At 67.4% G+C, this 57,671-nt stretch carries 38 protein-coding genes and 2 pseudogenes (1 of these 40 cut by a window edge); 20 read left to right on the top strand and 20 right to left on the bottom strand.

Annotation, left to right across the window (positions count from 1 at the left end):
• From octT to G6N66_RS17835, 3 genes are all read left to right on the top strand, one after another.
• A protein-coding gene (octT, locus tag G6N66_RS17845) for a diglucosylglycerate octanoyltransferase (protein WP_085235066.1) crosses the window boundary here: on the top strand, positions 1 to 476 show its 3' portion. The gene continues 280 nt to the left of window position 1, outside the view; 476 of the gene's 756 nt are visible here — the last part of the coding sequence; its start codon lies beyond the left edge, outside the window; the stop codon is at positions 474 to 476.
• Positions 473 to 1,303 carry a DegV family protein gene (locus G6N66_RS17840; RefSeq protein ID WP_179968289.1) on the top strand — a complete coding sequence of 277 codons (831 nt, stop codon included), beginning with the start codon at positions 473 to 475 and terminating at the stop codon, positions 1,301 to 1,303. Before octT ends, G6N66_RS17840 begins: the two co-directional genes overlap by 4 nt.
• A 78-nt stretch (positions 1,304 to 1,381) precedes the next feature.
• Positions 1,382 to 3,622 (top strand): MMPL family transporter, encoded by a 2,241-nt coding sequence (locus G6N66_RS17835; RefSeq protein WP_085235065.1) that lies wholly within the window; start codon positions 1,382 to 1,384, stop codon positions 3,620 to 3,622.
• Between the two features lie 12 nt (positions 3,623 to 3,634).
• Here G6N66_RS17835 and G6N66_RS17830 read toward each other — a convergent pair whose 3' ends face one another.
• From G6N66_RS17830 to G6N66_RS17800, 7 genes are all read right to left on the bottom strand, one after another.
• A complete protein-coding gene (locus G6N66_RS17830; protein WP_163645869.1) occupies positions 3,635 to 6,571 on the bottom strand; it encodes an MMPL/RND family transporter in 2,937 nt (978 codons plus the stop codon).
• Positions 6,568 to 7,029 carry an MmpS family transport accessory protein gene (locus G6N66_RS17825; RefSeq protein WP_085233710.1) on the bottom strand — a complete coding sequence of 154 codons (462 nt, stop codon included), beginning with the start codon at positions 7,027 to 7,029 and terminating at the stop codon, positions 6,568 to 6,570. The genes G6N66_RS17830 and G6N66_RS17825 overlap by 4 nt, the downstream gene beginning before the upstream one ends.
• A gap of 171 nt (positions 7,030 to 7,200) precedes the next feature.
• Positions 7,201 to 8,259 (bottom strand): NAD(P)H-dependent amine dehydrogenase family protein, encoded by a 1,059-nt coding sequence (locus G6N66_RS17820; RefSeq protein WP_085233711.1) that lies wholly within the window; start codon positions 8,257 to 8,259, stop codon positions 7,201 to 7,203.
• A gap of 100 nt (positions 8,260 to 8,359) precedes the next feature.
• Positions 8,360 to 10,108: an AMP-binding protein gene (locus G6N66_RS17815; protein WP_085233712.1), complete on the bottom strand. Its 1,749-nt coding sequence runs from the start codon at positions 10,106 to 10,108 to the stop codon at positions 8,360 to 8,362.
• A gap of 50 nt (positions 10,109 to 10,158) precedes the next feature.
• A complete protein-coding gene (pe, locus tag G6N66_RS17810) occupies positions 10,159 to 11,280 on the bottom strand; it encodes an acyltransferase PE (RefSeq protein ID WP_085233713.1) in 1,122 nt (373 codons plus the stop codon).
• A gap of 54 nt (positions 11,281 to 11,334) precedes the next feature.
• Positions 11,335 to 14,301, bottom strand: a complete 2,967-nt coding sequence (locus G6N66_RS17805) for an MMPL/RND family transporter (RefSeq protein ID WP_085233714.1) — start codon at positions 14,299 to 14,301, stop codon at positions 11,335 to 11,337.
• A 52-nt stretch (positions 14,302 to 14,353) separates the two neighbouring features.
• Positions 14,354 to 15,775, bottom strand: a complete 1,422-nt coding sequence (locus G6N66_RS17800) for a condensation domain-containing protein (protein ID WP_085233726.1) — start codon at positions 15,773 to 15,775, stop codon at positions 14,354 to 14,356.
• Positions 15,776 to 16,196: 421 nt separating this feature from the next.
• Between G6N66_RS17800 and G6N66_RS17795 the strand changes: the two genes are divergently transcribed.
• Complete coding sequence (locus G6N66_RS17795; protein WP_085233715.1) at positions 16,197 to 27,266, top strand: type I polyketide synthase; 11,070 nt, start codon at positions 16,197 to 16,199, stop codon at positions 27,264 to 27,266.
• A 58-nt stretch (positions 27,267 to 27,324) separates the two neighbouring features.
• Here G6N66_RS17795 and G6N66_RS17790 read toward each other — a convergent pair whose 3' ends face one another.
• Together G6N66_RS17790 and G6N66_RS17785 are read right to left on the bottom strand one after the other, a co-directional pair.
• Positions 27,325 to 28,440, bottom strand: coding sequence for an acyl-CoA dehydrogenase family protein (locus tag G6N66_RS17790; RefSeq protein WP_085233716.1), 1,116 nt, complete (start codon positions 28,438 to 28,440; stop codon positions 27,325 to 27,327).
• A gap of 7 nt (positions 28,441 to 28,447) precedes the next feature.
• On the bottom strand, positions 28,448 to 29,605 hold the full coding sequence (locus G6N66_RS17785; RefSeq protein ID WP_085233717.1) for an acyl-CoA dehydrogenase family protein: 1,158 nt from the start codon (positions 29,603 to 29,605) through the stop codon (positions 28,448 to 28,450).
• A gap of 180 nt (positions 29,606 to 29,785) precedes the next feature.
• Between G6N66_RS17785 and G6N66_RS17780 the strand changes: the two genes are divergently transcribed.
• Entirely contained in the window at positions 29,786 to 30,655 is an 870-nt protein-coding gene (locus G6N66_RS17780) for a ComEA family DNA-binding protein (protein ID WP_085233718.1), read from the top strand.
• A 52-nt stretch (positions 30,656 to 30,707) separates the two neighbouring features.
• Positions 30,708 to 32,192: pseudogene (locus G6N66_RS17775) on the top strand (ComEC/Rec2 family competence protein); the annotation flags it as partial.
• A gap of 453 nt (positions 32,193 to 32,645) precedes the next feature.
• On the opposite strand, the gene G6N66_RS17770 reads toward G6N66_RS17775, so the two are convergent.
• Positions 32,646 to 33,443, bottom strand: coding sequence for an SDR family oxidoreductase (locus tag G6N66_RS17770; RefSeq protein WP_085233719.1), 798 nt, complete (start codon positions 33,441 to 33,443; stop codon positions 32,646 to 32,648).
• A 301-nt stretch (positions 33,444 to 33,744) separates the two neighbouring features.
• Between G6N66_RS17770 and holA the strand changes: the two genes are divergently transcribed.
• Positions 33,745 to 34,695, top strand: coding sequence for a DNA polymerase III subunit delta (gene holA / locus G6N66_RS17765; RefSeq protein ID WP_139825281.1), 951 nt, complete (start codon positions 33,745 to 33,747; stop codon positions 34,693 to 34,695).
• 12 nt (positions 34,696 to 34,707) lie between these two features.
• Here holA and rpsT read toward each other — a convergent pair whose 3' ends face one another.
• Positions 34,708 to 34,971 carry a 30S ribosomal protein S20 gene (rpsT, locus tag G6N66_RS17760; RefSeq protein WP_085233722.1) on the bottom strand — a complete coding sequence of 88 codons (264 nt, stop codon included), beginning with the start codon at positions 34,969 to 34,971 and terminating at the stop codon, positions 34,708 to 34,710.
• 147 nt (positions 34,972 to 35,118) lie between these two features.
• On the opposite strand from rpsT, the gene G6N66_RS17755 reads away from it, so the two are divergent.
• From G6N66_RS17755 to G6N66_RS17740, 4 genes are read left to right on the top strand one after another with little or no spacing between them, the layout of a single operon-like run.
• Entirely contained in the window at positions 35,119 to 36,807 is a 1,689-nt protein-coding gene (locus G6N66_RS17755) for a circularly permuted type 2 ATP-grasp protein (protein ID WP_085233723.1), read from the top strand.
• Positions 36,807 to 37,784: an alpha-E domain-containing protein gene (locus G6N66_RS17750; protein ID WP_085233724.1), complete on the top strand. Its 978-nt coding sequence runs from the start codon at positions 36,807 to 36,809 to the stop codon at positions 37,782 to 37,784. Before G6N66_RS17755 ends, G6N66_RS17750 begins: the two co-directional genes overlap by 1 nt.
• The gene (locus G6N66_RS17745) at positions 37,784 to 38,623 is read left to right on the top strand and encodes a transglutaminase family protein (RefSeq protein ID WP_085233725.1); all 840 of its coding nucleotides are present in this window, start codon (positions 37,784 to 37,786) and stop codon (positions 38,621 to 38,623) included. The genes G6N66_RS17750 and G6N66_RS17745 overlap by 1 nt, the downstream gene beginning before the upstream one ends.
• 35 nt (positions 38,624 to 38,658) lie before the next feature.
• Entirely contained in the window at positions 38,659 to 39,366 is a 708-nt protein-coding gene (locus G6N66_RS17740) for a hypothetical protein (protein WP_232079348.1), read from the top strand.
• A 6-nt stretch (positions 39,367 to 39,372) separates the two neighbouring features.
• Here G6N66_RS17740 and G6N66_RS17735 read toward each other — a convergent pair whose 3' ends face one another.
• Positions 39,373 to 40,881, bottom strand: coding sequence for a PE family protein (locus G6N66_RS17735; RefSeq protein WP_163645868.1), 1,509 nt, complete (start codon positions 40,879 to 40,881; stop codon positions 39,373 to 39,375).
• A 99-nt stretch (positions 40,882 to 40,980) separates the two neighbouring features.
• Complete coding sequence (locus tag G6N66_RS17730; protein WP_085235446.1) at positions 40,981 to 41,823, bottom strand: ribonuclease Z; 843 nt, start codon at positions 41,821 to 41,823, stop codon at positions 40,981 to 40,983.
• Between the two features lie 186 nt (positions 41,824 to 42,009).
• On the opposite strand from G6N66_RS17730, the gene G6N66_RS17725 reads away from it, so the two are divergent.
• Positions 42,010 to 42,444, top strand: coding sequence for a CBS domain-containing protein (locus tag G6N66_RS17725; protein WP_085235430.1), 435 nt, complete (start codon positions 42,010 to 42,012; stop codon positions 42,442 to 42,444).
• A 19-nt stretch (positions 42,445 to 42,463) separates the two neighbouring features.
• Here the strand turns inward: G6N66_RS17725 and G6N66_RS17720 are convergent, their stop codons facing one another.
• Positions 42,464 to 43,066 (bottom strand): type II toxin-antitoxin system PemK/MazF family toxin, encoded by a 603-nt coding sequence (locus G6N66_RS17720; RefSeq protein ID WP_085235429.1) that lies wholly within the window; start codon positions 43,064 to 43,066, stop codon positions 42,464 to 42,466.
• A gap of 46 nt (positions 43,067 to 43,112) precedes the next feature.
• Here G6N66_RS17720 and lepA point away from each other — a divergent pair, with 46 nt between their 5' ends.
• On the top strand, positions 43,113 to 45,038 hold the full coding sequence (gene lepA, locus G6N66_RS17715) for a translation elongation factor 4 (protein WP_085235428.1): 1,926 nt from the start codon (positions 43,113 to 43,115) through the stop codon (positions 45,036 to 45,038).
• A 314-nt stretch (positions 45,039 to 45,352) separates the two neighbouring features.
• Positions 45,353 to 46,084 (top strand): sensor domain-containing protein, encoded by a 732-nt coding sequence (locus G6N66_RS17710; RefSeq protein ID WP_169721544.1) that lies wholly within the window; start codon positions 45,353 to 45,355, stop codon positions 46,082 to 46,084.
• A 14-nt stretch (positions 46,085 to 46,098) separates the two neighbouring features.
• Here G6N66_RS17710 and G6N66_RS17705 read toward each other — a convergent pair whose 3' ends face one another.
• Both G6N66_RS17705 and G6N66_RS17700 read right to left on the bottom strand, forming a co-directional pair.
• On the bottom strand, positions 46,099 to 48,174 hold the full coding sequence (locus G6N66_RS17705; protein ID WP_085235426.1) for a glycoside hydrolase family 15 protein: 2,076 nt from the start codon (positions 48,172 to 48,174) through the stop codon (positions 46,099 to 46,101).
• Between the two features lie 57 nt (positions 48,175 to 48,231).
• Positions 48,232 to 49,464 carry an FAD-dependent oxidoreductase gene (locus G6N66_RS17700; RefSeq protein WP_263988562.1) on the bottom strand — a complete coding sequence of 411 codons (1,233 nt, stop codon included), beginning with the start codon at positions 49,462 to 49,464 and terminating at the stop codon, positions 48,232 to 48,234.
• A 75-nt stretch (positions 49,465 to 49,539) separates the two neighbouring features.
• Here G6N66_RS17700 and G6N66_RS17695 point away from each other — a divergent pair, with 75 nt between their 5' ends.
• From G6N66_RS17695 to G6N66_RS17670, 6 genes and pseudogenes are all read left to right on the top strand, one after another.
• Positions 49,540 to 49,734 (top strand): hypothetical protein, encoded by a 195-nt coding sequence (locus G6N66_RS17695; RefSeq protein ID WP_085235444.1) that lies wholly within the window; start codon positions 49,540 to 49,542, stop codon positions 49,732 to 49,734.
• 327 nt (positions 49,735 to 50,061) lie between these two features.
• The gene (locus G6N66_RS17690; RefSeq protein WP_085235425.1) at positions 50,062 to 51,108 is read left to right on the top strand and encodes a sulfate ABC transporter substrate-binding protein; all 1,047 of its coding nucleotides are present in this window, start codon (positions 50,062 to 50,064) and stop codon (positions 51,106 to 51,108) included.
• 33 nt (positions 51,109 to 51,141) lie between these two features.
• Positions 51,142 to 51,953: pseudogene (gene cysT, locus G6N66_RS17685) on the top strand (sulfate ABC transporter permease subunit CysT).
• On the top strand, positions 51,950 to 52,768 hold the full coding sequence (gene cysW, locus G6N66_RS17680; RefSeq protein ID WP_085235423.1) for a sulfate ABC transporter permease subunit CysW: 819 nt from the start codon (positions 51,950 to 51,952) through the stop codon (positions 52,766 to 52,768). Before cysT ends, cysW begins: the two are co-directional and overlap by 4 nt.
• A gap of 17 nt (positions 52,769 to 52,785) precedes the next feature.
• Positions 52,786 to 53,838, top strand: a complete 1,053-nt coding sequence (locus tag G6N66_RS17675; RefSeq protein ID WP_085235422.1) for a sulfate/molybdate ABC transporter ATP-binding protein — start codon at positions 52,786 to 52,788, stop codon at positions 53,836 to 53,838.
• A 21-nt stretch (positions 53,839 to 53,859) separates the two neighbouring features.
• Positions 53,860 to 54,246: a rhodanese-like domain-containing protein gene (locus tag G6N66_RS17670; protein WP_085235421.1), complete on the top strand. Its 387-nt coding sequence runs from the start codon at positions 53,860 to 53,862 to the stop codon at positions 54,244 to 54,246.
• 7 nt (positions 54,247 to 54,253) lie between these two features.
• Here the strand turns inward: G6N66_RS17670 and G6N66_RS17665 are convergent, their stop codons facing one another.
• The 4 genes from G6N66_RS17665 to G6N66_RS30470 all read right to left on the bottom strand — a co-directional run bounded on the left by G6N66_RS17665 (position 54,254) and on the right by G6N66_RS30470 (position 57,622).
• Complete coding sequence (locus tag G6N66_RS17665) at positions 54,254 to 54,988, bottom strand: sirohydrochlorin chelatase (RefSeq protein WP_372515682.1); 735 nt, start codon at positions 54,986 to 54,988, stop codon at positions 54,254 to 54,256.
• A gap of 55 nt (positions 54,989 to 55,043) precedes the next feature.
• Positions 55,044 to 55,787: a phosphoadenylyl-sulfate reductase gene (locus G6N66_RS17660; RefSeq protein ID WP_085235420.1), complete on the bottom strand. Its 744-nt coding sequence runs from the start codon at positions 55,785 to 55,787 to the stop codon at positions 55,044 to 55,046.
• Positions 55,784 to 57,451, bottom strand: coding sequence for a nitrite/sulfite reductase (locus G6N66_RS17655; RefSeq protein ID WP_085235419.1), 1,668 nt, complete (start codon positions 57,449 to 57,451; stop codon positions 55,784 to 55,786). The genes G6N66_RS17660 and G6N66_RS17655 overlap by 4 nt, the downstream gene beginning before the upstream one ends.
• Before the next feature lie 114 nt (positions 57,452 to 57,565).
• Positions 57,566 to 57,622 carry an Ms4527A family Cys-rich leader peptide gene (locus tag G6N66_RS30470; RefSeq protein ID WP_368072687.1) on the bottom strand — a complete coding sequence of 19 codons (57 nt, stop codon included), beginning with the start codon at positions 57,620 to 57,622 and terminating at the stop codon, positions 57,566 to 57,568.
• Between the last annotated feature and the right edge of the window lie 49 nt (positions 57,623 to 57,671).

Here is a 57,671-nt window from a genome sequence, read left to right as displayed (position 1 = left end):
TGTTGCCGACCGCGTTGCGGGAGCTGATCCGCTACGTTCGGCCGCCGTGGCTGCGGCGCTGGGCACGCGACGGCTACGGGTGGCTGCAGCCCCGGTTGTCGCCGATCGCGCGGCCCGCGCTACCGCCGCACCTCACCGCGGAGTACCTCGAACAGACCCGCGCGGCAATCGATTTCAACCGTCCGGGCATACCGATCGTGGCGTCGATTCCGTCGGTGCACGTCGCACCGACATACGGTCGCGCCCACCGAGGCCGCCCCGGCACGGTGGCCGCAATCACGGAATGGGCTCAGCGCCATGACATTCCGGTGGTAGACCTCAAGGCGGCCGTCGGCGACGAGGTGATGAGCGGACGCGGTAATCCCGACGGGATTCATTGGAATTTCGAGGCGCACCGGGCGGTCGCCGAGCTGATGCTCAAGGCGCTGGCCGAGGCTTTCGGAAAATCTCCCGCACCGAACGAGCCGCACCCGTGACCGTCATGGTGGTGACCGACGCGGCGGCGTGCCTGCCCGCCGATCTGGTCGAAAAGTGGGGGATCTGCGTCGTTCCGCTGCACATCTTGCTCGACGGGGTCGACCTGCGCGACGGCGTGGACGAAATCCCCGACGATCTGTACCAGCGCCACGCCACGACCGCGGCGGCCACCCCGGCCGAACTGGCCGACGCCTACCAGCAGGCGCTTCGCGACAGCGCTGGCGACGGCGTGGTGGCCGTGCACATTTCGTCGGCATTGTCGGGAACCTTTGGCGCCGCCGAACGGACCGCGGCCGACCTCGACCCCGCGATCCGGGTGGTCGACTCCAAATCCGCCGCGATGGGCACCGGATTCGTCGCACTGGCCGCCGCGCGCGCCGCGGCCGACGGTGCCGAGCTGGACGCGGTTGCCGACGCCGCGCGTTCGGCGGTGGGCCGCAGCCACGCGTTCATCGTGGTGCACCGGCTGGACAACCTGCGCCGCAGCGGCCGCATCGGCGGGCCGCAGGCCTGGCTGGGCACCGCGCTCGCGCTCAAGCCGCTCCTGCGCATCGACGACGGCAAACTTGTTCTGGCCCAACGGGTTCGCACCGTCAGCAACGCGACGGCGGCCATGATCGACCGGGTGTGCGAGGTGGTCGGCGACGGTTCGGCGGCGCTGTCAGTACACCACGTCGCCAATCCCGACGGTGCGAGCGAGGTGGCCGCCACGCTGGCGCAGCGGCTGCCGGGTTGCGAGCCGGCGATCGTCACCTCGTTGGGTCCGGTGCTCGGCCTGCATGTCGGTGCTGGAGCCGTTGCGGTGTGCGTGGGCCTGCCAACGTGAGCCTGAACCGTCGGCGAGCCGGGGGCCCGGGAGCATACTGCTGAGGGCCCGGTCGCGGACGACTGGAAGGAGCATGGCTTGCTGAATGCAATCGCGCGACTCGCCCTTGCTGCTCCCCGGCGCGTCCTTGCGGTCGCCGTGCTGGTGATGGCCGCCATCGCGATCTTCGGCATCCCGGTGATCGGCTCGCTGTCGGCAGGCGGGATGCGCGATCCCAACGCCGAATCGTCGCGGGCCGCAGCCCTGCTCGCGCAAAAGTTCGGGCAGGGCGACATGGACATGATCATCACGGTCACCGCCGACGACGGGGCACAAGGCCCGCGGGCCACGGCGGTGGCCACCGAGCTGGTCGGGCGGCTGAAGGATTCGGCGAATGCCGGGCAGGTCTCGTCGGCCTGGACCGTTCCGCCGTCGGCCGCGTCGTCCTACATCAGCAAGGACGGCAAGACCGGACTGATCATCGCCGGCATCTCGGGTGGCGAAGTACGCGCACAGAAGAACGCCAAGCAGCTGTCGGATCTGCTGGTGCACGACCGCGACGGGGTCAGGCTGCGCGCGGGCGGGGAAGCCACCGTCTTCTGGCAGATCAACGCGCAAACCGAACAGGACTTGGTGCTCGTCGAATCACTGGCGATGCCCCTGAGTTTCTTGGTGCTGGCGTGGGTGTTCGGTGGCGTGGTGGCGGCGGCGTTGCCGGTGACCGTCGGCGCCTTCGCCGTCCTGGGCACCATGGCGTCGCTGCGCGCCATAGCGTTGTTCACAAACGTCTCGATCTTCGCGCTGAACTTGGCCATCACCATGGGCATGGCGTTGGCCATCGACTACACGCTGCTGATCATCACCCGCTTCCGTGATGAGCTGGCGGAAGGCCAAACCCGCGACGCGGCGCTGGTCCGCACGATGGTGACCACGGGCCGCACGGTCTTGTTCTCGGCGGTCACCGTCGCGCTCTCAATGGTCACCATGGTGCTCTTTCCGCAGTACTTCCTCAAATCGTTCGCCTACGCCGGGGTGGCGGTGGTCGCTTTCGCGGCCTCCGCGGCGATCGTCGTCACCCCCGCAACGATCGTGCTGCTGGGCGATCGACTCGATTCCCTCAATTTCCGCCGACTGCTGCGCAAAATCCATGGCCGCCCCGTGAATCCTCAAGGGCCCCAACGGCTGCCGGTGCAGCGCTGGTTTTGGTATCGCTGGACCAAAGCCGTCATGCGTCACGCGATCCCGATCGTCGTGGGCGTCACCGCAGTTCTGCTCGCGCTGGGCATCCCGTTTCTCGGGGTGCATTGGGGCTTTTCCGACGAGCGCGTGCTGCCGTCGTCGGCCTCGGCGCGCGCGGTCGGTGAGCAGTTGCGGGCCGACTTCCCCGGCAATGGCGTGCCCGACATCACCGTGGTCCTGCCGGACGCCCGGGGGGTGACTTCGACGGATCTGGATGGTTACGCCGCCGCGCTGTCCAGGGTGCCGGACGTCTCGGCGGTCTCCGCGCCCGGCGGCACCTTCGTCCACGGCGGGCTCGCGGCGCCGCCGGCGGGACCGAGCGGCATCAAGGACGGCAGCGCGTTCGTGACCGTGCACAGCGCCGCGCCGTTATTCTCCGATGCCTCAGCGGTTCAGCTGCGGCGGCTGCACGCGGTACCCGCCCCGCTGGGCAGCGCGGTGCAGTTGGCCGGTGTAGCCCAAAGCAACCGCGACACCGTGCATGCGATCACCACGCGCCTGCCGCTGGTGCTGGGGATCATCGGGGGGATCACCCTGCTGGTGCTGTTCCTGTTAACCGGCAGCGCGATCCTGCCGGTCAAGGCGGTGCTGATGAACATCATGTCGCTGACTTGCGCGTTTGGCGCGCTGGTGTGGGTGTTTCAGGAAGGCCACCTGCATGCGCTGGGGACCGCGGTCACCGGCACGCTGGAAGTCGACATCCCGGTGTTGTTGTTCTGCATCGCTTTTGGCATCTCGATGGACTACGAGGTCTTCCTCATTTCCCGCATTCGGGAGTACTGGCTGGCCTCCGATCGGGGCTCGGCCGCGAACGACGAAAGCGTGGCGCTGGGTGTGGCCCACACCGGGCGGGTCATCACCGCGGCGGCGCTGATCATGGCGATCTCGTTCGCGGCGTTGATAGGCGCCCAGGTGTCGTTCATGCGGATGTTCGGGCTGGGACTGACGTTGGCGGTGCTCATCGACGCCACGCTGGTGCGGATGCTGCTGGTGCCGGCTTTCATGCACATACTCGGTCGACTCAACTGGTGGGCGCCCCGGTCGCTGACGCGCGTGCACGGCCGGTTCGGGCTACGCGAAACCGCCCGCGAAACCGTATGATTCCCAGTCGATTTAGCTTGACGCCGCCGGCACCGCGCTCGGCGCTGCCTTGGGGCGTGCATTCTCTCCGCGGGGATGGACGACCTGCGGCCACCAGAACCATCGGCCCAGCAGCGTGGCGATCGACGGCATCAGCAGCGTGCGCACGACCAGCGTGTCGAGCAGCAGACCGATGCACACCGTCGACCCGAACTGACCGAGCACGGTCAGCTCGCTGCCCAGCATGGACGCCATGGTGAAGGCGAACACCAGACCCGCGGCCGTCACCACCCCACCGGTGCCGGCCATCGATCGGATGATGCCGGTCTTGAGGCCGGCGTGGATCTCTTCCCGGAACCGGGAGACCAGCAGCAGGTTGTAGTCGGACCCGACGGCCAGCAGGATGATGACCGACAACGCCATCACGATCCAGTGGATCCGGAAGTGGAACAGGTCCTGCCAGATGAGCACGGACAGGCCGAAGGACGCGGCGATCGAGCTGGCCGCGGTGCCCACGATGACCAGCGCGGCGACCGCGCTTCGGGTGAGCAGCAGCATGATCATGAAGATCAGCGTCAACGACGCGACCACCGCGATCATCAGGTCGTACTTGGCGCCGTCGTGCATGTCCTTGAAGGTCGCGGCGGTGCCGCCCAGATAGACCTTGGCGTCGGACAGCGACGACTGCTTGAGCCCCTCCTGCGCGGCCGTCCGCTCGGCGTCGACCCGCGAAATGCCTTCCGGTGTCATCGGATCGCCCTGGTGGGTGATGAAAAACCGCGCCGACTTGCCGTCCGGTGATAGGAACATGCGCAGCCCGGTTTGGAAGTCGGGATTCTGAAATGCCTCCGGGGGCAGGTAGAACATGTCATCGTTCTGCGACTGGTCGAAGCTTTGTCCCATCACGATCGCGGTCTTGCTCATGTCCTCCATCTGGTTGATCATCGCCGAGAACGTCTGATACAGCGTCAGCGTGATTGCCTTGGTGGCCTTCTGCGAGGCGATCAATTCCGGAAACAGCGCCATCAGCGCGTGCGTGGCCGAGGCGGTGTGCTCGATGTCGGTCGTGAGGTAATGGAACTGCTCGGCCAGCTGGTCGAAACCGTCGATTGAGTCGAAGATCGACCGCAACGAGAAGCAGATGGGAATGTCGTAGCAGTGCTTCTCCCAATAGAAGTAGGACCTGATCGGCCGCCACATGTCCTCGAAATCGGCGAAGTGGTTGCGCAATTCGTCGGTGATCTTCGATGTTTCTGCCGTGGTTCGCGCGCTGTCGTCGGCAGCATTGGAAAGATCTTTCGTCACCGCGTACTGGCGTTCCGTGATGTCGATGTTGACCTGCAACTGGTCGGCCAACTTGAGGATGTCGGCGATGCGGTCCTTGAGGAAAACCATGTTCTGCATGGTCGTCTGGCTTTGGACGCTGTTCGTAAACGGTATGGAGCTGTGCTGAATTGGGATGCCCAGCGGGCGGGTGATGTCCTGGATCATGGCGATGCCCACGACGCGGATCACGTTCTTGGCGACCCGGTCCAACACCAGCATGTCGGCGGTGTTGCGCATGTCGTGATCGGCCTCGATCATCAGCATGTCCGGGTTCATCCGGGCCTGCGAGAAGTGCCGGTCGGCTGCGGCCTGCCCCTGATTCGACGGCGCCGAGGTGGGCAGGTAGTAGCGGTCGTTGTAGCTGGTGTGGTAGCTCGGCAGGGCGACCATGCCGATCAGGACGACCGCACCGCTCACGGCCAGGATCGGTAGCGGCCAGCGCACCACCGCGGTGCCCACCCGCCCCCACAGGCGACCCCGCTTGGCCGCCACCTTGGATTCGAAGCGGCCGAACTTGCTGCCCAAAAAGACGATGGCGGGACCGAGCGTCACGCCGGCCAGCACCACGACCAGCATGCCGATGGCCACCGGCGCGCCCATGGTGTTGAACCAGGGCAGACGCGCGAAGCTCAGGCAGTAGGTCGCACCGGCGATGGTCAGTCCGGACCCGAGCACCACCGGGGTCACGCCGCGAAATGTGGTGTAGTACGCCGTTTCTGGGTCCTCGCCGGAGCGCCGCGCTTCTTGATATCGGCCCACCAGGAAGATCCCGTAGTCCGTGGCGGCCGCGATCGCCAGCATGGTGAGGATGTTCGCGGCGAAGGTGGTGAGCCCAAAAGCGTTGTTATAGGCCAAAACCGCGACGACCCCGCGGGCGCACATCAACGAGACCAGCGTCATGAACAACTGAATCAGCGTGGTGCCGATCGAGCGGTAGACCAGCAGCAGCATGATCGCGATCGCGCCAAGGGTGAACAGCGTGATCTTGGCCAGGCTGGCGTTTCCGATGACGTGCATGTCGTCGGACAGCGCGGCCGGGCCGGTGACGTAGACCCCGAGCCCGGGCGGCGGTGGGTTCTTGTCGATAACGCCGCGGACGGCCTCGACCGAATTGTTGGCCTGGGTGGTGCCCTGGTTGCCGGCGATGTTCAGCATGACGTAGGCGCCCTTGCCGTCGGCGCTCTGCGCACCCGCCGCCGTCAACCGGTCGCCCCAGAAGTCCTGGATGTGCTGAATGTGCTTGTGGTCCTGGGCCAGCCGGCGGATCAGGTTGTCGTAGTACTTGTGTGCATCGGCACCCAGGGGGCCCCGGCTTTCCAGCACGATCATGATCGTGCTGTTGGAGTCGAATTCCTTGAAGTTGTGGCCCAGCCGCATCATCGCCTGCATCGACGGAGCGTCCAGCGGCGCCATCGGCGCCGAGTGCGCCTCGCCGACGACCTCCAGCGTGGGCACGGCGATGTTGACCAGCACGGTGATCGCCACCCAGCCCAGCACGATCGGCACCGCGAGCAGTCGGATCAGGTGCGGAACGAGCGGGCGGTGCGCGCGCTCGCTGGGTGCGGCGCCTCCGGCCTGGGCGGCGATGGGGCCCGTAGGAGTGTCAGCGGCGTCGGTCGCCTCGCGATTCTCCAGATCGCTCATGCGGACTTCACCAGGCAGAAGGTCTGGGCGTTATGGCCGCTGGAGTGGTTCTCCCAGCGGTCGTCGGAGTTTTCCTGTTGGCGGACGACACCGTCCACGGTGATTTTGCAGCTGATTTCGTCGCCCGTGCCTTGCGCCATGATGTTCGCGCTCACCGACGGCAGCGTCGTCGAGACGGTGATCGACCACGGCAGCGGGACCGCATTGACGGGGTGCGTGTTGGCCTCGGCGTCCCAGTAGTTGATGTTCGCGACGCTCCCCGGCGAGCCGTCGACCTGGTAAACGACGACCTTCGGGTTGAACTGGACGATCTTGATCCCGGCGCCGGCGTTCGCGTTGAGGTCCTGCGAACCGAAGATCCTGTGGATCCGGGACACGATCAACGCCGAGACGGCCAGCACAACTATCAAGACCACGGGTATCCAGGCTCGTTTGAGTAAGCCGAGAATGCGACCCATCTTCGTTCACCGCCCTTCGCGCACCGATCCAGGGTTGCAACGCGCCACCGCAAAGCTTGTTTCCTGCGTCATTGCGGGTCGATGGAATGAAACCTTTGTTCGGCTAAGTATGTTAGACCTTAGAGGACGCAAGCGTTCCTCCGGGGTCTGCTCGGTGTGGTGCTGCACATGTCAGCCTGCCAGCCTGCCGGTGACCGGTGGCAGGTCGGCGAGCGTCACGATCCCCGGTTCGGCGGCCACCACCGCCGGGACGGCGTTGGTGACCGGCATCGCGGTGTAGATCATGCCCAGGCCCATGAAGCCCGGCTCGGTCCAGTCCTTCGGCGGCAGGCAGTGCAGCACGGTGCGCATGTTGGGCAGCCCGAAGACCTGGATGACGTGGCCGTGTTCGAGCGGTTTGGGTGGGGTCACGTGGTTGCCCATGGTCCAGTTGAACCCGACGCTGACGACGTTGCGGTCGCCCACCCAGCCTCGGTGGTAGCCGTAGACGCCGCCGATGGTGCCGGCCGGGATGGTCATGAAACCCAGGTCGGAGTCGCCGGTGGCCGCGGTGAAGGTGACGTCGAAGGTCATCCTGTCCAGCTTTGCGCCGATCGCGTCGGCCATCATCGCGGCCGACTCCGCGAACACCTCGCTCTCGCGGCGCACGCTGTCGGCCAACCCCGGAGTATCGGGGTCTTGGGAAAAGCCCATCGCCCTTTGGGTTTCGGCCGATTCGTAGGTGGAGCAGTCGACCGACTCGGTGATCCGGATCTCGTCGACGCGCTCGCAGGACGCGCTCAGCACCATGCCGACCATGTTCGTCATGCCCGGGTGCGCCCCGCTGCCGAAGATGGTCGAGCTGCCGCGCTTGCAGGCGTCCTCGATGCGTTGCCGATCGGCCGGGGTCTGCTTGCCGCCGGTGATCCAGGCCGCGCTGGTGCACACGTTGACCCCCGATTCCAGCAACCGGACCAGTTCGTCGATGTTGGGCCACAGCGGGTTGTAGCAACACGCGTCGGGCCGCAGCGCGAGCAGCGCTTCGATGTCGTTGGTCGCCTGCACGCCCGTCGGTTCGGGCCAGCCCGACAGCTCGGCGGCATCGACGCCGACCTTGTCGGCGCCGTGCGCGTACACCCCGACCAACTCCATGTCGGGCCGGCCGATGATGGCGTGCAGCGAGCGTCGCCCGATGTTGCCGGTCGTCCACTGGATCACCCGCAGCGGGCGGTCGGTGCTGGCTGTGTTCATCGGGGCTCCTGGGGGTCTTGGGGGTCCTGGGGGTGCGGTTGGAACTCATTATCTTCAACCCGGTCTCGGTGCACCCGAGCCGGGCGGACGTGGGCCCGCCCTAGTTCTTCTGGGCGTCCAACCGGGTGAATCGGTCCTGGCGGTACTGCTCCACGCAGGCGGCGCGCCGGATCTTGCCGCTGGTCGTGGTGGGAATCGACCCGGGCGATACCAGAACGAGGTCCCCGACATTCAGGCCGTGCGCATTCGAGATCGCCGAGGTGACGTTGCTCTTGACCGCGGCGAGCCAGTGCATCGCGTCCTCGGTGGAATCGCCTCGCTTCTTGACCTCGATGATGGTGACCAGTTTCTCGGTGCTGTTCTGCGGGACCGATATCGCCGCGACCCGGCCACGGGTGATCGCTTGGACCGTCGCCTCGATGTCCTCGGGGTAGTGATTGCGCCCATGGATGATCAGCAGATCCTTGATCCGTCCGACGATGAACAGCCCGCCCTCGTAGATGAAACCCTGGTCCCCGGTTCTCAGCCAGGGGGCGTCGGGCGTGCCCGGCGACGGGTCGACGAGCGTCGCACCGAAGCACCGCTGCTCCTCGGGCGGTTCGCGCCAGTAGCCGTCGGCCACATTCTCGCCGTGTACCCAGATCTCGCCGACCGTGCCGTGCGGGCATTCGCGGTTGGTGTCGAAGTTGACGATCCGCAGCGTGGGTGATTGCGGCACTTGGTATTTGACCAGTTCTGTGCCGCGCCCCGCCGAGCACCTTTGCACGCGGCCCTCGGCCAGCTCGCCGAGATCGAAGCGAACCGCCTCGGCTGATTCGCCCCAGGTGCTGGTCGCCACGAAGACGGTTGCTTCCGCCAAACCATATGAGGGGCGGACCATTTCGTCGCGGAAATTGAAGTGTGCGAACCGATCAACGAAGCGCCGCAACGACGCCGGCTCGACGCGTTCGGCACCGTTGATGATCCCCTGCACCAAGCCGAGGTCGAGTCCGGCCAGGTCGGCGTCGGTTGTCTTGCGGGCGGCCAAATCGAAGGCGAAATTCGGCGCGGCGGAAAACGTGTGCGGGGTCGCGGCCAGGGATCGCATCCATCTGGCCGGTCTTTCCAGGAATGAAATCGGACTGCTCAGCTCGACGCGTTGGCCGCTCAGGATTGGTGCGCAGATCCCCAGCATCAAACCCATGTCGTGGTAAAAGGGCAACCAGCTTACGTACGTCGTATTGGAGCGGACCCTCGGGTCGGTGCCCGCGAAGTAGTTCTGCATCAGCTGCTCGAAGTTCACCTGAAGGTTCTGGTGCGAAATCATGACCCCGGTGGGCTGCCGGGTCGAGCCTGAGCTGTACTGCAAATACGCGACATTGGGCCAATCAGCCGTCCGAACCGGCGGTCCGCCCTCGGCGTCGCAGTTCAACGAATCGATTTGGAGGATCGTGGGAACGGTGTCGAGGCGCGCTTGGTCAACATATTTGGCGATGTCGTCCGCGGCCGCCGACGTCGTGAGCACCACGGTGGGCGACGTGTCGGCGAGCACCGTGCTCACCCGCTCATCGTTGGAGCCGCGGTGCGGCAACGGTAGCGGCACCGCGATCAGCCCGGCCTGCAAGGAGCCCAGGAACGCCAGAACGTATTCGAGGCTCTGGGGAGCCAGGATCACGGCCCGGTCCGCCACCGACGCGTGCAGGCTGAGCGCGCCCGCCACATCCATTGTCGCGCTGGACAATTGCGACCAGCTGAGGCTCTGGGGAACACCCGTCCAGTCGTCCACGTAGTCGGTAAACGTGAATGCCACCTCGTCCGGCCGCAGGCTGGCGCGCCCGTGCAGCATCGAGAGTATGGATGACTGGGGCATATTCGTCACGTGAATTCCGTTAGTAACTCGTCGACGGCTGGGGGGCCTTGTCAGCCTGCGGGGTGAGAAAACGCCGCCCCGACACTGTTGAGCATTTGCGAAAGGGGATCGCCGGCGCCAAAGGTCGCCTCGTTGGCCGGCTCGGTGATGGCCAGGGGGTCGAACCCGTGCACGGGGTCCACCTGGATCGGAGCCGTGGACGGATCGTCGTTGCGCGAATAGCCCGCGTTCACCCGGGGTATCAGGATGGCGTCGAGCTTGTTGAGGGTGTCCTCGTCGACCCCGAGATACGTCAACCCCATGACGAGCGGAAGATGTTTTTCAGGAATCAAATACGTCGTCGTCGTCGCGCCTTTGGAATTGACCGTCGTCCGGATGTTCTGCGGCGGGACCTGGTCCGGGCTGGTGAATGCCACCGCGGTGTGACCGGTGGCCAGGCCCATCAGCGCGTTGCCGAGGGCGAACAAATTGTCCGGCCGGTCGGGGAAATCGGCGATCGAGTCGTAGGCAGAAACGAAAACCCTGGTGTCGTACTGGCTCTCGAACGGCGGCGGCACGGGGTAATCGAGTGCCGGTGCAACACTGCCGACCGGGAAGGCGGAGGTCAGAAAACTCTGGCCGAAGGGGGTGCGCGCGATGGGGTCGCCAAAGGTGGCGAAGCTCAGTTGATCACGCGGCGGCGCCGTCGGGTCGTTCGCCAGCCGGGCCTGCTCTTCATCCAGGACGAGGCAGCCCTCGGAGAGACCGATCGCGACACCGCGGCCACCCTTGCGGATCGCGGCGTCGAGGTTGTCGGCCCCCACGCCGATCGACTCGCCGAGGCTGGGACCGTCGAACCCGGCACCCGGGAAGTATTCGTTGAGTCGGCCTATGCCCGGGAAGAGGCGTTCCAGCACGTGACCCTGAACCTGCCCGGCCGGGTACCCGACGTTGAGCCGCTCCAAGTTGGGGAACCAGTGCGCCCCCTCGCGGCGGATGTACTCGTCGTAGGGGATGCCCAGCACGTGAGCGCCGCCCAGCGCGAACGCCGTCCCGTCGGAAGACAGCCCGGGTCCCGGCGCCCCCGGGGGCGGTGTGTCGTCGGCCGACACCGTCGCCATGCCGACACAGCCGAAACATCCTGTGGCGCCGACAGTTACCAGCGTCGTGACTCCCGCGAGGAACATCTTCATCCCTGCCCCTGACCGTTCGGCTGCTCCAGTTTCACATACATCATCGGGTGCGCGCTAACCCACGCCGGCGCGCGACGGCCACCAGTTCGCCCGCCCGACCAGCGCGGCGATGGCCGGAACCGTGATGGTGCGCACCAAGAAGGTATCCAGCAAAATCCCCACACCGATCACGAAACCGCCTTGAATCACAGTGCCAATGCTGGAGAACAACAGACCGCCCATCGAGGCGGCGAAGATCAACCCCGCCGCGGTGATCACACCGCCCGTCGAACCCAGGGTTCGAATGACGCCGTAACGCATGCTGTGCGGGGACTCGTCACGCATTCGAGAGACCAGCAGCATGTTGTAGTCGGCGCCCACCGCGATCAACACCACGAATGCCAGTGGAGGCACGCTCCAATGTAGTTGCTGGCCGAGTAGGAATTGGAATACCAGAACGCCGATGCCCACTGCCGATAGATACGAAATCACCACGGAAGCAACCAGATACAGCGGTGCGACGATCGCACGGAGCAGCGCAATCAAGGTCAGCAGTACCACAAGGAGGGTCGCCACGATGATGTACCGGATGTCGTGCTGATAGTAGTCGCGAGTGTCCTTCAGCGTGGCGGTGTATCCCGCCATCGACACGGTGGCGTCGGCCAATGTGGTATTCGGTTGGGCCCCACGCGCGGTCGCAGTGATGGCGTTGACTTGATCCATGGCCTCGGTGCTGAACGGATTCAATTTGGTTTGCACCAAGTACCGCACCGAGTGGCCGTCCGGCGAGATGAATACCTTGGCGGCCTTCTGGAACTCTTCTAGATGCAGCAGCTGGGGCGGGATGTTGAATCCGGCCATTGCCGGTTGTGCCGCATCGTGTTTCAGCGACAGCAGAAACGCCGCCGACTCACCGAGGCCGCCGGCGAGCTGTTTGACTTGGTCGACGAGTTGGGCCACCGCCTCCGCGACTTGCTGGCTGCCACCGGCGAACCGATCCGCGCCGCGGCGCATGCTGTTCAGGTTGGCCTGCAGCCCACCGGGCTGGTCCATCCCCATCGAATGCATCGCCTTGGCGACGTCCGTCATGGCGCTGCGCAGACGAGTGATCGCCGCGTTCAACGTCTGTCTGTCCGGGGGTGTCTGCAGTTGGTGAATCAGATCGTTGATCGCGTCGACGTCGGCTCGGCCGCGCTCGCCGGCCATCTGCTCGAATCTTTCGCGCGTTGCGCTGCACGACGGATTGGCATCGCAGACCGGGTTGCCCTGCAGCGCCGCCAGCACCGGGCCGATCCAGCCGAACATGTCCTTGACGGCGGAAAAGTTCCAGCCCATCGCATTGCTGAGCGAGTTCACGTGGTCGACCAGCTTGGCCGCGGTGTCGACCTCCTTGACCAAGGTGTCGCCCCCGTATTGGGTTCGCAACATCGAGAAGGCGTCGATCAGGCCCTGGATGCTGTTGGCCAGCATGCCGACCTGGCCCCGCACGTCGTTGAGATTCTTGGCCAGCGTGCCGGCCCCGTCGACCAGCCTGTTGAGGTCGTCGGTGTGACCGTTGATCAGCGTGGATCCGCGGGCCAGAATGCTGCCGACGGCGCCTGCCTGATAGGTGGCCCTGAATTGCTCCGGCACGGTGCCGGTGGGACGCGTGATGCCGCTGACCACGGCGATGTTCGGCAGTTGGCTGACCCGGTCGGCCAGCTGTTCCAAGTCCGCAAGGGCCTGCGGCGTGCGAAGGTCACGCGGCGACTGGATGAGGATGTATTCCGGAATGGACTGATTCACCGGGAAGTGGCGGTCCAGCGCGGCATACCCGACGGAACTCGGGGCAGCGGCCGGTAGGGCCTTGCGATCGTCGTAGTTATAGCGCACCAAACCGGCACAGCTGGCCAGGATGATCAGCACCAGCACGCTGGCAACCAGATGCACCCTGGGCCGACGCACGATCCGGATGCCGGAACGCCGCCAGAACGGAGCGGTCAGTTCGCGCCGTGGCTTGACCAGGCCCCGGGGCCCGGCCAGCACCAGGATCGCCGGCAGCAACGTCAATGCGGCGAGGAACGCCACGCCGATCCCGATCGCCGAGGACACGCCGACCGTTTTGTAGATGCCCATCCTGGCGAAGCTGATGAGGAGAAAGGTGATTCCCACGGTGGCGGCGGACGCGGCGATCACTTTGCCGATCGAGGCCATCGCCTTCTTGACCGCCTGATCGAAGTCCGCGCCCGACCGCAGGTAGTCGTGATATCGGCTGATCAGAAAGACGGCATAGTCCGTTCCGGCACCCGCCATGATGGCGCTGAGAAAGACGATGGATTGATTGGAGACGCCCGTGCCGGTCGCCTGCGAGTAGCCCGCCACCAGCGACTGCGCGATCACCAGGGACAACCCGATCGTGATCAACGGCAGCAGCATCGTCACGGCGCTGCGGTAAACCAGCAGCAGGACGATCAGCACCAGGGCACCGATCGCCAGCTCGATCGGAAGCCGGTCGTGCGCGCCCGCGACCGTGAGATCGGCGACGGTCGCCGCGGGGCCGGCGAGGTTTGCCGTCAGCGGCGTGTCGGCGACCGCGTGTTTGACGATGTCGCTGATCCGATTGAAAGCGGCGTACGAGCGCGGGGTGCCCAATTCGCCCGCCACACCGACCGGCAGCACCCAGGCCTTATGGTCTTCGCTGGTCATGGCCGAACGCAGGGGCGGCGTGCTGATGAAATCCTGCAACATCACGACATCTCGCGTGTCCTGGCGCAGCGAGTCCACGAGCTTGCCGTAAACGGCTTCGTCGGCGGGGCCAAGACCCTTGTTGTTGCTGGTCAGCACCACCAAGAGCAGGTCTTCGGAGCCCGATTCGTGGAACGCCTCGGTCATCTTTCGCACGGTGATGTTCGACGGAGCGTCGGCGGGCAACATGGTGAGCGGATGTTTCTGGGCCATCTGGTCCAGCGATGGGAAGGTCAGCGGGAGCCCGACCCCGATCACCGCCCACAGCCCGATGACTATCCAGGGCCACCGCACCACAAAATCGGCTAGCCGCCGCATATCGACCTCACCACTACTCCGCTACCACCGGGTCCACCAAACTACGCGTCCACTACGCGACGCGTCCCCAGTGTCCGCTGTCGGCGACCCGCGTGCACACGGATTTCATCGCGTCCATGTAGCGCGCAACCGACTTCTGGGCAACGGGATTGTCGGGGAACATGATCGCCATCGCCGTGCCCTCCCCGTACCGGAATACGTAGATGGTCAGCTGATACGAATACCGGCCGTCCGAGTAGATCCCGATGTCGTTCGCCAGCCCGAGGTCCGCGGCCGCAAGAACGGCGTTGAGGGGAGCGGCGTCGGCGTGGAAGAAATTCGATACCGGAAAATCCGGCCGTGGCCAGTTCAACCACGGCGCCAATTCCAATACGCGGTAATACGGCACCTTCGCCAGATGCTGGCCCGAATCAAAAGACGCTTGCGCCGCCCAGGCCGCCTCGCCGAAACTGGCCGCGGCGATCGGCACGGTAATGGGGACCAGGCCGGTGAACCAACCTTGCGTCATGAAGTTGTCCGTGGTTCGGCGGGTGTCCCGGGGAGTGAGCCCGTAATAGGTCAGAGCACCCGTGAACTCGTGCTCCACCAGGGCGAAGCAGGCGAACAAACCGCCGATGAAACGGGCGCCGACGGCCGTGCAGGCTGATTCGAAGCGCTCCGTCTGTCGGTTGTCCATCAGGAGTTCCGAGACAATCTCACTGCCACCGGGTTCCGACGGATTGCCCAGCGGCAGGGGGAACTCGGGGAACCCGTCATTGTTGTTCTCGGCGAAGTCAATCCACGCGCGTATTTGCGGCGAATCCACCGTCAACGTTGACGTCTGCTGGCGCTCACGGACACAGAAATCGTCAAAGCTCCCGGCGTCGGCAAGCGCGAGCGGCTCGCCGCCCGCGCTCAACGCCGCATACATTCCGTTGGCCTCGAGCATCGTTGTGCCGATCAACGTCGCGTCGCCGTGAACATGGTCCATGGCGGCAAAGAAAGTGAAGTAGCCCTCGCATTGGACAATCCCGAAGGTGAAGCAGCCCCACTCCAGCGGGTTCGGGATGGCCACGACGTGCGCGCGTATTTCCTCAGCCGTCATTTCGCCGTGCTCGACCGGCGCGAACTCGATGGCGCCGGGTTCGTCGACCGTATGCCTGATGAACTCTCCGTTACCGGCGTGCTCGAACCAACTGTGGAACGTGTCGTGCCGCCGCAGGTATGCATTGACGGCATGGTTCATGGCCGAGATGTCGCACCGGCCGGCTACCGAACACGCCGCGATGATTTGCCGGGAAAAGCCGAGCCCGGCCGCCGTCCGGTTGTGATAGTTGCGCAGATGTTGGCCCTGCATGTAACTGACCGGCACGGCACTGACCGGCGCACGCCGGGCCATTTCGGCGGCCGCGGCCGTCGGGTGCCAGGAGACGAGCGACCCCGGGGTCGGCTGCCAATCACCCAGTGAGCCGATCGTAATTTCCCCGATGCGCAAACTTTTCTCCCCGATCTGCACGGCTTCGGTCCGACCCCGCCGCTGGCGAGATCAAGATAACCCCCTAGCGCAGCCACCGTTGCCGACAAGCGCCGATCCGCATGGCCAGCACACCGGTCCGGCGGGCGGTGACGAGGCAGGGAATGTCACCGGCAATTCTTCCGCGATGAAGCGTCACGAAGCCTACATCCTTGTCATACTGGTCCCCGGAGATGACTCGCCTGCGCAACCGGGCCGACATGTTAGATTCCCCATGGCGTTGGCTGGAGGCAATACACCGGGGGGAGTTCGCCACGTCTCGTCGTGGCGGTGCGCAGTCAACGGCCTCTGACCTGGTTCGGAGTTGGCTTAACCCCGGCGTCGCAAGGCGGGCCTGCCGCGGATCGAATCTTCACCGGCCGAGGCGAGGGAGGACAACAGCATGGCATCCGTCGAAAGCCTGATGGAGCCGGCTTCGGGTTCGGCGGGGTTCGCGATCGTCGGGTACGCGGCGCGTTTTCCGGGCGCCGCGGACGCGGACGAATTCTGGCAGGTACTGGCCGAAGGCCGAGACGCGGTGTCGGAGGTGCCGCCGGACCGCTGGGACGCCGACGAGTTCTTTGACGCGGATCCCGACGCTCCCGGGAAGATGGTGACCCGACGGGCCGGCCTCGTCGATGACGTAACGGGGTTCGACGCACCGTTTTTCGGGATGTCGGCACGCGAGGTCAGGTCGATGGACCCGCAGCACCGGATCTTGCTCGAGACGGCCTGGCGGGCGGTCGAGCATTCGGGTACCGCGCCAACGGCTTTGGCGAACAGCAACACCGGCGTATTCATGGGTTTGTCCACCCATGACTACCTGGGAATGGCGTCGGATGAGCTGACGTACGCCGAGATCGAAGCGTATCTGGCGAGCGGGACCTCGTCCGCCGCGGCCGCGGGCCGGATCAGCTATCGGCTGGGGCTGCAGGGCCCAGCGGTCGCCGTCGACACCGCGTGCAGCTCGTCGCTGGTGGCAATCCATCAAGCGTGCCAGGCGCTGCGTCTGGGCGAATGCGATCTGGCGCTGGCCGGCGGCGTGAACATGCTGCTCACCCCGGCGACGATGATCACGTTCTCCCGGGCGCACATGCTCGCCCCCGACGGGCGGTGCAAGACCTTTGATGCGGCCGCGGACGGCTACGTGCGCGGCGAGGGTTGCGGTGTGATCGTCGTGAAGCGGCTGGCGGACGCGATCCGCGACGGCGACCGGATTCGAGCGGTGATCCGGGGTAGCGCCGTTAACCAGGACGGCGCATCGGGCGGCTTGACGGTGCCGAATGGCGTTGCCCAGCAAAAGGTTATCGCCGCTGCGCTGCAATGCGCCGACGTCGCGCCCGGCGACGTCGGATACCTGGAAGCGCACGGCACCGGCACCTCGCTGGGCGACCCGATCGAGGCTCAGGCCGCAGCGACGGTGTTCGGCGCGGGGCGCGACGCCAACCGGCCGCTGTTGATGGGCTCGGTGAAGACGAATATCGGGCACCTCGAAGCCGCCGCGGGGATCGCGGGCGTGCTCAAGGTGGTCCTCTCGCTCGAGCATCGATTACTGCCGCAGCACTTGCACTTTCGCACTCCGTCGCCGCACATTCCGTGGGATCAGCTCGCGGTGCGGGTTGTCCAGGAACCCACCCCCTGGGAGGCAAACGGTCGGCCCCGCATTGCGGGCGTCAGTTCGTTCGGGTTCTCCGGGACCAACGCGCACGTCGTGCTCGAAGAGGCCCCGGACCAAGCGGTGCGGGCCGCCGCGGCACCGGCCGCGGACGCACGGTTCAGCGTGCTTGCCCTGTCGGCGCGCACGCCCGCCGCGCTGATCACGATCGCCGATCAGTACCGCACCTGGTTGAGCGAGCACCCGGAGGCCACCCTGGCGGACCTGTGCTTCACCGCCGGCGTGGGGCGAGCACACCTTGAGCACCGGGCCGCGCTGGTGGTGAATTCGACGGAATCCGCCCGTGACTTGCTCGGCGCGCTTGCCGACGATCGCCCGACACCTGGTCTGGCGCGCGGCGTGTCCGACGAAGCCCCGAAGACGGCGTGGCTGTTCACCGGCCAGGGCAGCCAGTACGCGGGCATGGCTCGGGAGCTGTTCGACACCGAGCCGGTGTTCGCCGAAACACTGACCCGCTGCGCGGGCGTGCTCGCCGACGTCCTCGAAAAGCCTTTGCTGGACGTCATTTTCGATACGGATAGCCCCGACGCCGAAGAGACGCTGCGGCAGACCGCCTACGCACAGCCCGCGCTGTTCGCGGTGGAGATGGGCCTGGCCCGGCTCTGGCAATCATGGGGCTTCGAACCCGACGTGGTGCTGGGCCACAGCGTCGGCCAGTATTCGGCCGCCTGCGTGGCGGGCGTGTTCGGCCTCGAAGACGGAGCTCTGCTGATGGCCGAGCGCGGTCGCCTGTTTGGCGGTTTGCCCGCAGGTGGCCGGATGGTCGCGGTGTTTACCGCGGCCGAGCGCGTCGAGGCCCTCACCGACGAGTTCCCGAGTCTGTCGGTTGCCGCCTACAACGGCGCTAACACCGTGCTGTCGGGACCCGCGCAGGATCTGGATCAGGCGGTGGTCCGGTTGACGGCCGATGGCGTTCGGTGTGACTGGCTGGACACCAGCCACGCGTTTCACTCGGCGCTGCTGGATCCGATCCTCGACGAATTCGAATCGTTCGCGAACCGGTTCAATTTCGGCCCGCCGCAACAGATTTTAGTGTGCAATCGCACCGGTGCTGCGCTCGGTGCCAGCGCGAGACTCGACGGGTCGTACTGGCGTCGGCACGCGCGCCAACCGGTGGAATTCGCCAAGAGCGTGCGCACCCTTGCCGATCTGGATTGCAAAGTGTTGCTAGAGATCGGCCCGCAACCGGTGCTCACCGCGGCAGCACTGCGGGCGTGGCCCGACCCGGCCTCTGCACCGCGGGCGATCGCGTCGTTGCGTCGCAACAATGCCGATCACCGCCAGATCACCGAAGCCCTCGCCGACGCGTACGTCAGCGGCCACCTGCCCGACTTCGCCGCCGTCGTCGGACCCGCGCGAAAGCTCGATCTGCCGACCTATCCGTTCGAGCACCGTCAGTACTGGTTCCATGAAAACCGCGTCGGGCCCAGCCAGCGCACTAGTCGCCTGCACACCGACGCCGTGCGGCTTCTCGACGACGGCCGGATCGAGGAACTCGCCGCGCTCCTCGACGGCGACAGCGTCAATGAGCGGACCCTAGACGTGCTGACAAGACTTGCCGCACAACATAATCAGCAACGCAAGACGCAATCGATCGCGGAGGACCGTTACGAGATCCGCTGGGCGAAATCCACCGCTAGGGGGAGCTCGGACGCCGACGAGGGATCCGCGTGGCTGCTTTTCGGCGATGACGGCGAGGTAGTCCGGCCGCTCGCCGCCGCGCTGACCGCACGCGGGCACCGGCATCGGATTCTCGGATTGCCAACGTCGGACACCGACGAGGAACGTCTCGAGATCGCGCTGCGCGCCGCGGTGGCGGACGAACCGACGCTACGTATCTTGCACGTCGACGCCCTCGGTAGCGACACCGCACCATCGATGCGCTCGCTCGAGCGGATGCAACAGCGAGTCTTGGGCGGGGCACGGCGGCTCTTCCGCGCCGCGGTGGCCGCCGAACTGCGTCGACCCATTTGGCTGATAACCCGTGGCGCGCAACGAATCACCGACACCGACATGGTGTCACCGGATCAGAGCTGCCTTTGGGGCTTTGGTCGTGCCGCCTCGCTGGAACATCCTCAACTGTGGGGCGGACTGGCCGATCTCGCTGAGGGCACCGCCGACGAATGGTTTCGGTTGATCAACCAGATCGCGGCATCGCGCGACGGCGACATCAGGGAAGACCAAGTCGCGCTGCGTGGTGACGCGGTCTACGTTCCCCGGCTGGCGCGCCGGGTCGGGCAGCCGGGCGCCACACCGTTGGCATTGCGCGCCGACGCAACGTATCTGGTGACCGGGGGACTGGGGGCGCTCGGACTGGAAATCGCCGGATACCTGGCCGCGCACGGCGCCCGCCACCTGGTGCTGACCAGCCGGCGCTCGCCCAGCGCCGCCGCGCAAGCGCGGATCGACGCGCTGCGCGGACAGCGCGGCTGCGAAGTCCGGGTTGCCGCAGCCGATGTCGCCGATGCGCACGACGTCGCCCGCCTGTTAGCCACGATCAAGGCCGAACTGCCGCCGCTGGCCGGCATCGTCCATGCCGCGGGCGAGGTCGGTACCAGCCCGCTGCGTTCCCGTGACCCGGAAGCTCAAGCCGAACTGGACCGCGTGTTCGCCGGGAAGGTTTGGGGTGCTTGGCATTTGAGCGAGGCCACGGCGGATCTGCAACTCGATTTCTTCCTCAGCACGTCCTCGATCGCGTCGGTGTGGGGTGGGTTCGGTCAGAGCGCCTACGGCGCGGCCAACGCCTTCCTCGACGGGCTGGCCTGGCGGCTGCGTGAGCGCGGCGTGTCGGGGGTCAGCGTCAATTTCGGTCCCTGGTCGGCGGGCATGGCCAACGAGGAGGCGCGTTCGCGGCTGGCGCAGCGCGGGATCCGGGCCTTGTCGCCCGTCGACGCACTGGCGGGACTGGCCGATCTGCTGGCGGATTCGTCCGGGCAAGGGGTGGTGGCCCGCATCGACTGGACCCGCTTCCTGCCCCTCTACCAACAGGCGGGGCGGCGGTCGTTCATGGCCGAGTTGGAGCGCGAGGTGCCCGAGTCGGCACCGTCAGTGTCTGGGCCGTCCGGGAAGACACAACTGGTCGAGCAGCTCACCCAGGCGCCGGTGCGGCAGCGTCGGAAAATTCTCGCGGATCATTTGCGCGGCGCGGTGTCGGAGGTGACGCGGGTCGATGCCGCGGAGATCCGTGCGGACGCCGGATTCTTCGATCTCGGCATGGATTCGCTGATGGCCATCGAATTGCGGCGCCGCATCGAGGCGGCCGTGGGCGCGGAGGTGCCGGCGACCCTGGCAATGGACTATCCGCGGCTTTCCGACGTGGTGGATTACCTGCTCGACGACGTCCTCGGGCTCGGCGATCGGGTGTCTGAAGGGACCCCGCTCGCTTCGGCGGTGCGTTCGCCGGCGCCCGGGGGCACCGACGAGCCGATCGCGATCGTGTCGGTCGCGTGCCGTTTTCCCGGAGCGCCGGATCCGGACGCGTTCTGGGAGATGTTGCACGGCGGTGTCGATGCGATCCGGGAGATCCCGGAGGACCGATTCGACGTCGACGAGTTTTACGACCCGGATCCGGAGACTCCGGGCAAGATCTACAGCCGCTTCGGCGGATTCCTCGACGAAATCGACGGATTCGACCCGGAATTCTTCGGGATTTCACCGCGCGAGGCCGTTTGGATCGATCCCCAGCAGCGGCTGATGCTGGAAACGGTGTGGGAGGGCCTGGAAAGGGCCGGCTACGCGCCCTCCGCATTGCGCGGCACCCGAAGCGGCATCTTTGTCGGGGTCGGCACCAATGAGTATTCGCACCTGTTGTCGGCCGACTCGGTCGAGAAGATCGAGCCCCACTTCATCACCGGCAATGCGCTCAATGCCGTGTCGGGCCGGGTGGCCTTTGCGCTCGGGCTAGAAGGTCCGGCGGTGGCGGTGGATACCGCGTGCAGCTCGTCGTTGGTGGCCGTCCATCAGGCCTGCCAGGCATTGCATTCCGGTGACTGCGATTTGGCGTTGGCCGGTGGTGTGAATGTCTTGCTGAGTCCGGTATCGATCATCGCCGCTTCGCGCGCCAGGATGCTGTCCCCGGTGGGGCGATGCAAGACCTTCGACGCCTCCGCCGACGGCTATGTGCGCAGCGAGGGCTGCGGGATTCTGGTGCTCAAGAGGCTGAGCGATGCGACCCGCGACGGCGATCGGATTTGCGCGGTCATCCCGGCCAGCGCGGTGAACCAAGACGGCGCCTCCAGCGGTCTGACGGTGCCCAATGGGGGTGCGCAGCAACGGCTTATCGCCACGGCACTGGCGCGCGCCGGCCTCACCGGCGGTGACATTGACTACCTCGAGGCGCACGGGACGGGCACCTCGCTGGGTGACCCGATCGAGGTGCAGGCCGCCGGCGCCGTCTATGGTGGCGCTCGCGACGCGGACCGGCCGCTGTTGATCGGGTCGGTGAAAACGAACATCGGCCACCTGGAGTCCGCGTCGGGCGTCGCCGGGCTGATCAAGGTCGTGTTGTCGCTGCAACACGAGATGCTGCCGCCCAGCCTGCATTTCGAGACACCCTCGCCGCACATCCCGTGGGACTCGCTGCCGGTGCGGGTTGTGGACAGGCCGATTCCGTGGCAAACCAACGGCAGGCCGCGCCGCGCCGGCGTCAGTTCCTTCGGTTTCACCGGCACAAACGCGCACGTGCTGATCGAGGAGGCCCCGCAGCCGGCGGCGACCGCCGACGAATACTCGACGGGCGCCGGTCAAATGGGTGCGGCCGCGGAGTGCGACGCTCCGGATGAGTTGGTCGGCGTACTCCCGCTGTCCGCACGGTCACCACAGGCGCTGGTGGCATTGGCGGAGCGATATGGGGAATGGTTGAACGCCCACCCCAAGATTGACGTCGCCGACGTGTGCTTCACGGCTTGGTCCGGGCGTTCGCATTTCGAATACCGGGCCGCGCTGGTGGTGGATTCGGTTCAGGGGGCCCGCGAGGCGCTGGCCGACCTGGCCGAGAACCGGATGCGACCGGGCGTGGTGCGTGGCGAATGCACGGACCGCCCGACAACGGCGTGGTTATTCACCGGGCAAGGCAGCCAGTACCCGGGAATGGCGCGCGAATTGTTCGACGCAGAGCCGGTTTTCGCGGAAACGCTGACGCGCTGTGCGGACGCCGTCGATCCGATCTTGTCCCGCCCGTTGCTCGAGGTGCTGTTCGCCACCGAACGCGGTGGTGAAGCCGGAGAGACGTTACGGTACACGTCGTTTGCGCAACCTGCGCTGTTCGCCGTGGAAATGGGCTTGGCCCGGCTGTGGCAGTCGTGGGGCGTCCAGCCCGACGTCGTACTGGGGCACAGCGTCGGCCAATACGCGGCGGCCTGTCTGGCGGGGGTCTTCAGCATCGAGGACGGGGCGCGGCTGATGGCCGAGCGCGGCAGGTTGTTTGGCAGCCTGCCCGACGGTGGGCGCATGGTCGCGGTGTTCGCCGACGCCAAGTATGTCGAGGAGATCGCCGGCCAGTTCCCCCGGGTGTCGGTCGCCGCCTACAACGGACCCAACACGGTGTTGTCCGGTCCCGGCGCCGACTTAGAACAGATCTTCGGCACGTGTGGCAGCGACGGGATCCGGTGCAGCTGGCTAGAGACCAGCCACGCCTTCCACTCGGAGTTGCTGGAGCCGGTCCTCGGTGAATTCGAGTCTTACGCAACGCAGTTGCAATACGCCGCGCCACGGTTGCCGCTGGTCTGCAACCGCACCGGCACCGTGCTCACGCCGGAAACCCCACTGGACGCGCAATATTGGCGGCGGCATTCCCGCCAGCCGGTGCAGTTCGCCGAAAGCGTACGCACCGTGGCGGCGCTGGGTTGCTCGGTGTTGATGGAGATCGGTCCGCAACCGGTGCTGACCGGGGCCGCGGTGCAGGTCTGGCCGGAACACCTGCCCGCGCCGCGTGCGATCGTGTCCCTGCGCAAGGGCGTCGGGGACCGGCGCCAGATCGCCGAGGCCCTGGCCGCGACGTACGTCAGCGGCCATCGGCCCACGCTGGCCGCGCTGCACCGTCAGTCTCGCCGCAGACTCGAGCTGCCCACCTATCCCTTCCAGCGTCGTCGCTTCTGGCCCAAGACTTCCGGAATCGCCGGCATCGATGGTCAAGGCGTATCCGTATCCGGAATCCTGGGCAGCGCAAAAGAACTCGCCTCCGGCGACTCCGTCTACACCAGTCGGTTGTCGGTCAAGTCCCAGCCGTGGCTTTCCGATCACGTCATCTATGGCACCGTTGTCGTTCCGGGTGCGACGTATGCGATGATGGCGCTGGCCGCCGTCGGGGCCCCGGGTCGCGTGCAAAACGTCTATTTCTACGAGCCGATCATCCTGCCCGACAAGGCCTCTCGAGAGGTGCAGCTGTCTCTGCATCCGCTTCCGGAGGGTGGCGGCTGGAAGTTCCAGGTGCATAGCCGACCGTACGGCGTTGCTGATGCCGCATGGGCGCTGAACGCGGACGGCACCGTCGTGTCCGGTGTCGCCGATGTCACTGCCGAGGCGGCGCCGGCGGCGGATCCCGCGGACTCGATCGAAGCGGCGATCGAGCGGTCCGAGCGCCGCCGCCCGCAGGAGTTGTTCGAGACCATGGCCGAAAACGAGTTGGCTTGGGGCCCAACCTGGGCCACATCCCTGAAGTCGTTGTGGGTCGGCGAGCACGAGTCGGTCGGCGATCTCAGCGTCGGCGACGAACTAGCCGAACACCTCGGAACCGAGCCGATGCACCCGGTGCTGCTCGATCTGTGCACCGGGATCGTCTTCCCGGCCTTCCCCGCGCTTACCGCGATGGAACAGGGCATGAACGATCTCTTGCTGCCGTTGCGGTACAAGCAGGTGGAGCTGCGGGAGAAGATTCCTCGGCGATTTTATGCCCACGGTCGGTGGCGGGCCAGCGCCCTCGACAGCGAAACGCAGGTCTTCGACATCGATTTCGTCGATCGGGATGGCCGCCGGCTGGGCGGAATCACCGAATTCACGGTCAAACGCGCGCCGCGGGAAGCGTTGTTGCGCGGGCTCGGTGGCGATGCCACCCGGCTGCTCTATACCCTCGGCTGGCACGAGCTGCCGCCCGTGCCGTCGAGCGATGATATCGACGACGCCGAAAAGCCAAGCAGTGCTTGGCTGGTCGCGGGATTCGACGAACTGGCGACCGAACTGCCGGGCGGTGTCGCTTTCGACCGGGCCTCACCTTCGGTGAATCTGGGACAGCTGTTGGCACAGGCTCACGAAAGCGGCAACCCCTTCACCGGGATCGTCTGGCGCAGCTGCGGTCCGGCTGTAGACGAGTCGAGCGCCGAATCCGCCGCGCGGCTGGAAGCCGAAATCGGCCATCTGCTCGGCGCGGTGCACACCCTGCAGGCCGTCGATGACGCGGCGTCGGTCAAACTTCCCGACGGCCTGTGGATCATCACCGAACGCGCCATAGCGACCGAATCCGGCGAGCCGGTCGACCCGGTCCAGGCCGCCCTGTGGGGACTCGGGCGCACCATCGTCAACGAGGAACCGGCCCTGCGCTGCCGGCTGGTCGATTGCGACGGATCCGAGCAGGCCGTGCACTCGCTGGCCGGCCTGCTGGGCGCACCCCTCGAGGAACCCGAAGTCGCACTGCGGCAAGGGAAGCTCCTGGCGTCGCGGCTACTGCCATGGGCGCGCGGTGGCCATCTCACGGTGCCGCGCGCCACCGATTACGTCCTGATGCCCACCGAACGCGGCGCGATCGACAACCTGCGTCTCCTCGAGGCGGAGGTGGCGCCGCCGGCCGAGGGCCTGGTGCAGGTCCGGGTGCAGGCCGGCGGGTTGAACTTCCGGGAGGTGCTCAATGTGCTGGGCCTCTACCCGGGCGATCCGGGCCCGCTCGGCGGGGACTTCGCCGGCGTCGTCACCCAACTGGGTCCGGGCGTTACCGGATTCGAGGTCGGCCAGCGCGTGTACGGCTTCATGCAGGGCGCGTTCGCCAGCCGGTTCAATGTGCCCGTCCAGTTGCTGGCGCCGCTGCCCGACGGGCTGAGCGCGGTCGCGGCGGCCACCATTCCCGCCGCGGCACTCACCACTCGGCTCGCGTTCGACTGGGCGCAGCTACGGCCCGGTGATCGGGTTCTCATTCACGCCGCCAGCGGTGGCGTGGGATTGGCCGCCATCCAGATGGCACATCAGCATGGTGCCACCGTCTTCGCCACCGCCAGCACCTACAAGCGCGCGACGCTACACAAGCTCGGTGTGGAGTACGTCTACGATTCGCGCACTACGGATTTCGCCGACCAGATCCTCGCCGACACCGACGGCGCCGGCGTCGACGTCGTGCTGAACAGCCTCACCAACGAAGGCTTCATCGAGGCGACCGTGCGCGCCACCGCGCGCAACGGCCGGTTCGTCGAGATCGCCAAGCGAGACATCTGGACGCGCGAGCAGATGGCGGCCGTCCGTCCCGACATCGCCTACGAGATCGTCGCATTGGACATGACGAGCATGCTCGACCCCGACCGCATCCGTGGGTTGCTCGATGAGGTGTCCGACGGGTTGGCCACCGGGGAGTGGACGCCACTGCCCGTCGAGATTTATCCGCTGACCGAGGCGAAGACGGCGTTTCGTCGCATGCAGCAAGCGCGGCACATCGGGAAGATCGTGCTGCAGATGCCGGACCCACTGCAGCCGCGCGGCGATCGGAGCTATCTGATCACCGGTGGGCTCGGTGCGATCGGTCTGCACACGGCCGCCTATCTGGCGCAGCTCGGTGCGGGTGACATTGTGCTGACCAGCCGGCGCTCGCCCGATGCCGTTGCGCGACGGACAATCGAGGACATCACCGAGCGCTACCGGTGCCGAATCCACAGCTTCGCGGCCGATGTCGGCGACGAGTCGCAGGCGGAAAGGCTGCTGGAGCGGATCCGCGCGGAGTTGCCGCCGCTGGGCGGAGTGGTGCATTTGGCGGGCGTCCTCGACGACGCGCTGTTGTCCCAGCAGACCCCGGACCGATTCCGTACGACGTTGGCGCCCAAGGCGTTCGGTGCCTGTCACTTGGACCGGTTGACGCGGAACGACGACCTCGAGTTCTTCATCGTCTCGTCTTCGGTGTCCAGCTTGCTCGGTTCCCCCGGCCAGGCCAACTACTCGACGGCCAACGCGCTGCTCGACGGGCTGGTTGCGGAACGAAAGGCGCGCGGTTTGCCGGCAACCGGGATCAACTTCGGTCCCTGGGCTCAGGGCGGCATGGCCTCCTCGGAGGCCGCACTCGCCAATATCGGTGCGCAAGGCCTCATTCCGCTGGAACCGACGGCCGCGCTGAACGCGCTCGGAGAGGTGGTCGCCAACGGAGCCGGGCAGGCCACCGTGCTCAAGGCCAACTGGCAGCGTGCCGCCAAGATGCTGGGCAGCACTCGTCCGCCGATCCTCGACCTCGTTTTGCCCAGCGCGGTCGGCGACGCGACCGGCGACAGTGAGTTGCTCAAGCAGCTCCAGGAGGTGCCCGCGGCGCAGCGCGCCCGTTTCCTGACCGAATTCCTGCAGCGCGAAGTGCAGGGCTTCCTGCGGCTTGCGCAACCGCCCGCGGCAAGCAGTCGGTTCTTGGACCTGGGGACGGATTCGCTGATGGCGGTCGAACTCCGCAACCGGTTACACAGCCAGTTCGGCGGGGCGTTCACGATCAGCGCCACCGCGGTGTTCGACTATCCGACGATCGGGGGCCTGGCCGAGTATCTGGCCGGCCAGTTGCCGGAAATGGTTTCGCAGCAGGGCGCGCGGTCCGACAACGCGGAAGCCGCCGCCGCACCCGAGCCGGTGTGATCGGTCGCCGATGTCGAATCCGGCAAGCCTTCGTTGCCGGTGCGTATGCGAGGCCGAACTAGATGCGAACTAGCTCGTAGTCGCCGATGTGCTCGATCAGGTTGTGCAGGTGGTCGCCCGAGGTGCCCAGGGTGTTCTCGATCGCGGTGAGCCTGGCCGCGTAGTGGCTGACGGGATATTCCGCGGTCACACCGATCCCGCCGTGCATCTGGATCGACTCCTGCGCGATGTGCCGGCCCGAGCGGCCGATCTGCAGCTTTGCCCGCGACGCGATCATCGGGTCGAGGTTGCCGTCGGCGATCGACATCGCGGCGTAAAGGCTCATGCTGCGGGCCAATTCCAGCGAGACGTACATGTCGGCGGCCCGCTGGGTGAGCGCCTGGAACTTGCTCAGGGTGACGCCAAACTGCTTGCGGGTCTTGAGGTAATCGGTGGTCAGGCGCAGGGCTTCCTCCATGGCCCCGACCGCCTCGGAGCACAACGCCGACTGCACGCGGATGAGCGCGTCGCGGATGTGCCCGGTCGCATCGACCGCATCGCCGAGGGGTTGGGCGGGGGCGGAATCCAGGTCGATCTGGGCGCCGCGCTGGCCGTCGAACGTTCGGTAGCCGCGCCGGCTCACAGCGTTTGTCTGGGCGGCGTCCACCAGGAACAACCCGGTGCCACCGTCGGGCAACGCGGCGCTGACGACCAGGGTTTCGGCGCTGTCGCCGGCCAAAACCGGATTCTTGCGTCCGGTCAGCGTCCACGAATCGCCTTGCCGCGCAGCTCGAGTGGAGGTTTCCGCGGTCGGCTTGCGGTGGCCCGGCTCCAGATGCGCGAAGGCCAGCAGATGCTGGCCGGCCGCGACATCGTCGAGAAGTTGTTTCTGCTCATCGGTGCCCAGTTGGGCGATCAGCGCGCCGGGCGCAAGCGCGGCGTGCAGGATCGGCTCGGGCGCCAACCGGCGGCCAACCTCGGTGAGCACCAGCGCGATCTCGAGCTGACCCGACTCGTCCTGATCGAATCCGAGACCGAGAATGCCGGTATCGGCGAGCTGGCTCCAAACCTCGCGGCTCCAGCCGAGATCGGAGCCGATCACCTTGATGCGGCTTTCCGGGTCGTAGCTGCGTGACAGCAGGTCGCGAGTGGTGTCGCGGAGCAGGGTCTGCTCGTCGCTCAACTGAAAGTCCATGGCTGCCTCACAATCCCAAAATGGTGGACGCGATGATGTTGCGTTGCACTTCGCTGCTGCCGCCGTAAATCGACGCCTTGCGCCAGTTGAGATAGCGCGGTGCGCTGCTCTGTGCCCAGTCCGGGGACGCAATGTCGTCCCCGTCGGCGGGCAACGCGTCCGGCCCGGCCACCTCGACCAACAATTCGGTGGCCACCTGCTGCAACTGACTCCCGCGCAGCTTGAGCACCGACGACGCCGGGTTGGCCTCGCCGCCCGAGGAATCGGAGACCACCCGGGCCTGCGTGAGTTCCAATGCCAGCAGCTCGTTTTCGGCCTCGGCGAGCCGGGCCGCGAACAGCGGGTCGTCGAGGATCCCGGTCTCCGCGGCCTGCTTTTTCACCTCGGCGAGGCGCACCTTGGTCCGTCCCACCCCGGCGATGCCGGTGCGCTCGTTGCCGAGCAGGAATTTAGCGTACGTCCAACCCTGATTCTCTTGTCCGACAAGCTGATTGGCGGGCACGCGAACATCGGAGAAGAACAACTCGTTGATCTCCGCGCCGCCGTCGATCGTCTTGATCGGCCGCAGCGTGATGCCCGGGGTCTTCATGTCGAAGAGCAGAAACGAAATCCCGGCCTGGCGCTTGGGCGCCTGCGGGTCGGTGCGCACCAGACAGAAGATCCAGTCCGCCCACTGCGCCAGCGTCGTCCAGGTCTTCTGGCCGTTGACGACGTACTCGTCGCCGTCACGGACCGCGGTGGTGCGTAGTGACGCCAGGTCGGAGCCGGCCTCCGGCTCGGAGAACCCCTGGCACCACCAGATGTCGAGGTTGGCCGTCGCCGGCAGGAATCGCTCCTTGACCTCCTGCGAGCCGAACTCGGCGATTACCGGGCCGACCATCTTGGTGTTGAAGTTCAGCGGCTCGGGCACACACGCCAATTGCATCTCGTCGGACCAGATCTGGTGCTGGGTGGGTGTCCAGTCCTTGCCGCCCCATTCGATCGGCCAGTTCGGCACCGCCAGGCCGTGTTCGTTCAAAATTCGCTGCGTCGTGACGACCTCGTCCTTGGTCAGCGACGAGGCGTGACGCACCCGCTGGCGGATGTCTTCGGGAATCTTGGTGGTGTAGAAGCTGCGAAGCTCGTCGCGGAATGCGGCTTCGTCTGCTGTGAGTGCCAATTGCATGGCAGCCTCCTTGTCCTGGGGAGGTGTTTTGCTAAGTCTCGCGGTTCTCCTGCACGTTAAGCTGCTGCCGCCGCCGCACGCCAACCGGGTCTATCCACAGGTTCGAATCGATCCACAGCCCGCCGCCGCGCCGCCGCCGGCGGCGGCCGCCCTGACGGGTCTGCGACCTACCGTCGGCGCATGCGAACAGAACTGCCCGCCGAGCGACTGCATCGACGGCTGGATGCCGACCCGGACACCCCGGACACAGATCCGGACACAGAACCGGACCTAGAACAGGGCTCGGCGGCCGACGAGGACCAGAACTCGCTGTTGCCGCGCTGGCTTCCGGACGCGTCCCAGCGCGGCGGTTGGCTCGCCAGGGTGCGTGCCGATCCGGGCCGCGCCGGGGCCGTCGCCTTGGCGGCAATCGCCGCACTGGCGGTGCTGATCACGGTGTTGACCCTGGTGCGCGACCGGCCGGCGCCGGTGAGGTCGGCCAAGCTCCCTCCGGTGGAGCGGGCCGCGTCGGCAAGCCCCAGGTCATCGTCGAGTCCCGGGCAGCCGGCCAGCCCGGATCGACCCGTGGTGGTCAGCGTGGTCGGGCTGGTGCACGCCCCCGGGCTGGTCACCCTGTCGCCCGGCGCCCGGATCGCCGACGCGGTGCAGGCGGCGGGCGGTGCGGTGGACGGTGCGGACACCATCGGGCTGAATATGGCCCGCCCGGTCGGCGACGGCGAGCAGATCGTGGTCGGGCTCGCGCCCGTTTCGGGACAGCCGGCGGTGCTGGGCAGCTCGGTGAGCTCGGGCTCGGCGCCGGCATCCGGCAGCCCGCCCGGGTCTGGCCCGGCGCCGGGATCGACAAAGCCCAAGGGCGGGGAAGTGGTCGACCTGAACACCGCGACCGTCGAGCAGCTGGACGCGCTGCCCGGAGTCGGTCCGGTCACGGCGACCGCCATCGTGGCGTGGCGGCAGGCCCACGGCAGGTTCACCAGCGTCGATCAGCTCGCCGACGTCGACGGCATCGGCCCGGCTCGCCTGGACAAGCTGCGCGCACTGGTGCGTGTCTGAGACCGGCGCGTCCCTTGATCTGCGCCTGGTGCCGGCCGCGCTCACCAGTTGGATGGTGACGGCCGCCGGCGCGGTGTGGCCGGTCGGTCGGGTGTGCGCGTTGTGCTGCTGCACGCTGGCCGCGGTCTCGGGCGTGGTGCTGTGGCGCGCGGCGCGCCGGCACGGTCGCGGCGCGCGGCTTCGGTCGATCTGCGCCGGACTGGTGGCCATCGGTGTGGTGGGCGCGGGGTTCGGGCTCGCGGTCGCGCTGCGCGCCGATGCCGTGAGCCACCATCCGATCACCGCGGCGTTCGGGGCGGCCGTTCCGGTGACGGTCTCGCCCAGCGAGACCGCGTTGTCGCTGGGGCGCGGCCGGGTGATGTTTCGGGCCACCCTGCAGGCGCTGCGTGACGACGAAAGCTCCGGGCGGGTAGTCGTTTTCGCGCGGGCATCGGACTTCGATTCGCAGGACGGCGCGATCATGGTCGGCCGGCCGATGCGATTCACCGCGCGGATCAGCCGCCCGACCCGCCACGACCTGACGGTCGCGGTGCTCAACATGACGGGCCGGCCGACCGTTGGCCGGGCAAGCGCGGTGCAGCGGGCCGCCCAGGGCGTCCGTAGCCGGTTCGTCGCCGCGGTTCGTGGCGTGTTGCCGCCCGATCAGGCCGCGATGTTGCCCGCCTTGGTTCTGGGCGACACCTCGGCGGTGACCGCCGCAACCGGCCGCGACTTTCGCGCCGCCGGCCTGACGCACTTGACCGCGGTGTCGGGCGCCAACGTCACCATCGTGTGCGGCGCGGTGCTGTTGTCCGCCCGGCTGCTGGGCCCTCGGCTGGCCGTGCCGCTGGCCGCGTCGGCTCTGGTGGGCTTTGTCATCGTGGTCCAGCCGACGGCCAGCGTGCTGCGGGCGGCCGTGATGGGTGCCATCGCGTTGGCCGGGATCGTGTCGTCGCGGCGGCGGCAAGCGATCCCGGCTCTGGCCGCCACCGTGTTGGTGTTGATGGCCACCGCGCCGCAACTGGCTGTCGATGTGGGGTTCGCGCTGTCGGTGTTGGCGACGGCCGCGCTGATCGTCGTCGCGCCGGTCTGGTCACGGCGCCTGGTCGGGCGCGGCTGGCCCAAGCCGTTGGCGGATGCGCTCGCCGTGGCCTGGGCGGCGCACGTGGTGACCGTTCCGCTGGTCGCCGGCATCTCGGGTCGGGTCAGCTTGGTCGGCGCGCTCGCCAATCTCGCGGTGGCCGCGGTGATCGCGCCGATCACCGTGTTGGGCAGCGCGGCGGCGGTGGTGTGTCTGCTGTGGCCGGCCGTGGCGCAGTTGTTGATCCGGTTCACCGGGCCCGAGCTCTGGTGGGTGTTGCGGGTGGCGCACTGGGCGGCCGGGATGCCCGGCGCGACGGTGGCCGTGCCGGCCGGCCTGCCGGGCGTCGTGCTGGTCGGTGCCACCGCGCTGCTCGTGGTGGTGCTGTGCCGATGGCGGTGGTTTCGCGCCGCGACGGGACTGGCCGCCGTGGTCGGTGCCACCAGCCTGCTGGCCTGGTCGCTGTCGGGACTAGTGGTGGCAGCCCAGGACACTGGTGCGGGCTTCGGGCGGGGACATGCCCCGGTGCTCATCGCCAGGCATCTCGCCGGGCCGAAAGGGCAAGTAGCGCAAGGGGAAGCACGATACCGATGCCTAGGACGACGGCCTGACCCGCCGCGTCGGCCGGCGGAAAATGCGTCAAATGCGTGGCGTGGAAGACGAAATGGGGCACGCCGAACATCAGGCAGGCGGCCAGGGCGGTGCGCACGAGCAGGACCTGCATGCTGACGGCGGCCACCACCAGCACCAGCACCGTCGCCAATGTCAGCGCGCCGATATCGGTCATGAGGTGTTCGTTGTAGGGCGGCAGCCGCGCCACCCAGGGACCGTGGTCGAAGAACACCTTGGGCAGGAACAACTGCACCACACCGCCCAGACCGTAACTGACGGCCAGCAGGACCAAACCCGCCCGCAGCCAGCGCCGTGCGCTCATGAGAGTTGTCCCCGATAGGACAGGCCGCCAGGTTTGCGGCACGCGGCGAGGTAGGCCTCGAACGTGATTGCCCCGGCCCGCTGCTCGGGCACCAGATTGGCACCGGCCCGCAACCCGCGGCCGACGCGGCCCGGCACCCGCACCGTGGCGACCAGCCGTCGCCGACCCGTGATCTCGAGGTAGGTGCGGGCCAGCTCGCGTGCCGAAAGCACTTGCGGCCCACCCATATCCGCCGCTCGACCCGCCGGTTCACCCATGGCCAATTCGACCAGTCGCTCGGCGACATCGCGCACATCGACCGGTTGAAAGGAACATCCCGGCACCAGCATGAGCGGCATGGTGGCCGCCGCCGCCAGCATTTCCCGCACCAAATCGTGGAACTGGGTGGCACGCAGGATCGTGTACGGCAGACCGGATCGTGCGAACACGTCTTCGGCCGCCAGCTTGTCTCGGTAGTAGCTGAGGGCTATCCGGTCGATCCCCACAATCGAGACATAGACGACATGCGGGCAGCCCGCCCGCCGCGCGGCGGCGGCCAGCGTCTGAGCATGCACCGCGTCCCTGGCCCCTCGCATCGCGGTCGCACAGTGCACGATCCCGCTCGCTCCGGCCAGCGCCGCGTCAAGCCCGCCGCCGGTGTCCAGGTCGACCGTCGCCCACTGCACGCCCGGTGAGGATGTCGGCTTCGGGCGGCGGCTAAGCAGCCGCACCGGCGTTCCCATCTCGGCCAGCCGCGCGACCACCGTGCGCCCAAGCAGTCCCGTGCCACCGGTCACCGCGATCAGTTCACCCATCGATCCGCACCTCCGCTCTACGAGAAGAGACCCGAGCGAGGCCCCGAATGTGACAACTGGCGGGCCGCGTCCGCACCGACCCGATGCAGCCGCAGGAACGCATCCTGAACCACCTCCTCGGCTCCACCGCCGAAGCCAGCATCCGATATCCGAAAAGCTGGTGGCGCTGCTGCTCGAACTGAACACCGGGCGGATCGCGCGACGTCATGCCGTCAGTCTGCCCCGCGAGAGTCACCAGTCTGGCCCGCGACGACTCGTCGCCCCGCCATGACACCATCGTGGGGTGAGCGATGCTGCGCGGCTGCACCTGGTGCTTGGAGACGAGGAATTGCTGGTCGAGCGGGCCGTGGCGGAGGTGCTGCGGTCGGTGCGGCAGTCGGCGGGAACCGCTGAGATTCCGGTCAACCGGATGCGGGCCGGTGACGTCAGCACCCACGAGCTCGCCGAGCTGTTGAGCCCGTCGCTGTTCGCCGACGAGCGCGTCGTCGTGCTGGAGGCCGCCGCCGACGCGGGCAAGGAGGCCGCCGCGCTGGTCGCCTCGGCGGCCGCCGACCTGCCCCCGGGCACGGTGCTGGTGGTGGTGCACACCGGCGGTGGACGAGCCAAGGCGTTGGCCAGCGACCTGCAAAAGCTGGGCGCCACGGTGCATCCCTGTGCGCGGCTCACCAAGGTCAGCGAACGTATCGACTTCATCCGCAAGGAGTTTCGCGCATCGGGGGTCAAGGCCGACGAGGAGACGGTCACGGCACTGCTCGACGCCGTCGGTTCCGACGTTCGTGAACTCGCCTCGGCCTGTTCCCAATTGGCCGCCGACACCGCGGGTGCGGTGGACGCGGCCGCCGTGCGCCGCTATCACAGCGGCAAAGCCGAGGTCAAGGGATTCGACATCGCCGACAAGGCCGTCACCGGCGACGTCGCGGGAGCCGCCGAGGCCCTGCGGTGGGCGATGATGCGCGGCGAGCCACTGGTGGTGTTGGCCGACGCACTGGCCGAGGCCGTGCACACCATCGGCCGGGTGGCGCCGCTGTCCGGCGACCCCTACCGGCTGGCCTCGCAACTGGGAATGCCGCCGTGGCGGGTGCAGAAGGCGCAGAAACAGGCGCGGCGCTGGTCACGCGAAACGGTCGCCGCCGCGATGAAAGTGGTGGCGACGCTCAACGCCAACGTCAAGGGCGCCGTCGCGGACGCCGACTATGCGCTGGAATCCGCGGTCAGGAAGGTCGCCGAGCTGGCGGGGGAGGGAAGCCGATGACCGGCCGGGGTGTCAGCCCAGGCCGTTGAACGCCTTGGCCAGCGCCGACTTCTTGTTGGCCGCCTGGTTCTTGTGGATCACGCCCTTGCTGGCCGCCTTGTCCAGCTTGCGGGTGGTCGAGGCCAGCAACTCGGCGGCCTTTTCCTTCTCGCCGGCGTGGGCGGCCTCACGGAACGCGCGCACCGCGGTACGCAGCGAGGACTTCACCGCCTTGTTGCGCAGCCGGGCGCGCTCGTTGGTGCGATTGCGCTTCTGCTGCGACTTGATGTTGGCCACGCGTTAGTTCCTTAGTTGGTCTGGGGCTGGATCCGGATCGGCCAGGGGGCCTCGGAGGGCCTTGGCGACTGTCCAGGTTAGCAGTCGGTTACGTTTTCCCACAAAAGTGGAACTCTCGGTCTGCCGTGCGGTCAATGTTGAGAGAGCATGTCAGACGTGAGCGTTGCAAACCAGATCGAGAGACCGAAGCGGCGTTCGCGCGCTCGCTACGAGCGCATTTTCGGTGGGTACAACCGGTCGGATGACGTCTATTCCCTGGCGTTCGACGAGATGTTCGACTCCCAGGGCAACGTGCGCGGGCCGTACAAGGGCATCTACGCCGAACTCGCGCCCTCGGACGCGTCGGATCTCAAGGCCCGCGCCGAGGCGCTGGCCCGGGCCTTCATCGACCAGGGCATCACGTTCTCGCTGTCCGGCCAGGAACGGCCCTTTCCGCTGGATCTGGTGCCGCGGGTGATCTCGGCGGCCGAATGGAACCGGCTCGAGCGCGGCATCACCCAGCGCGTCAACGCCCTCGAGCGCTACCTCGACGACATCTACGGGGATCAGGAGATCCTGCGCGACGGCGTGATCCCGCGCCGACTGATCACGTCGTGCGAGCATTTCCACCGCCAGGCCGTGGGCATCGTCCCGCCCAACGGGGTGCGCATCCACGTCGCGGGCATTGACCTGATCCGCGACGACCGCGGCGACTTCCGGGTGCTCGAGGACAACCTGCGCTCGCCGTCCGGGGTGTCCTACGTCATGGAGAACCGGCGGACGATGGCGCGGGTCTTCCCGAACCTGTTCGCCACCCATCGGGTGCGCGCGGTCGACGACTACTCCTCGCACCTGCTGCGGGCGCTGCGCAACTCCGCGGCCACCAACGAGGCGGACCCGACGGTGGTGGTGCTGACCCCGGGCGTGTACAACTCGGCCTACTTCGAGCACTCGCTGCTGGCCCGCCAGATGGGTGTCGAGCTGGTCGAGGGCCGCGACCTGTTCTGCCGCGACAACCAGGTGTACATGCGCACCACCGAGGGGGAGCGGCAGGTCGACGTCATCTATCGCCGCATCGACGACGCGTTCCTGGACCCGCTGCAGTTCCGCGCCGACTCGGTGCTCGGGGTGGCCGGTCTGGTCAACGCCGCCCGGGCCGGCAACGTGGTGATCTCCAGCGCCATCGGCAACGGCGTCGGCGACGACAAACTCATCTACACCTATGTGCCCACCATGATCGAGTACTACCTGGGCGAAAAGCCGCTGCTGGCCAACGTCGAAACCTACCGCTGCTGGCTCGATGACGAACGCGAGGAGGTGCTCGACCGCGTCCGCGAACTGGTCCTCAAGCCGGTCGAGGGCTCCGGGGGGTACGGCATCGTCTTCGGTCCGGAGGCCTCCGCGAAAGAGCTCGCCGAGGTCAGCAAGAAGATTCGCGACGACCCGCGGAGCTGGATCGCGCAGCCCATGATGGAGCTGTCCACCGTGCCGACCCAGATCGGGAACAACCTGGCCCCCCGCTACGTCGACCTGCGGCCGTTCGCAGTCAACGACGGCGACGGCATCTGGGTGCTGCCGGGCGGCCTGAGCCGCGTGGCCCTGGTCGAAGGGTCGCGCGTGGTCAACTCCAGCCAGGGCGGCGGCTCCAAGGACACTTGGGTGCTGGCGCCGCGCGCCTCGGCGGTCAATCACGAGTTGGGCGCGGCCGAGGTGGTGCGCTCGCTGCCCAAGCCGTTGCCCGGCGAGGATGGCGACGGGTCGGCACCGGCGCCCAAGCAGTCACCAAAGCAGAAGCCGCGCCCCCAGCAAAAGCAACAGGGTCAGCAACAGCAACAGCAGCGGCGGGCGAGGCGCTGATGCTCGCCCGCAACGCCGAAGCGCTGTATTGGATCGGTCGCTATGTCGAGCGGGCCGACGACACCGCCCGCATCCTCGATGTGGCCGTGCACCAGTTGCTCGAGGATTCCAGCGTCGATCCCGACCAGGCCTCCCGGCTGCTGCTGCGGGTGCTCGGCATCCAGGCGCCGGACCACGAGCTGGACGTCTGGTCGCTGACCGACCTGGTGGCGTTCAGCACCGACACCCAAGGCGGCTGCTCCATCGTCGCCTCGATCTCGGCGGCGCGGGAGAACGCGCGGTCGGCGCGGGAAGTCACCTCAAGCGAGACCTGGGAGTGCCTCAACACCACCTACAACGCGCTCGCCGAACGTGAGCGTGCTGCGAAACGTCTTGGGCCGCATGAGTTTTTGTCCTTCATCGAGGGTCGCGCGGCGATGTTCGCCGGCCTGGCCGATTCGACGCTCTCCCGCGACGACGGGTACCGCTTCATGGTGCTGGGCCGCGCCATCGAACGCGTCGACATGACCGTGCGACTGTTGCTGTCGCGGGTGGGGGACAGCGCGTCGTCACCGGCGTGGGTGACCCTGCTGCGCTCCGCCGGCGCGCACGACACCTACCTGCGCACCTACCGCGGTGTGCTGGACGCGGGCCGCGTGGTCGAGTTCATGATGCTCGACCGGCTGTTTCCGCGTTCGGTCTTCTACTCGCTGCGGCTGGCCGAACACAACCTCGACGAGTTGCTGCATAATCCGCACAGCCGGGTGGGGGCCACCGCCGAGGCGCAGCGCCTGCTCGGGCAGGCCCGCAGCGAACTGGAGTTCGTGCAGCCCGGCGTGTTGCTGGAGTCGCTGGACGGCCGCCTGGCCAGCCTGCAAAGAACCTGCCGCGATGTCGGAGATGCGTTGGCGTTGCAGTACTTTCATGCCGCGCCGTGGGTGGCGTGGTCGGATGCGGGCCATCAAGGCCGGTTGGCCGCCAACACGGAGGAAGCCTGATGTGGCGGGTGCGGGTGGTGCACACCACCGGCTATGCCTACCGATCCCCAGTGACGGCGTCCTACAACGAAGCCCGGCTGACGCCGCGGTCCAATACCCGCCAGAACGTGATCCTCAACCGTGTCGAAACCATTCCGGCCACCCGGTCCTACCGCTACATCGACTATTGGGGTACCGCCGTCACGGTGTTCGATTTGCATGCGCCACACACCGAACTGACCGTGTCGTCGTCGTCCGTCGTCGAGACCGAGCGCCCCGAGCCGGCATCCACGCGGGCGACGTGGACCGATCTGCGGTCGGTGGCCGTGATCGATCGGTTCGACGAGGTGCTGCGCCCCACCGCGTACACCCCGGCGAGCGATCGTGTTGCGGCAGTGGGCAAACGGATCATCAAGAACCACGAGCCGCGCGAAGCTGTGGTCGCCGCCGCGCGTTGGGCGCGCGGCGAGCTGGACTACTTGCCGGGCACCACCGGCGTGCACTCCTCGGGGCTGGACGCGCTGCAAAAGGGCAAGGGGGTGTGCCAGGATTTCGCGCACTTGACGCTGATGCTGTTGCGCAGCATGGGAATTCCCTCGCGCTATGTGTCGGGCTATCTGCACCCGAAGCGGGACGCGAAAATCGGCAAGACCGTGGACGGCCGCAGCCACGCCTGGATTCAGGCGTGGACCGGCGGCTGGTGGAACTATGACCCCACCAATGACACCGACATCACCGAGCAGTACGTCAGCGTGGGTGTGGGCCGCGACTACTGCGACGTGTCGCCGCTGAAGGGCATCTATTCCGGGGAAGGGGCGACCGATCTCGACGTAATCGTGGAGATCACTCGGCTGGCCTGATCACGTGTTCGAAATCCGGGAATATCGTTTGTCCCATGAACAATTCGTACACAGCCGCATCGGCGGCGGGCCGGCGCTGGCAAGCTGGGCCGCCGCTGTTGTTGCTCGCGGTGCTCAGCCTTGGACTCCTTTTCGCCGGGATCGCCGCCGGGATCGCGCTGGGCGGTGTGATGCCCTTGCCGTACGGGCCGGCCGCCGCGGTCCAGGAGTATGTGCGCGCCCAACCGGTCGCGGTGCAAGTCATCGCCGTCGCGGCGTTCGGGTCGTCGGTGCCGTTGGCGATCTACGCGGCGACGGTCAGCGCCCGCTTGCGGCGGCTCGGCGTCGCCGCGGCGGGCGCGACGATCGCGCTGACGGGCGGCATCCTGGCGGCCGGGGCCCTCGGTCTGACGGGCTTGCTGGGCTGGACGCTGTCGCGACCCGACGTCAGCGCGGACCCGACCCTGGTGCGGGCGATCTACTACCTGGTGTTCTTGGTCGGCGGCCCGGGGCACATCGTGGCCTTGGGTCTGCTGATCGCCGGAATGGCGGTGCCCAGCCTTCTCCTGGGTTTGACGCCCAGGCCGGTGGCCTGGGTCGGCCTGGCGATTGCCGCGCTCGCCGAGTTGGCGACGCTGGTGTTGGTGTGGCCGGGGCTGGGCGTGATCTTGCCGATCGCACGCGTGTCGGCGCTGGGATGGCTCGTAACGGCGGGCGCGCAATTGCCGTTGCGGCGCAGTGATATTCGTGGCGCGCGCAGGTGACTCCGGTCAGTTGACCTGGCCGGGCTGCCCCGCGCGACCGAACAGGATCCCGCGTTTGCCGCCGGTGCCGGCAGTGCCGCCGTCGAAGCTGTCGCCGCCGTTGCCGCCGTTGCCGATCAGGCCGACCGCGTTGCCGCCGTCGCCACCGTCGGCCGGAAGGTCGCCGGGGCCGCCGTTGCCGCCACCGCCGCCATTGCCGATCAGACTGGCGCCGTGGCCGCCGTTGCCACCATCTCCGCCCGGGTTGAAGTTGTTGCCGACGCCCCCGTCGCCGCCTCGGCCGCCACTGCCGAACAGACCCTGCGCGGCACCGCCGTTGCCGCCGTTGCCACCAAAGTGAATGGTCGCGCCACCCATCCCACCGGTTCCGCCCGCACCGCCGCGGCCGACCAGCATGCCGGAAGCCCCGCCGTCGCCCCCGCCGCCGCCCCCCACTCCGCCGGCGCCGCCGGCGCCGCCGTTGCCAAACAGCATCGCGCCGTTGCCCCCGGATCCGGCCTTGACGCCGATATCCGCGGCTCCGCTCCCGCCGCCGGCACCGCCGTCACCGAAGAGCAGCCCCGCATTACCACCGGCCCCGCCGCCGCCGGCGCCGGTGATCCCCTGCCCCACCCCGTCACCGCCGGTTCCGCCTACCCCGCCATCGCCGAATAGCACCGCGCGGCCGCCCGCGCCGCCCAATCCACCGTTGAAGGCTCCGGTGCCGCCGTCGCCGCCGCGGCCGCCGGCGCCGCTCAGCGAGCCGCCTCGCCCACCGTTGCCGCCGGCGCCACCATCCCCACCGAAGAGGTGGGTATCGTTACCGCCGTTCCCGCCGGCGCCACCGGTGCCGATCAGGCCCGCTTGGCCACCCGACCCGCCTCTGCCGCCGTGGTTCGTGGCCCCTTGGTCGGTGATGCCGCCGGTACCGCCGGGCCCGCCGTTGCCGAACAGTAACCCACCCTTCCCGCCAGCCCCGCCTGCGCCGCCATTAGCAATCTGCTCGTTGCCGCTTCCACCGGTGCCGCCTGCGCCGCCGTTGCCGATCAGCCCGGCATCGCCACCCCGTCCGCCGGCCACGCCGGGATTGGTGCTGTTCCCGCCCCGGCCGCCGTTGCCGTACAGGATTCCACCGGCACCGCCGGGCTGGCCCACCCCGTCAACGGTCTTCCCGTCGGCGCCGTTGCCGATCAGCGGGCGACCCACCAGCGCCTGGGTGGGCGCGTTGACCGCGTGGAGCAGGCTCCGCTCGACGTTGGCGGCCTCGGTACTGGCGTACTGTGCCGCACCCGTGGTCATCAGTTGCACGAACCGGCTGTGGAAGGCCTGCGCCTGCGTGCTCAGCGCCTGATAGGCCTGGCCATGAGTGCTGAACAGCCCGGCGATGCTCGCCGACACCTCATCGGCGCCCGCGGCCAGCACCCGCGTCGTGGGCACCACGGCGGCGGCGCTGGCCTCGCTGACAGTCGAACCGATCCGGGCGAACTCAGACGCCGCCGCCGAAACCGCCTCCGGCGCCACGATCACAAAAGACATGCCTGCCCTCCCTCGCCCGCGCAATGCTCTCGGAGGTGCACGCTATGGAGTCTGGGCCCCTTGGCGCATCAGGGTTTTCCCTACAGTTTCGGCCTAGCGCTACTGCCGGGCCGCGACCTCGACGCGGTGCAGGTCGTCGCCGAGTTCGATGCGCCCACCGAATTCGGTCGCGGCCAGCGCCCGCCACTGTTCCTCCTGCCCGGGCACGATCGCCGGCACATAGTGCGTCATGATCAACGTCCCGACGCCGGCGCGCGCCGCGGTTGCGGCGGCCTCCTGCACCGACGAGTGGTAATCGCAGACGTCCTTGATGCGTTGCTGCGGAACGTGAGTAAGGATGTCCTTGCGAATCACGGTGTGCACCAAGGCATCCGCGCCCGCCGCCAGCCCGTCCAGGCCGGAGCAGGGCACCGTGTCACCGGCCAGCACCACCGAAGCGCCGTCGAAGTCGATCCGGAACCCGATCGTCGGCGCCACCGGCCGGTGATCGGTCGGCGCCACCCGGATCGTCACGCCGTCGCGATCCCACACCGACCCCTCCGTGCATTCGTGGACCTCGACCGGCGGCGGCGCATTCAGGTCGGCGTGATGAGCGATGCGATAACCGATGTCGTGGCCGAACGCCTTCAGCGTCGCCTCCACCGTCTCGGCCGTGCCCGGCGGCCCGATGATCGGCAACGGCACCGGCTCGGGAGCGAAGCTGCTGATCCAGCCGGTGATGAGCACGTCACCGAGCTCGGCGATGTGGTCGCTGTGCAGGTGCGTGAGCAGCAGCGCCGACAATCCGGCCGCACCCACACCGACGGCCGCCGCGCGCTGCAATACGCCGCGCCCGCAGTCGATCAGGAACACCTGTCCGCCCGCCCGCACCAGGGTGGACGGTCCGGCGCGGTTCGCGTCGGGGATGGGGCTTCCGGTTCCGAGCAGAGTCACCTCGATCATGGCCCCATCCTTGCAGGCCAGGGCGGTCGGTTGCGGCAAGGGCGGGCAGCGTTTCGGCGAACACTCAGCGGGTACGTCGGCGAGGGCTGCGTCTTTTGCGGCTTTGCTTTCCCGCCGCACGAGTTGGCCGTAGCCTGATGTGAAGCAGGTCACAAACCAGGTTGCAAACCCGGCTGGAGGTTATTAATGCGGATCGCGGACGTCTTGCGGAACAAAGGTGCGGCGGTGCGGACGATCAACCCCGACGCCACCGTCCGCGAACTGCTGGCGGGCCTCGCCGAGCAGAACATCGGCGCCATGGTGGTGGTCGACGCCGACGGTGTGGTCGGCATCGTCTCGGAGCGCGACGTGGTACGCCAATTGCACACCCAGGGCGCGGACATATTGTCTGGCCCGGTCTCCAAAATCATGACCGCCGCGGTGGCCACCTGCACAAAGTCCGACACGGTCGACAGCATCAGCGCGCTGATGACGACCAACCGTGTCCGTCACGTGCCGGTGTTGGACGGCCGGAACCTGATCGGCATCGTCAGCATCGGCGATGTCGTGAAGACGCGCATGGAGGAGCTCGAGGCCGAGCACGAGCAGCTGCAGTCCTACATCACTCAGGGCGCGAGCTAGGTAGGGCGGCGACCCGCGGCTAGCGCCAGGCGTACTCGGCGCGAAGCCGCGCGGCCACCGCGTCGAAAAGCTTGCGGTCGAGGATCGCACCCTCGCGACGAATGCCCTCTTCGGGCACGTCGAGCACCCGGTCGAGCCGGACCCAGCTTTCCCGCCCCTCGTAGTCCCAGTCGCCCGAGCCGATCGGCACCCAATCCTTATCGCCGGCGTGGCGCTGCTGGCTGGACAGCATCAGCCCGAGCAGGACGCTGCGGTCACGGCCCACGACCAGCACCGGGCGGTCCTTGCCCTGGCTGGGATCTTCCTCGTGGACCACCCAGGTCCACACGATCTCGCCAGGGTCGGCGCGGCCATCGAGGTCGGGGGAGTAGACGATCCTGCGGGCGCGCTGCGCGGTCGGGAAGCTGGTGTTGGTCACCGGCCGGCCCGCGGTGATCGCCACCGGAGGCGGCGGCGCGACCGCGGCGATGACGTTCGCGGTGACCTTGACGGCGTGCTGAAGTTCCTTCAGCACGGCCTGGGACTGCTGCACCTGACGGACCAGCTTCGGGGCCCGCTTGGTCACCAGGTCCTCGGCGAAGCCCTGCAGCGTCTTCCAGGGTGATTTCCGGTCGGACGCCATACGGGCAGTTTAGCCGCGCCGACAGACCGCCGATCCGTGCCGAGTTGTGTCCCGGCCGCCCCGCCTGGATACCCTGGACAGCGGCGAACCGCCGCTCAAGCACCCATTTCAGGAGATCCCCATCAGCAGTTTCGCCGACAAGACCTTCACCGCGCCGGCGCAGATTCGGAACTTTTGCATCATCGCCCATATCGACCACGGCAAATCCACCCTGGCCGACCGGATGCTGCAGCTCACCGGCGTGGTCGACGAGCGCTCGATGCGCGCGCAGTACCTGGACCGGATGGACATCGAGCGGGAACGCGGCATCACCATCAAGGCCCAAAACGTGCGGCTGCCGTGGAAAGTCGATGAGGTCGACTACGTTTTGCACCTGATCGACACCCCCGGCCACGTCGACTTCACCTACGAGGTGTCACGCGCGCTGGAGGCCTGCGAGGGCGCGGTGCTGCTGGTCGACGCCGCGCAGGGAATCGAGGCGCAGACCCTGGCCAACCTGTATCTGGCCCTGGACCGCGACCTGCACATCATCCCGGTGCTGAACAAGATCGACCTGCCGGCCGCCGACCCGGACCGCTACGCCGGCGAGATCGCCCACATCATCGGCTGCGAACCCACCGACGTGCTGCGGGTGTCCGGCAAGACCGGCGAGGGCGTCGCCGACCTGCTCGACCACGTCGTGCGCGAGGTGCCCCCGCCGCAGGGCGACGCCGACGCCCCGACCCGCGCCATGATCTTCGACTCGGTCTACGACATCTACCGCGGCGTGGTGACCTACGTCCGGGTGGTGGACGGCAAGATCACGCCGCGCGAACGCATCGCGATGATGTCCACCGGCGCGACCCACGAACTGTTGGAGGTCGGCATCGTCTCGCCCGAACCCAAGGCCAGCGACGGCCTGGGCGTCGGCGAGGTCGGGTACCTGATCACCGGGGTGAAGGACGTGCGCCAGTCCAAGGTCGGCGACACGGTGACGACAGCCCGGCACGGCGCCACCCAAGCGCTGACCGGCTACCGCGAACCCAAGCCGATGGTGTACTCCGGGCTGTATCCCGTCGACGGATCCGACTACCCCGACCTGCGTGACGCCCTGGACAAGCTGCAGCTCAACGATGCGGCGCTGACCTACGAGCCGGAAACCTCGGTGGCGCTGGGCTTTGGCTTCCGGTGCGGCTTTCTGGGTCTGCTGCACATGGAGATCACCCGCGAACGCCTGGAGCGCGAGTTCGACCTGGACCTGATCTCGACGTCGCCGAACGTCGTGTACCGCGTCATCAAGGAAGACGACTCCGAGATCGTCGTGACCAACCCGTCGGACTGGCCGGAGGGCAAGGTCCGCACGGTGTACGAGCCCGTCGTGAAGACCACCATCATCGCGCCCAGCGAGTTCATCGGCACCATCATGGAGCTGTGCCAGTCTCGCCGCGGCGAGATGGGCGGCATGGACTATCTCTCGCCGGAGCGCGTCGAGCTGCGCTACACAATGCCGTTGGGAGAGATCATCTTCGACTTCTTCGACTCGCTGAAGTCACGCACCCGCGGTTACGCCAGCCTCGACTACGAGGAGGCCGGCGAGCAGGAGGCGCAACTGGTCAAGGTCGACATCCTGCTGCAGGGCGAGCCCGTCGACGCGTTCAGCGCGATCGTGCACAAGGATTCGGCGTTCGCCTACGGCAACAAGATGACCACCAAGCTCAAGGAACTGATCCCACGACAGCAGTTCGAGGTCCCGGTGCAGGCGGCCATCGGATCGAAAATCATTGCCCGCGAAAACATCCGGGCGATCCGCAAGGACGTCCTGTCCAAGTGCTACGGCGGTGACATCACCCGCAAACGCAAACTTCTGGAAAAGCAGAAGGAAGGCAAGAAGCGGATGAAGACCATCGGGCGGGTCGAGGTGCCGCAGGAGGCGTTCGTCGCCGCGTTGTCCACGGATGCGGCGGGTGACAGGGGCGACAAGGGCAAGAAGTAGCCGCACGGCGCGCCGTCCGTCAGCGAACTCATAGGAATCTCTACGGAACTTTTCCGATGCGCCGGTAAAGGGTTGGGCGGCAAGCTTTTTCGTCGTCCACGCGGCGGGAACCACGCCCGCCGGGCCGCCGTCGCTCATGAACACCGGCTGTTTCCAAGGTAAACAGAGCGTAAAGTACTATTAAACAAATGTCGGCGCGGTTGGCCGCAAAACGCCCGGTAGGGCAGGACGGCACGGAGTCAGGGAGCGAGGCACTGGCCATGCGGGTGGTGCGCTTAGGCGGTGGCCCAGCGCGGGCGGTCGCCGTGCTGGGCTTGATCGGCACGGCGCTGCTGGCCGCCGCGTGCACCGTTGTCACCGGCGGCGCAGCGCAGGCACCGCCGCGCCTGGAGCCAAAGCCGCTCATCGGGGAAGCCGTCACGCGGGTGCTGGTGGATGACCAGACGCTGTCGCGAATCCTCAATCAGCCCTTTGTGATTGATTCTCGCCTTCCGGCGCGGTTTGGCGGTCCCGAGGCGCTGCAGCGCATGGGTCAGCCTGCCCCCGACGAGTGCCTTGGCGTCGCAGAAATGTTGCACCACAGTGTCTATGGCGCAAGCAACGTCAACGACGTTGCGGTAGAGGCTTGGCGCCATGCCGCCCGGCCCGTGCAGCTGACCAGTATCAAGGAGGGCGTGGTCAGCTTGGGTTCGGCCGCCGAGGCCCGGGCGCTGTTCTCGAGGTTTGCCCAGCAATGGCAGAGCTGCGACGGTCACACGGTTTCGTTGCCGGACACCGTGTTTCGGCTCAAGGCGGAGATCACCAACGTACAAGTTGCCCCGTCCGTTCTCGCGGGAACCGTTTGGATCGGGTTCGAACGGGGGCGTGCGGAGCCGACGTCGATTCCGGCGGGGCGAGCCATCGGTGTGCGGGGCAACTGCCTGGTCGAGGTCGAGGCCGACTTCTTCAACGCCTCGGTCCGGACACTGGACGGTTCGAGCGTCACCAACGCCACGGCGTTCGACATCGCGCACCTCATGATGGACAGGGTCAGCGCGCTGAGCTGAGCGAAAGCCGACCGCTACATGGGTGCGTTGGCGGGCTGGAACATCCCCGACCCGTCGGCCTCCTCTTCGGCGCGGATGACGTGCACCACGGCGTTGATCAGTGCCAGGTGGGTGAACGCCTGCGGGAAGTTGCCCAGGTGCCGGCCGGTTCGCGGCTCGATCTCCTCGGCGTACAGGTACAGCGGGCTGGCGTAGGCCAGCAGCCGCTCGCACAGGCGCTTGGCGCGGGCCACCTCGCCGATCTCGACCAGCGCCGACACCAGCCAGAACGAGCAAATGGTGAACGTGCCCTCCTCGCCGGAGAGCCCGTCGTCGGTCTCCTCCACCCGGTAGCGCAGCACCAGGCCTTCCTGAGTGAGCTCGTCGGCGATGGCCAGCACGGTGTTGCGCACCCGCGGGTCGTCGGGCGGCAGGAAGCGGGTCAGCACCACCAGCAGCAGCGAGGCATCCAGGGCATCGCTGCCGTAGCGCTGGGTGAACACGCCCCGGGAGTCCACTCCGTGCTTGAGGATGTCGGCCTTGATGTCTTCGGCGATGGCCCGCCACTGTTGGGCGTAGCTCTTCTCGCCCTGCCGCTCGGCCAGCTTGGCCCCGCGGTCCAGGGCAACCCAGCACATCACCTTCGACGACGTGAAGTGCTGGGGCTCGCCGCGCACCTCCCAGATGCCGCGGTCGGGCTCACGCCAGTGCTCGATGGCCTCTTCCACCTGCTTCTTGAGCACCGGCCACAACGTCTCCGGGATCTGCTCCCGCGACTTGGCGTGCAGGTAGAAGGAGTCCAGGATCGAGCCCCAAATGTCGTGCTGGACCTGGTCGTAGGCGCCGTTGCCGATGCGTACCGGGCGGGCGTGGTCATAGCCGGACAGGTGGTGCAGCTCGTCTTCGATCAGGCTGCGCTCGCCGCCGACGCCGTACATCACCTGCAGCGGGTGGCGCTCGTTGTTGTTGGCGCCGGAGACGTCGGCGATGAACGCGAAGAAGTCGTCGGCCTCGCGGTCCAGGCCCAGCGTGTAAAGCCCCCACAATGCGAACGTGGAGTCGCGCACCCAGGCGTAGCGATAGTCCCAGTTGCGTTCGCCCTGCGGGGTTTCCGGCAGCGAGGTGGTGCTGGCGGCCAGCAGGGCGCCGGTGGGGGAATAGGTCAGCCCCTTCAGCGTCAGCGCGCTGCGCTGCAGGTATTCCCGCCACGGATGGTCGGGGAAGTTACCGATGTTGATCCACTGCCGCCAGCACTCGGTGGTTTGCCACATCTTGTCGGCGGCCTCTTGGTAGGTCTGCGGCGCGGGATGGTGGGTCCAGCTCAGCGCGACGAACACGTCGTCGCCCTCGGTCATCCGGGTCCGCGCGCGAGCCTCCCGCCCCTCCAGCCCGATCCGCAGGTTGGTCGTCAGCCGCAGCGTCGGGTGGGCGTCGGGGTCCTTGCCGGCACGGGCGATGGCCTCGCCGTAAGCGTTGGCCGAGTACTCCCACACGGCGCCGACGCGGTGGTAGTCGAACGCCGGCTCGCAGCTCATCATCAGCTCAACCGTGCCGCTCACGCAGCGCACCGTGCGCAACAGGATGTGTTCGGCGTCCCAATCCATCGGCGTGCGGCGATGGGTCCGGGATCGGCGCTCGATGTCGTGCCACTTGCCCATCACCAGGGCGTCGCGCACGATCAGCCACCCGGTGTGGGTCTGCCAGGTGGTTTCCATGATCAGGCTGCCGGGCAGATAGCGGCGCGCCGACGGCACCGAGACGCCGTAGGGGCCGATCCGGAAGTGCCCGGCGCTGCGGTCCAGGATGGCGCCGAACACGCTGGGCGAGTCCGGCCTGGGTACGCACAGCCACTCCACCGAACCCGCGGGCGAGATCAGGCACGTCGTCTCCCAGTCGGACAGGAAGGAGTAGTCGGCGATCGGCGGGAACGGGTTGCGCAGCGCCGCGCCGGACACGAAGGGTGCCGGCGCGCTGAAATCGAAGGCTGCGGCTTTGCCGGCACGGTTGCGCCCTGCTACCGCGTCAGCCTCGGCAGGAGCGTCCGCCACGTCGGATTGCGGGGCTTCGTCGGGTGGGTCGGCGGGTTGCGCGGGTTCGACGTGCAGGGCCATGCCGACATCATCATCTGTGGACCTGCCCGCCGTCCATCGATTGCCCGAGAAGTCGGGTTAGCCGGCGCGCCTGGCGTACTGGGGCGCACGCTCGGGCAGCGGCCCGATCGCCACCATGTAGCCGATAAACCGGCGCAGCGCCGTTGTCCGGCCCACCAGCCGCACGGCCCGCGGGGGATCCTGCTGGCCTCCGGCCACCGCCACCGCGATCACCTTGGTGTGGATCATCCGTTGCGCGCCCTGCAGCAGCGCCGTCGGGATCCAGCGACGCACCTGCACGCGGGCCAACTGTCGGGTGGATACTGCGCCGGCGCGCAGCGGTGCCGCCAGGGTCCGCGCGGTGGCCACGGCGTCGGCCACCGCCAGGTTGATCCCGACGCCGCCGACCGGCGACATCGCGTGCGCCGCGTCACCGATGCACAGCGCGCCGTCGCAGTACCACCGGGGGAGCCGATTCAGTTGCACGTCAAGGAGTTTCACGTCGTCGAACGAACTCAATGCGGCGACGCGATCGGCGATCCAGGGCACCAGGCCGACCACCACGCGGTGAAACGCCTCGATGCCCCGCGACCGGATCTCGGAGTCGGCGCCCTTCGGAATGATGTACGCGATCTGGTAGTAGTCGCCGCGGTCGATCATGATGAGCCCGTGTCCGGCGCTGAACGTGCCGGCCAGCCCGGGCGGGTCGGCAGGTTGACGGGGCAGCCGGAACCACCAGACGTCCATCGGCGCACCGAAGCTGCGGGGCGTCAGGCCGATCGCCGAGCGCACGGTCGACGAGCGGCCGTCGCAGGCCACCGTGAGCTCGGCGCGCATCTCGTTGACCCCGCCCTGGTTTCGATAGGTGACTCCGACGACACGCTGCCCGTCCCTGATCACCCCGGTGACCTCGGTGCTGCGCATCAACCGGAAGCTGGGCTCTGCCTCGGCCGCGGCGGCCAGCAGCTCCAGAAAGTCCCACTGTGGCACCAGCGCGATGTGCTGGTGCGCGCCGGGCAGGCGGCTGAAGTCCAGGCTTATCGCGTTGCCCTGCATCTCCATTCGGGCCTGGTCGATGAGGCGATGCGGGATCTGTTCGAACCGCACGCCCAGACCGAGCTCGTCGAGCAGGCGCAACGTGCTCGCGTGCACGGTGTCGCCGCGAAAGTCACGCAGAAAGTCGGCATGCTTTTCCATCACCGTGACATCGACGCCGGCGCGGGCCAGCAGCAGGCCGAGCATCATTCCCGCCGGTCCGCCGCCGGCGATCAGGCAGGTGGTCGCGCCGGATTCCGCGCCGTCGGGACCCACCTGCAGATCTTGACACACCGCGTGGTGGTCCCGGCAGGACCGAGCGGAATCCCTGGGGAATATAGGGTGAACCTGGTGAACGGGCTGCTGAATTGGTGGGACGGCATCGAGCTGTGGCTGTCCGGGCTGGCCTTCGTGCTGCAGGCGCTGGTGGTGATGCCGGTCGTGCTGGCGCTGGCCTACGTCACGGCGATAGTGCTGGACCGGCTGCTGGGTAAGGGCATCGGGCTGATGCGCTACCTGCGCCACACCGACGGCACGTCCCGCTAAGCCCATGCCGCGCTCTCGGGTCACGCTGGTGCTCGTCGCGCTGGTGGTGCTGGTCATCGTCACCTGGTTGCTGACGCACTGAGGCCGCCGATGTCGCCCAAGATGACACTCGGGCAAAGTCTGTTAGGCTTCGCGCCATGCACGCAGCAACCGGTGGCCACGAGTGCTGTGCCCTGTGTTGCTCTCTCGTGCACTGTTGTCGCTAACTCCCGAACCCGTGCGCGGTCTGGTATGGCGCTAGCGAACTCTCCGCACATCTGATCCGATCGCCTCTCCGCAGCAACGGGATCCAGATCCCCGTACGCCCCCATAACCGGAAGGCCAGCAATGCTCAACGACGTCGCGAGCGCCTCGCGCCGGCGGCATGTCCGATATCCCGGGGTGCTCGCCGCGATCGTCGGCCTCGTGGCGGCGTGTCAAGGTGGTGCCAGCGACGTCGTCGGTGGGACGGGGTTGACCGACGCGCACCTGAGCATCACGCTGGTCGCGTATTCGGTCCCGGAGCCCGGCTGGAGCAAGGTCATTCCGGCGTTCAATGCCTCCGAGGAGGGCAAGGGCGTTCAGGTGGTCACCTCCTACGGCGCCTCCGGCGATCAGTCCCGCGGTGTCGCCGACGGTAAGCCGGCCGACGTGGTCAACTTCTCGGTCGAGCCAGACATCACCCGGTTGGTCAAGGCCGGCAAGATCTCCAAGGACTGGAATACCGACGCCACCAAGGGCATCCCGTTCGGCTCGGTGGTGACGTTCGTGGTCCGCAAGGGTAATCCGAAGGGCATCAAAGATTGGGATGATCTATTGCGGCCGGGAGTGGAAGTCGTCACGCCCAGTCCGCTGAGTTCGGGCTCGGCCAAGTGGAATCTGCTTGCCCCGTACGCCGTCAAGAGCGAGGGCGGCCGAAACAGCCAGGCCGGCATTGACTTCGTCCGCAAGTTGGTGCGTGAGCACGTCAAGGTGCGCCCCGGATCGGGGCGGGAGGCCACCGATGTCTTCGTCCAGGGCACCGGTGACGTGTTGATCAGCTACGAGAACGAGGCCATTGTGACCGAGCGGGCCGGCAAACCGGTCGAGCACATCAATCCGCCCCAAACCTTCAAGATCGACAATCCGGTCGCGGTGGTGACCAGCAGCCCACATCTGGCTGCCGCCACGACCTTCAAAAATTTCCAGTACACCGCCGCGGCGCAAAAGGTGTGGGCACAGGCGGGTTTCCGGCCGGTCGATCCCGCGGTCGCCGCCGACTTCCGCGACCAGTTCCCGGTGCCGGCGAAGCTGTGGACGATCGCCGATCTCGGCGGCTGGAGCGCGGTCGATCCGCAGCTGTTCGACAAGAACGCCGGCAGCATCACCAAGATCTATACGCAGGCCACCGGATGACGGCGCCGGTGACGACGAGGGTGCCCGGGCTGGCTGGCGCGCGCTGGCGGGTCCGCGGGCGTGACACGTCGCTTCGGGTCGGTGTGGCGGTGGTGTGGCTGTCGGTGATCGTGCTGCTGCCGTTGGCGGCGATCGCCTGGCAGGCCGCCGGCGGGGGCTGGCAGGCCTTTTGGCTGGCGGTCACGTCGCATGCCGCGGTGGAGTCGTTGCGGGTGACGCTGACCATCTCGGCCGCGGTCACGGTGCTCAACATCGTGTTCGGTTTGGTGATCGCCTGGGTGCTGGTGCGTGATGACTTCGTCGGCAAGCGGCTGGTCGACGCGATCATCGATCTGCCGTTTGCGCTGCCCACCATCGTCGCCAGCCTGGTGATGCTGGCGCTGTACGGGCACAACAGCCCGGTCGGTCTGCACCTGCAGCACACCCCCTGGGGCGTGGGCGTGGCCCTGGCGTTCGTGACGTTGCCGTTCGTGGTGCGCGCCGTTCAACCGGTGCTGCTGGAGATCGATCGGGAGACCGAGGAGGCGGCGGCGTCGCTGGGCGCCAACGGCCCGAAGATCTTCACTTCGGTGATACTGCCGTCGCTGCTGCCGTCGCTGCTGTCCGGTGCCGGCCTGGCATTCTCGCGCGCGATCGGCGAATTCGGTTCGGTGGTGCTGATCGGTGGCGCGGTGCCGGGCAAGACGGAAGTGTCCTCGCAGTGGATCAGAACCCTGATCGAGAACGACGACCGCACCGGCGCTGCGGCGATATCCATTGTGCTGCTTTCGATCTCATTTGTGGTCCTGCTGCTGCTGCGCGTCGTCGGCGCGCGTGCGGCCAAGCGTGAGGAGTTGACTCCGTGATCTCCTCGGCGCGGGTACGCTACCTTCTCCGATTTGTCGCCCTGGCGTATATCGTTGTGCTGCTGGTCATTCCGGTGGCGGTGATCCTGTGGCGGACCTTCCAGCCCGGCTTGGGCCAGTTCTACGACTGGGTGAGCACCCCGGCGGCGATCTCGGCCCTGAACCTGTCGCTGTTGGTGGTGGCGATCGTGGTGCCGCTGAACGTGGTCTTCGGCATCCCGACGGCATTGGTCCTCGCGCGCAACCGGTTTCGCGGCAAAGGGGCGTTGCAGGCGATCATCGACCTGCCATTCGCGGTGTCACCCGTCATCGTCGGGGTCGCCCTGATCCTGCTGTGGGGATCGGCCGGCGCGCTGGGCTTCGTCGAAAAAGACCTCGGTTTCAAGATTATCTTTGGGCTGCCCGGCATCGTGTTGGCCAGCGTGTTCGTCACCCTGCCGTTCGTGGTGCGCGAGGTAGAGCCGGTGTTGCACGAGTTGGGTACCGATCAGGAGGAGGCCGCCGCGACGCTGGGTTCTAGCTGGTGGCAGACGTTTTGGCGAATCACGCTGCCCTCCATCCGGTGGGGTCTGACTTACGGCATCGTGCTGACCGTCGCGCGTACCCTCGGCGAGTACGGTGCGGTCATCATTGTGTCGTCGAACCTGCCGGGGAACTCGCAGACGCTGACGCTGCTGGTCTCCGACCGCTACAACCGCGGGGCCGAGTACGGCGCCTACGCGCTGTCGACGTTGCTGATGGGTGTCGCCGTAGTGGTGTTGATCGTCCAGGTGGTGCTCGATGCCCGCCGGGCGCGCGCGACCAGGCCGGCCTGACAAGGAGACCCGACACGATGAGCGAAATCCAGACCGAGCCCGCGATCGTGGTGCGTGACGCAAACAAACGGTATGGCGATTTCGTCGCGCTCGATCACGTGGATTTCGTGGTGCCCGCCGGTTCGCTGACCGCGTTGCTGGGCCCGTCCGGGTCGGGCAAGTCGACGCTGCTGCGCACGATCGCCGGGCTGGATCAGCCCGACAGCGGGACGGTGACGATCAACGGCCGCGAGGTCACCGGGGTGTCGCCGCAGCGGCGCGGCATCGGGTTCGTGTTCCAGCACTACGCCGCGTTCAAGCACCTGACCGTGCGCGACAACGTGGCCTACGGGCTCAAGATCCGCAAGCGCCCGCGCGCCGAGATCAAGGACAAGGTCGACAATTTGCTCGAGGTGGTGGGCCTGGCCGGATTTCAAGGCCGCTACCCCAATCAGCTCTCCGGTGGCCAGCGCCAGCGCATGGCGCTGGCGCGCGCGCTGGCGGTGGACCCGCAGGTGTTGTTGCTCGACGAGCCGTTCGGCGCGCTGGACGCCAAGGTCCGCGAGGACCTGCGGGCCTGGTTGCGCCGCCTGCACGACGAGGTGCACGTCACCACGGTGCTGGTCACCCACGACCAGGCCGAGGCGCTCGACGTAGCCGATCGCATCGCGGTGCTCAACAAGGGCCGCATCGAACAGGTCGGCTCACCCACCGAGGTCTACGACGCTCCGGCCAACGCGTTTGTGATGTCGTTTCTGGGTGCCGTCTCGGTGCTCAACGGGGCCCTGGTGCGCCCGCATGACATCCGGGTGGGACGCAACCCCAACATGGCGATCGCCACCGCCGACGACACCGCGGCGGCGACCGGCGTCCTGCGCGCGACCATCGACCGCATCGTGATGCTCGGCTTCGAGGTGCGGGTGGAGTTGACCAGCGCGGCCACCGGGGGCGGGTTCACCGCCCAGATCACCCGCGGCGACGCCGAAGCGCTGGCGCTCAAGGAGGGCGACACGGTCTACGTGCGCGCCACCCGGGTGCCGCCGATTGCCGGTGACTCCGGTGCGGATCGAAGCACGCTGACCACGGCGTGAACTGCTAGCAAGGGGCCGACCATGGCGAAAGATGTCACGCAGCTGGTGCAGGCCGCGAACGCCGTCGTGCCGCGCATCACGGCGGCGCAGGCGCGGGAACTCATCGCCCGGGGCGATGTGTTGATCGTCGACGTCCGGGAAGCGTCCGAGGTGCAGCAGACGGGCAAGGTCAGCGGCGCCGTGCACGTGCCGCGCGGATTGCTCGAGTTCGTGGCGGATCCGCAATCGCCTTCCCACAACCCGCGTTTCGAGACGGCCACGCCGGTCATCGTGTACTGCGCAGGGGGCGGGCGCGCGGCGCTGGCCGGGCAGGCGCTCAAGGAGCTGGGCTACGGCGAGGTGTACAACCTGGGCGGGTTCGCGGATTGGGCGGACAGCGGCGGGGCGATCGACGCCGCACCGGCCTGACGTCCGGTCAGGCTGCCAGGCGCTCGGTGCGAACCCTCAGCGCCTGATCGAAGCGATCCAGCACGGTTTCGGCAACCAGCCGGTGCGCCCCCAACGGCGCCGCCATCTCGATTTCGGCGCCGTCGGCAAATGCGCGCACCCGGTCGGGCAACAGCCCTGGCGCCAGGAACCACGGGGCGATGACCACGCGTCGCGCGCCCTGGCGGCGCAATCTGCCGAGGCCGTCGGCCAGCGATCGTTCCGGTCGGGTGGCGAATGCGACCGTCGCGCCGGCCCAGCCGGTGCGCGCCAACAGCTTCGGCGCCACCCGCGCTGTGCGCGCGTTGGCCGCCGGATTCGACGAACCGATCGCCACCACGAGCACGCCCACCGTCTCGTCGAGTCGGGAAACACCCAGTTCGGCCACCCGACGTCGCAGCACCGAGACCAGGCGCTCGTCCTCGCCGAGCACCGGTGCTTTCCAAACTCGTTCGGGGACAGCGCATTCGGCGATCTGGTGCGGGATGTCGACGCGGGCGTGATACGCGTCGGCCAGCAGCAGCGGCGTCACCACCGCCTCGTCGGTCTCGCAGAGCCCGCTCAGCGCGTCGGCCAGGCTCGGCGAACTATGGCCCAAGAAGGCCGGCCGCACGCTTAGGCCGGGCCGCAGGCGCGTCAGCAGGTCGGCCACCGCCCCCGCGTTTGCGGCCGACCGCGGGTCCGCACTTCCGTGCGCGGTCAGCACCAAGGTAGTCAGCGCCACTCCTCCACATCACAACTCATCCGCGTCGCTTTCGCATCGTCGTCGGCGCGTGTCGTCACGAGGCGTGCAACCCGCATTCGGTCTTGGCCAGTCCCTGCCAGCGTCCGCTGCGCGGGTCGGCGCCCTCGGCGGGTTTGGCCGTGCAGGGAGCGCAGCCGATCGACGGATAGCCGTCGTAGACAAGCGGATTCACCAGCACATCGTTTTCCTCGATGTAGTCCTGCATGTCTTCGTCCGACCACGCCGCCAGCGGGTTGATCTTCACCAGCTTGAAGGCTTCGTCGAAGCTGATCAGCGGGGCGTTGGCGCGGGTTGGCGCCTCCACCCGGCGCAGCCCGGTCACCCATGCGGAATAGCCACGCAACGCCTTGCCCAGCGGGACCACTTTGCGCAGCCGGCAGCATTCCCCGGGATCACGGGCGAACAGGTCCTTGCCCAGCAGGTTGTCCTGTTCGGTCACCGTGTGCTCGGGAGTGACGTTGAGCACCCGCACGTCGTAGACGGATTCGACGGCGTCGCGGGTGCCGATGGTTTCGACGAAGTGGTAGCCGGTGTCCAAAAACAGCACGGGTACGCCGGGACGCACCTTGGCGGCCAGGTCCACCAGCACCGCGTCTTGCATGTTGGAGGCCACCACGTAGTTGCAGGTGGCCCAGCCGCGGGGGCCGTTCACACCGCCGAAGTTCTCTTCGGTCCAGCGCAGCAACTCGGTCGCGTCGGCGCCGTCGAGCTCCGCCGCCCCGCGCGCCGCCAGCTCACGCAGCTCGTCCTCGCTGTGCTTGGTGTTTTCAGCGCTCACCGCAAGTCACCTTCCTCGGCGCGAATCGCCCACTGCGCAAACCGTTCTCCGGCGTCGCGGTGTTTGACGAAGTTGCGCACCACGCGCTCGATGTAGTCACCCAGCTCGTCGCTGGTGACCTTGTGCTGGCGGAGTTTTCGACCAAAGCCGCTGTCCAGGCCGAGGCTGCCGCCGAGGTGCACCTGGAACCCCTCGACCGAGTTGCCGTCGCCGTCGTCGACCATCTGGCCCTTGAAACCGATGTCGGCCACCTGAATTCGCGCGCACGAGTTGGGGCAGCCATTGATGTTGACCGTGATCGGCACATCGAGCTGGGAGTTGATGTCCTCCAGGCGGCGTTCCAGTTCGGGCACCAACCCCTGTGCCCTGCCCCGGGTTTCGGCGAAAGACAACTTGCAGAATTCGATACCCGTGCAGGCCATTAGGTTCCGGCGCCAGTGCGATGGGCGTGACTGCAGCCCCAGCGCTTCGGCACCGGCGATCAGCGCGTCGAGCTTGTCGTCGGCCACGTCGAGGATGACCAGCTTCTGGTACGGGGTGAACCGGATCCGGTTGGAGCCGGCTTGCTCGGCCAGGTCGGCCACCGCCGAAAGGATCGTGCCGGAAACTCGCCCGGCGATCGGGGCGAGTCCGACAGCGTTGAGGCCGTTCTTAATCCGTTGCACGCCAACGTGATCGATCGGATGCGCCAGCGGCTCGGGGGCCGGGCCGTCGATCAACGGTCGTTTGAGGTACTCGGTTTCGAGAACCTCACGGAATTTTTCGATACCCCAGTCCTTGATCAGGAACTTCAGCCGCGCCTTGGACCGCAGCCGCCGATAGCCGTAGTCGCGGAATATCGAGGTGACCGCCGCCCAAACCTCGGGCACCTCTGCCAGCGGAACCCACGCGCCGACCCGCTGACCGAGCATCGGATTAGTGGACAGCCCGCCGCCGACCCACAGGTCCAGGCCGGGTCCGTGTTCGGGATGGTTGACGCCGATGAACGCGATGTCGTTGATCTCGTGGACGACGTCCTGCAGGCCGGAAATCGCGGTCTTGTACTTGCGGGGCAGGTCGGCGAAGTCGGGCTTGCCGATGTAGCGGCGCACGATCTCGTCGATCGCCCAGCTCGGGTCGAGCACCTCGTCGAGCGACTCGCCGGCCAGCGGCGAGCCCAGGATCACGCGCGGGCAGTCCCCGCACGCCTCGGCGGTCTGTAGTCCGACCGCATCCAGGCGGCGCCAGATCTCCGGGACGTTTTCCACCTCGATCCAGTGCATCTGCACGTTCTGGCGGTCCGAAATGTCGGCGGTATCCCGGCCGAATTCGGACGATATCTGACCGATCGTGCGCAGCGCGGCGGTCGACAGTGCGCCGCCGTCGCAGCGAACTCGCATCATGAAGTATTTGGCTTCAAGCAGGTCGGCATTCTCGTCGCCGGTGAACGAACCGTCGTAGCCCTGCTCGCGTTGGGTGTAGAGCCCCCACCAGCGGAAGCGCCCGCGCAGGTCACTCTTTTCGATGCTGTCGAAGCCGTCTTTGGCGTACACGTTCTCGATGCGTTCCCGCACGTCGAGGGGGGCGCCGGCGTGCTTCATCTCCTCGTTGGGATTCAGCGGCTCGCGACTGCCGAGCGCCCACTGGCCCTCGTCGCGGGTCTTCGCGGGACGCGCTGTCGTCATTCGGGGGGCTCCTTCGCGAATGTTTTCAGCCATGGAACGCGCAGAACACCGGTTATCTTCCGGTGGCGCAGATCCGGTGGCCAGGCTGGAGGTACTTAGGCTGGGTCTACGACATCAAGGCAGACAGCAACAGCTACAGACGCGCTTGAGGTCGATATGCCGCCGCGCCACGAGGGCTGTCCGCACGGGGAAGCGCAGGTTCGGGTTGGCGGCGATCACG

Origin of the sequence: Mycobacterium conspicuum, assembly GCF_010730195.1 — a bacterium.
Classification (GTDB): Bacteria; Actinomycetota; Actinomycetes; order Mycobacteriales; family Mycobacteriaceae; genus Mycobacterium; species Mycobacterium conspicuum.
The sequence above is the reverse complement of the archived record's forward strand: the minus strand, read 5'-3'. Positions and strand labels throughout refer to the sequence as shown.

Coding starts and splice junctions, on each gene's coding strand:
- G6N66_RS17830 (WP_163645869.1), bottom strand. CDS start 6,571: ATGAGCGATCTGGAGAATCGCGAGGCGACCGACGCCGCTGACACTCCT.
- G6N66_RS17825 (WP_085233710.1), bottom strand. CDS start 7,029: ATGGGTCGCATTCTCGGCTTACTCAAACGAGCCTGGATACCCGTGGTC.
- G6N66_RS17820 (WP_085233711.1), bottom strand. CDS start 8,259: ATGAACACAGCCAGCACCGACCGCCCGCTGCGGGTGATCCAGTGGACG.
- G6N66_RS17815 (WP_085233712.1), bottom strand. CDS start 10,108: ATGCCCCAGTCATCCATACTCTCGATGCTGCACGGGCGCGCCAGCCTG.
- pe (WP_085233713.1), bottom strand. CDS start 11,280: ATGAAGATGTTCCTCGCGGGAGTCACGACGCTGGTAACTGTCGGCGCC.
- G6N66_RS17805 (WP_085233714.1), bottom strand. CDS start 14,301: ATGCGGCGGCTAGCCGATTTTGTGGTGCGGTGGCCCTGGATAGTCATC.
- G6N66_RS17795 (WP_085233715.1), top strand. CDS start 16,197: ATGGCATCCGTCGAAAGCCTGATGGAGCCGGCTTCGGGTTCGGCGGGG.
- G6N66_RS17790 (WP_085233716.1), bottom strand. CDS start 28,440: ATGGACTTTCAGTTGAGCGACGAGCAGACCCTGCTCCGCGACACCACT.
- G6N66_RS17785 (WP_085233717.1), bottom strand. CDS start 29,605: ATGCAATTGGCACTCACAGCAGACGAAGCCGCATTCCGCGACGAGCTT.
- G6N66_RS17780 (WP_085233718.1), top strand. CDS start 29,786: ATGCGAACAGAACTGCCCGCCGAGCGACTGCATCGACGGCTGGATGCC.
- G6N66_RS17770 (WP_085233719.1), bottom strand. CDS start 33,443: ATGGGTGAACTGATCGCGGTGACCGGTGGCACGGGACTGCTTGGGCGC.
- G6N66_RS17755 (WP_085233723.1), top strand. CDS start 35,119: ATGTCAGACGTGAGCGTTGCAAACCAGATCGAGAGACCGAAGCGGCGT.
- G6N66_RS17750 (WP_085233724.1), top strand. CDS start 36,807: ATGCTCGCCCGCAACGCCGAAGCGCTGTATTGGATCGGTCGCTATGTC.
- G6N66_RS17745 (WP_085233725.1), top strand. CDS start 37,784: ATGTGGCGGGTGCGGGTGGTGCACACCACCGGCTATGCCTACCGATCC.
- G6N66_RS17740 (WP_232079348.1), top strand. CDS start 38,659: ATGAACAATTCGTACACAGCCGCATCGGCGGCGGGCCGGCGCTGGCAA.
- G6N66_RS17735 (WP_163645868.1), bottom strand. CDS start 40,881: ATGTCTTTTGTGATCGTGGCGCCGGAGGCGGTTTCGGCGGCGGCGTCT.
- G6N66_RS17730 (WP_085235446.1), bottom strand. CDS start 41,823: ATGATCGAGGTGACTCTGCTCGGAACCGGAAGCCCCATCCCCGACGCG.
- G6N66_RS17725 (WP_085235430.1), top strand. CDS start 42,010: ATGCGGATCGCGGACGTCTTGCGGAACAAAGGTGCGGCGGTGCGGACG.
- G6N66_RS17720 (WP_085235429.1), bottom strand. CDS start 43,066: ATGGCGTCCGACCGGAAATCACCCTGGAAGACGCTGCAGGGCTTCGCC.
- G6N66_RS17705 (WP_085235426.1), bottom strand. CDS start 48,174: ATGGCCCTGCACGTCGAACCCGCGCAACCCGCCGACCCACCCGACGAA.
- G6N66_RS17690 (WP_085235425.1), top strand. CDS start 50,062: ATGCTCAACGACGTCGCGAGCGCCTCGCGCCGGCGGCATGTCCGATAT.
- G6N66_RS17675 (WP_085235422.1), top strand. CDS start 52,786: ATGAGCGAAATCCAGACCGAGCCCGCGATCGTGGTGCGTGACGCAAAC.
- G6N66_RS17670 (WP_085235421.1), top strand. CDS start 53,860: ATGGCGAAAGATGTCACGCAGCTGGTGCAGGCCGCGAACGCCGTCGTG.
- G6N66_RS17655 (WP_085235419.1), bottom strand. CDS start 57,451: ATGACGACAGCGCGTCCCGCGAAGACCCGCGACGAGGGCCAGTGGGCG.